The sequence below is a fragment of the Frigoribacterium sp. Leaf263 genome (assembly GCF_001422285.1).
Taxonomy (GTDB): domain Bacteria; phylum Actinomycetota; class Actinomycetes; order Actinomycetales; family Microbacteriaceae; genus Frigoribacterium.
In genome coordinates, this window is the sequence record NZ_LMMO01000004.1 from 670,262 (window position 1) to 725,352 (window position 55,091).

Here is a 55,091-nt window from a genome sequence, read left to right on the forward strand (position 1 = left end):
CGCCTCCTGCCGTCGGGCACGCGGTGCTTCGGCGCACGCGGTGCCTCGGCGCACGCGGTGCTTCGGCGGACGCGGTGCCGAGGAGGCGCGGCGCGGCGAGACGACGAGAGGCCCGGCACCGCAGATGCGGGCCGGGCCTCTCGTGCTGACGGTCTTACGAGGCGGGCGAGGGCTCCGGCGTGGCGCCCTCCTGCGTCGTGCCCTCGTTGGTCTGACGGTCGTTCCCCTCGGGCAGGGTGGTCGACTGCGGCAGCGGGGTCGAGTCGGTGCCCGGCTCGTCGCTGGTGGCGGGGGAGGGGAGCAGGGTCGAGTACTCGGGCAGGTCGCCGTTCAGGACGGGGACCTGCAGCGTCTTGCCGGTCTCGTCGCCGTACTGGACGTAGACGGGCAGGAGCTGGCCGATGGTGACGTCGAGGTCGGACATCAGGAGCTGGTCGTCGCCCTCGGTCGTGCCGCGACGCACCTCGGAGTCGCCCTCGACCGTGACGGTCTCGGTCTGCTGACCGGCCTCGGTCGGGTACTGGAACGAGACGTCGACCGAGTCACCGCCCGTGTTGAGGATGACCATGCTGAGGCTGGCCTCGGTGCCGTCCTCCGTCAGGGCGATGGCGTTCCGCACGGCGATGTCGCCGACGTTGACGCTCGTGCCGTCGCTGGCGTCGTACTGCTTGAGGGTCGCCTGGGGGCTGATGAAGTTGCAGCCGGCGGCGGCGAGGACGACGCCCACGCCGACGGCGGTGGCCGCCACGGTGCGACGGGCGAGCGCCGATCGAAGGTTCAGCACAGATCCGTCTCGCACGGGTGTCCTCCAGGATCCAGTCAGAGCAAAAGGTCTCTACAGCCTATCCATTCGAGGGCGGGCCGGCGGGTAAGGGAGCCCTTACCGAGCGGCCCCCATGCTATCTTGTGAGCCGCAGAACGGAGCCCGATCCATGCATCTCGAGGCCGATGAGACCCCTGTCGACCCGCATCGGAGGGCTGTGGCGGACACCCAGCCCGACGATCTCCTCGCCGACGTCGTCCGGGCCGTCGTGGTCGTCGCCGCGGGCAGCGGCACCCGCCTGGCCCAGGGGGCGCCCAAGGCCTTCGTCGAGGTCGCGGGCCGGAGCATCCTCGAGCGATCGCTCGAGTCCCTCTTCGCGTCGGCCGACCCCGTCCAGGTCGTCGTCGTCGTGCCGTCCGCGCTGGTGGCCGAGTCGCGCGCGCTCGTCGAGTCGGTGGCCGGGGCGGCCTCGGGCTACGTCTCCGTCGTCGTCGGCGGCTCGACCCGTCAGGGCTCCGTCGCCGCCGGCCTCGCCGCGGTGGCGCCGTCGGTGGCGACCGTGCTGGTGCACGACTGCGCCCGGCCGTTCACTCCGACCGCCCAGTTCGACCTCGTCGCCTCGACCGTCGAGAGCACCGGCCACGGGGTCGTGCCGGGTCTGCCCGTGAGCGACACGATCAAGCGCGTGGGAGCGGCGGGCGAGGTCGTCGAGACCGTCGACCGCGCCGAGCTGGTCGCCATGCAGACGCCACAGGGGTTCCCCCGCGCCGCTCTCGACGCCGCCTACGCCGCGGCCCGCGCCGAGCACACCGACGACGCCGCGCTCTTCGCCGCGAGCGGTCATCGCGTCGTCGTCGTCGAGGGCGACCCGGTCGCCTTCAAGATCACCACCCCGTGGGATCTCCGTCGCGCCGAGACGATCGCTCGCGGCGAGGGCGCGTCGTCGTCGTCGCTCGGAGCGGGCGGCGGTCCCGGCGATGCCGCGCACCGGCTGCGGAGCGGTCTCGGCATCGACGTCCACGCCTTCGACGCGCAGCAGCCCCTCCATCTGGGTCTGCTCTCGTTCGAGGGCGAGCCGGGTCTCGCAGGGCACAGCGACGGCGACGCCGTCGCGCACGCCCTGGTCGACGCGCTGCTGTCGGCCGCGGGCCTCGGGGACATCGGCTCGATGTTCGGCACCGACGACCCCCGCTTCGCCGGGGCGAGCGGAGAGGTCTTCCTCACCGCGACCCTCGAGCGGCTCACCGGGGCCGGGTTCGACGTCGTCTCGGCGGCGGTGCAGGTCGTCGGCAACCGACCGCGGCTCGCCCGTCGGCGCCTCGAGATGGAGGCGCGGCTGATCGAGGTCGTCGGAGCACCCGTCAGCGTCTCGGCCACCACCACCGACGGGCTCGGGTTCACCGGGCGCGGCGAGGGCGTCACGGCGATCGCCACCGCTCTGGTGGCCGTCGTCGGAACCACTGAATAGGCTGATCCCGTGACGATCCGCCTCTACGACTCCCGCGCCCAGGCGCTCGTCGACTTCGAACCGCTCGTACCCGGCCGCGTCGGGCTCTACGTCTGCGGCCCCACGGTGCAGTCGTCGCCGCACATCGGCCACCTGCGGTCGGCGCTCGTCTACGACCTATGGCGCCGCTGGTTCACCTACCGCGGTCTCGACGTCACGCTCGTCCGCAACGTCACCGACATCGACGACAAGATCCTGGCGCTGGCCGCGGGCACGGACGAGCAGTGGTGGGCTCGGGCCTACCGCTACGAGCTCGAGTTCACCGCGGGGTACCAGGCGCTCGGCATCCTCGCCCCGACGTACGAGCCCCGGGCGACCGCGAGCATCACCGAGATGCAGCAGCTGGTCGAGACGCTGATCGAGCGCGGGCACGCCTACGCCGCCGCCGACGACTCGGGCGACGTGTACTTCGACACGGCGAGCTGGCCGACCTACGGGGTCCTCACCCGTCAGGACGCCGCCGACATGGCCCCCGCCGCCGACGCCGACCCGCGCGGCAAGCGCGACCCGCGCGACTTCGCCCTCTGGAAGGGCGCCAAGACCGACGAGCCCGCCTCGGCCGCCTGGTCGTCGCCGTGGGGCGAGGGGCGACCCGGCTGGCACATCGAGTGCTCCGCGATGTCGCGGCGCTACCTCGGCACGGACTTCGACATCCACGGCGGCGGTCTCGACCTCAGGTTCCCCCACCACGAGAACGAGCTCGCGCAGTCGACCGCCGCCGGCGACGGCTTCGCCCGGCACTGGCTGCACAACGGCCTCGTCAACGTCGACGGGCAGAAGATGTCGAAGTCGCTCGGCAACTCGATCTTCGCGGCGGAGTTCCTCGAGAAGGCGCGTCCGGTCGTCGTCCGGTACTTCCTCAGCGCGGCCCACTACCGGTCGACGATCGACTACCACGACGGCGCCCTCGTCGAGGCCGACGCGGCCCTGGAGCGCGTCGAGACCTTCCTGTCGCGCGCCGAGCGCCGACTCGTCGGCACGCGGTTCGCCGCGGTCGGGTCCCGCGTGGTGCCCGACGACTTCGCGACCGCGATGGACGACGACCTGAACGTCCCCCAGGCGATCGCCGTGCTGCACGACGCGGTCCGCGCGGGCAACAGCGCACTCGACGACGACGACCTCGACACGGCGGCCCGCGAATGGCAGCACGTGGCCGCCATGGTCGCCGTCCTCGGCATCGATCCGCTCGCCCCCGAGTGGCGCGACGACGACGAGGGCGCGGCGCACCGCGCGCTCGGCGCCGTGATCGACGTACTCTTGGCCGAACGCCAGCACGCCCGGGCCGATCGCGACTTCGCACGGGCCGACCAGATCCGCAGCACCCTCTCGGGTGCCGGGATCACCATCGAAGACACCCCCAGCGGGTCGCATTGGAGCCTCGAACAGTGAAGAACACCAGCGGAGCACGCAAGGGCCGTCCCGGCAACAGTGCCGTGCGACAGGGCAGCAAGGGCAAGCAGGTCGGCAGCGGCGGGCAGGGGCGTCAGGCTCTCGAGGGCAAGAAGCCCACGCCCGCGGCGGAGGATCGCCCGTACCACCCCGCGGGCAAGGCCAAGATCGCGCGCGAGCGCCTCGAGAGCGCCCGCGGCCGCAGCAGCAACGGCCCCCGCGCCGGCTCGCCCATCGCCGGTCGCGGCGGAGCGGCCGACGCGCAGCGCCGCCGGCCGAAGTCGGCGGACGACCACGAGATGGTCACCGGGCGCAACTCGGTGCTCGAGGCCCTCCGCACGCGCATCCCCGCGTCGACGCTCTACATCGCGGCGCGCATCGAGATGGACGACCGCACCAAGGAGATCCTGCAGCTCGCCACGCGCCGCGGGCTCCCGGTGCTCGAGGTCATGCGCCCCGAGCTCGACCGTCTGACCGGCGCCGACTCGGTGCACCAGGGCGTCGCGCTCAAGGTCCCGCCGTACGAGTACGCGCACCCCATGGACCTCCTCGAGCTGTCGGTCAAGCGCCAGCAGAAGCCGCTCTTCGTCGCGCTCGACGGCATCACGGACCCCCGCAACCTCGGCGCGATCATCCGTTCGGTCGCCGCGTTCGGCGGGCAGGGCGTCATCATCCCGCAGCGTCGCTCGGTGGGTCTGACGGCCTCGGCCTGGAAGACCTCCGCCGGTGCCGCGGCGCGCATCCCCGTCGCGATGGCGTCGAACCTGACGCAGACCCTCAAGTCGTTCAAAGAGCAGGGCGTGTTCGTCGTCGGTCTCGACGGCGGCGGCGACGTCATGCTGCCGGGTCTCGAGCTGGCCGATCGCCCGATCGTCGTCGTGGTCGGCAGCGAGGGCAAGGGCCTCTCGCGCATCGTCGCCGAGACCTGCGACGCCATCGTCTCCGTGCCGATCACGGGTGCCGTCGAGTCGTTGAACGCGGGCATCGCCGCGTCCGTCACGCTCTACGAGATCTCGAAGCTGCGCGCCGAGCGCAAGAAGTAACCCCGACGCAGGAGGCGCGGGTCGGCATGCCGCCGACCCGCGCCTCCTGCGTCCCCCCGGTCACGGACCGGACGTCAGACCTTCGTGCGCCAGTCGTCCTCGTCGGCCTCGAGGAGGTCGGCCTCGGGCAGCGAGATCGACCCGGTCGGCGGCTCGATGACCATCTGCTCGTCTCGGCGGTGCCGCAGCACGTCATTGATGTACGAGGTGAGAGCCTCGGCGATGGGCACGTCGCGGTTCTCCTGCTGCGAGCGGTACCAGCGGTGCTCGAGCAGCTGATGGAAGACCTCGGCCGGCTCGAGGCGACCGCGCAGCTCACGGGGGATGGACCGGACGACGGGCTCGAACACCCGGGCCGCCCACTCGTGAGCCACCATCTCCTCATCGTTGTCGTTGCCGCCGCTGCGCAGGCGGTAGGCGTCGAGGTCGTTGAGCAGACGACGCGCCTGGTTCTCTTCGACGTCGAGACCGGTGAGGCGCAGCAGGCGACGCGAGTGGTGGCCGGCGTCGACGACCTTGGGCTGGATCTTCACCTGGGTGCCGCCCTCGGCGGTCTTGATCGCGAGCTCCTCGATGTCGAAGCCGAGGTCGTTGAGGCGCTCGACGCGGTCGTTGATGCGCCAGCGCTCCGAGCTCGAGAAGGTCTCGCTGCCGGTGAGCTCCGTCCAGAGGCTGCGGTACTTGGCGACGATGCCGTTGCTCACGTCGACGGCGTCGAGGTTGTCGTCGAGTCGCCCGCCCGCCTCGAGGTCGAGCAGCTCGCCGGCGATGTTGACCCGGGCGACCTCGAGGTCGTTCTCGCGCTGCCCGTTCGAGAGGCCGCCCGGGTAGAGCTTGCCCGTCTCGGCGTCGACGAGGTACGCGGCGAAGGCGCCCGCGTCGCGCCGGAAGAGCGTGTTCGAGAGCGACACGTCGCCCCAGTAGAAGCCGATGATGTGCAGGCGCACGAGCAGCAGCGCGAGCGCGTCGACGAGCCGCTTGGCGGTGTCGGGGCGGAGGGTCTGCGAGTACAGCGCGCGGTAGGGCAGCGAGAACTTCAGGTGCCGGGTGACGAGCACGGGGTCGAGCGGCGAGCCGTCCTCGTCGTGGCGGTTGGTGATGACCGCCAGGGGGTCGACGCAGGGGATGTCCATCCGCTGCAGCGTGCGGAGCATCTCGTACTCGCCGCGGGCCATCTCGCCCGAGGTCTCCTTGATGGCGATGACGTAGCCGCTGAGGTGGGCGAATCGCACCAGGTGCCGCGAGATGCCCTTCGGCAGCGTCGCGATGGCGTCGTCGGGCCACACGTCGAGGGGGAGGTCCCACGGCAGGTCGAGCAGGGCCGGGTCGACCGTGGCGGAGGTGATGTTGAGGGAGTCGGGCATCGTCTCGTGTCTCTCGGTGCGGTACGGGATCGGCCCGACGGGTCACCGGGGCGGTCCGCCCAGATGACCCGTCGGGCCGATGAGGTGTGCTGCTACGCGCTGATGACGGCCTTGTCGCCGAGGCGCTCGCCGCTCTCGGTGTCGAAGACGTGCACGTGGTGCGCCTGCGGGGTGATGTGGATCGTGTCGCCCAGCTTGGGGTGGTTGCGGCCGTCGACGCGCACGACGATGTCGACGCGCTGACCGTTGACCTCGGTGTGACCGTAGAGGTAGCCGTCGGCGCCGAGCTCCTCGACGACGTCGACCGTGACGGCGAGGCCCTCGCCGGTCGTGTTGACGACGACGTCTTCGGGGCGGACGCCCACGGTGACGCTCTTGCCGGTCGCCTGGCCGACGGTGTCGCGGTCGACCGAGGTGACGGCGGTGCCGAACTGGATGCCGCCGTCGACGACGTCGGCGGGCAGCAGGTTCATGGCGGGCGAGCCGATGAAGCCGGCGACGAAGACGTTCTGCGGCTTCTCGTACAGGTCGCGGGGGGTGCCGACCTGCTGCAGGATGCCGTCCTTCAGGACCGCGATGCGGTCGCCCATGGTCAGGGCCTCGGTCTGATCGTGGGTGACGTAGACCGTGGTGACGCCGAGACGGCGCTGCAGCGAGGCGATCTGGGTGCGGGTCTGGACGCGGAGCTTGGCGTCGAGGTTCGAGAGGGGCTCGTCCATCAGGAACACCTGGGGCTGACGCACGATGGCGCGGCCCATGGCGACGCGCTGACGCTGACCACCCGAGAGGGCCTTGGGCTTGCGGGCCAGGTAGGGCTCGAGGTCGAGCAGCTTGGCGGCCTCGAGGACGCGGGTCGCGCGCTCTTCCTTGCCGACGCCGGCGATCTTGAGCGCGAAGCCCATGTTCTCGGCCACGGTCATGTGCGGGTAGAGCGCGTAGTTCTGGAACACCATCGCGATGTCGCGGTCCTTCGGCGGGACGTCGGTGACGTTGCGGTCGCCGATGAAGATGTCGCCGCTGTTGACCTCTTCGAGACCGGCGAGCATGCGGAGGGTCGTCGACTTGCCGCAACCCGAGGGGCCGACCAGGACGAGGAACTCGCCGTCCGCGACCTCGAGGTCGATGGCGTCGACCGCTGCGCGGGTCGAGCCGGGGTAGAGGCGGGTGGCCTTGCTGAACGTGACTGACGCCATGATGTTTCTCCTTCACCGGCAGGTACGTGCCGGACGATCCTTCGTGAATGGATGGTGATCAGACCAAGAGGTCCGCGATGACCACCACCCGACAGTATGGCACCGAACCGAGACGGTCTCATCCCTCGTCCGGGTCGGGGACGGTATCGTCTTCATCACGGCGGCTCGGACACCCCCCCCGACCGGCCCGTGACCCTCGGGCGCTGCAGCCGCAGCCCCTCCCCACACCCCTTACGACGCGACGGCGACGAGCCGTGGCGCATCGGAGAGACCCGTTCCATGACTGACAACGCCTCGGACGACAAGACCCTCACGAAGAACCAGCGTCGCGCCGCCGCCCGCCAGAAGGCGCAGGCGGCCCGCAAGAAGCAGAAGCGCCGCCAGCGGACCGGTCGCGTCCTGCTGCAGGGGGGCATCGCCCTCGCCCTCGTGGCGGTCGTCGTGATCGTCGTCGTCGTGATCACGAACAGCATCCGTCCGGCCGGCCCCGGCCCCGCGAACATGGCCAGCGACGGCATCCGCATCGGTCAGGACTTCGTGGCCGACACGACGCCGGCTCTGGCGGCCGACGACGAGCCGGTGCCCTCCGCCACCACGGCCGCGAGCGACACCGTCGACATCGTCGTCTACCTCGACTACCTCTGCCCCATCTGCGGCCAGTTCGAGGCCGCCAACAACGAGTACATCGCCGGTCTGGTCGACTCGGGTGCGGCGACGGTCGAGTACCACCCGGTGGCCATCCTCACGAACCAGTCCGTCGGCACCCGGTACTCGAACCGGGCCGCCAACGCCGCGGCCTGCGTCGCGAACTACTCGCCGAACTCGTTCTTCGACTTCAACACAGCCCTGTTCGAGCAGCAGCCCGAAGAGGGCACCCGCGGCCTCGACGACGCGGCCCTGTCGGACATCGCGAGCGGCATCGACGGCGTGGTCGACCCCGCGCGCATCGCGACCTGCATCGACGACGAGGAGTTCGGCTCGTGGGTCACCGCCGCCACGCAGCGGGCGATCGACGGCCCCATCCCGAACAGCACGGTCGAGGCCCTCGCCGGAACGCCCCTCGTGCTCGTGAACGGTCAGCGCTACGACCCGAGCCTGCCCTTCACCAACGAGGAGTTCCGCAACTTCGTCGTGACCGCGGCCGGCAACAGCTACGCCGACAGCAGCACCGCGACGCCGACTCCCGCTCCGGCCGAGTCGGACGCCCCCGCCGAGCCGGCCGAGTCGACCACCCCGGCGCCGACGGAGACCCCCGCGAGCTGAGCGGCCCGGGCCCGGGGGTGGGCAGGCCCGGCCCCGGGGGTCGCCGGGCCCGCACCGCCCTCCGGTCCGCGCCTCAGGTCGACATGCGGGGGTGGGGCAGGATCCCCGCCCCCTTGACCGGCAGCTCGTGCAGCGCGACGTCGCGGATCGCGCCCGCGTCGAGCGTCAGCGTCAGATACGTCGCGTGCGGCTGGCGGCGGCGGTCCGTCGGCGAGCCGGGGTTGAGCAGGCGCAGCCCGGCGGGCGTGGTGGTGTCCCAGGGGATGTGACTGTGGCCGAACAGCAGCAGGTCGGTCTCGGGGAAGAGGCGGTCCATGCGGGTCTCACGCGCCTCCTTGGCTCCGGTCTCGTGCACGACGGCGAGACGGACGCCGTCGACGGCGGTGCGGACGACCTCGGGCAGCCTGTCGTCGAACTCGGGGCCGTCGTTGTTGCCGCGGACCCCGATCAGGAGGCGCGCGCGGGTCTCGAACTCGTCGAGCAGCGGCAGGCCGGTCCAGTCTCCGGCGTGCACGACCACGTCGGCGCGATCGACGGCGGCCCAGACGGCGGACGGCACGGCCTTGGCCTTCTGGGGCACATGGGTGTCGGACACGACGAGCACGGAGGTCGGCATGCCCCCACGCTAGGGGCGCGCGGGAGCGATGCGGACCGTTATGGTCGGAACGGGGTTGGCTTGCTCTGTCGGCTCGTCAGCCTGACCGCATCGCACGACCAGAAACGAGGACGACACCGTGGGACTCTTCCGCAGCCAAGCAACCGAGGTGGCCCGGCAGGACGCCGCCGTGCGTCACTCGCTCTGGGCGGACGCCTTCGGCGCGCTCGCGACGCGCGCCGTGCAGATCATCGCCGTGGTCATCGTGGCCGCCGCCCTCATCTACGTGTTCCTCAGCCTCAGCCTGGTGACCCTGCCGGTGCTGCTCGCCCTCATCTTCGCATCGGCGATGCTGCCGGTGGTGTCGTTCCTGCGGAAGCACCGGGTGCCGTCCGTGCTGGCGACCCTCATCTGCCTCTTCGCCGTCGTCATCATCCTCGGCCTCATCGCGTGGCTGATCGTCTGGGCCGTCGAGAACCAGGCCGCTTCGCTCGCCGAGTCGGCGACACAGGGCATCGAGCAGCTGCAGAACTGGGTCACGACCCTGCCCTTCTCGATCACCGACGATCAGATCCAGGGCGGCATCGACGCCGTGACCGACTTCGTCACCAGCGCCCAGTTCGGCTCGGGCGCCCTCGCCGGGGCCTCGGCCATCGGCAGCTTCCTGACCGGTCTCGTGCTGATGATCGTCGTGCTGTTCTTCTTCCTCAAGGACGGCCCCGCCATCTGGGAGTTCATGCTCCGTCCGTTCCGCGGCGAGCAGTACGCCCGTGCCCGTCGCATCGGCGACAAGACCGTCGCGACGCTCGGCGGGTACGTCCGCGGCACGGCGACGGTAGCGGCCGTCGACGCGATCGGCATCGGCGTCGGCCTGTGGATCATCGGGGTGCCCCTGGCGCTGCCCCTCGCGGTCGTCGTGTTCCTCACCGCGTTCATCCCGCTCGTCGGAGCGACGGCGGCGGGCATCCTCGCCGCGCTCGTCGCGCTGGTGGCCAACGGCGTGCCGGCCGCGATCTGGGTCGTCGTGGTCGTCGTCGTCGTCAACCAGCTCGAGGGCAACTTCCTCCAGCCGGTGCTGATGGGCCGCACGTTGCAGCTGCACGGCCTCGTCATCCTGGTCGCCCTGACCGCCGGCACGATCCTCGGCGGCGTCGTCGGCGCGGTCATCGCGGTGCCGGTGATGGCCGTCGCCTGGGGCATCACCCAGGTCTGGAACGGCGAGCACGAGCCCGCGGAGATGTTCCGGCAGAAGAGACGCGAAGAGGTCCGCTAGGGGCCCTGGATCCGAGGAGGCGCGGTGCGAGTTCGACTCGCACCGCGCCTCCTTCGTGCGCCCCGCCCCACCTCCGAAGAATTGTGCAGATTCTGCAGATAAATGGTTGCGAATCGTCAACCACCGAGTATGGTTGACATTCTGCAACCACAGGACCAGCCATCGGCGTCGGGTCCCCACCATCTCGAATCACCGGAGCGAACCTTGTCGCAGACCACGACCGCCGCGGGCACCAGGCCCGCCGCACCGCACGAACCGGGCGAAGCGCCCGGCATGAGCCACCGCGAAGTCCTCACCGCCCTGTCGGGGCTGCTGATGGGCATGCTCGTGGCGATCCTGTCGTCGACCGTCGTGTCGACCTCGCTGCCGCGCATCGTCAGCGACCTGAACGGCAGCCAGACCTCGTACACGTGGGTCATCACCGCCACGCTGCTCGCGACAACGGTCAGCACGCCGCTCTGGGGCAAGTTCTCCGACCTCACGAACCGCAAGGTGCTGCTGCAGGTGGCCCTCGTGCTGTTCGTGCTGGCCTCGGTCGCGGCCGGGTTCTCGCAGAACACCGCGACGCTCATCACGTTCCGCGTCTTCCAGGGCCTCGGCGCCGGCGGTCTGACCGCCCTCGTCCAGGTCGTCATGAGCGACATCATCAGCCCGCGCGAGCGAGGCCGCTACATGGGCTACCTCGGCGCCGTGATGAGCGTCGGCACCATCGGCGGCCCGCTGCTCGGCGGCGTGCTCACCGACACCATCGGCTGGCGTTGGAACTTCTTCGTCGGCGTGCCCGTCGGCATCGCCGCCCTGATCGTCATCCAGCGCACGCTGCACCTGCCCGCCAAGCCGAAGCGCAAGGTCGTCGTCGACTACTGGGGCGCCGGTCTGATCGCCGGCGGCGTCTCGCTGCTGCTCGTCTGGGTGTCCCTCGGCGGCAAGCAGTTCGAGTGGAACTCGCTCACCAGCTGGCTGATGGGCGTCGGCGCCGCCGTGCTGCTCGTGCTCGCCGTGGTCGTCGAGTTCCGCACCGAGGAGCCGATCATCCCCCTGACGCTCTTCCGCAACCGCACCTTCACCTTCGCGGTCATCGCCTCGCTCAGCGTCGGTGTCGCGATGTTCGGCACCAGCGTGTTCCTCGGTCAGTACATGCAGCTGGCCCGCGGCCAGTCGCCCACCATGGCGGGCATCCTGACCCTGCCGATGGTGCTCGGCCTCCTCATCTCGTCGATGGTCGCCGGTGCGCTCATCTCGAAGTACGGCAAGTGGAAGCCCTACATGATCGTCGGCTCGGTGCTGCTCGCGGCCGGTCTGTTCCTCATGTCGACCATCGAGTACGACACGAACTTCGTCATCGTCTCCGTCTACATGGCGATGATGGGACTCGGCATCGGCATGGTCATGCAGAACCTCGTGCTCGTCGTCCAGAACTCGGTCGACGTGAGCGTCGTCGGGGCGGCCTCGTCGAGCGTCGCGTTCTTCCGCAGCCTCGGCGGCACCATCGGCGTCTCGGTCATGGGCGCCGTGCTCGGCACCAAGGTCTCGGGCTACATCACCGACGGTCTGACCGACGCCGGGGTCGACCCCAGCGCCCTGGGCAGCGGCGAGTCGACCACGAGCATCCCCGACCTCAGCACCGTCCCCGCCCCGATCCGCACGATCATCGAGTCGGCCTACGGCCAGGGCGTCGCCGACGTGTTCCTCATCGCCGCGCCGCTCGCGATCATCACCATCGTGTTCGTCTGCCTGCTCCCGAACGTCGAGCTCGGCACGAAGAGCGGGATCCAGCGTGCCGCCGCAGCCGCGCCGACCACCGACGGCGACGACCGCAGCGCAGGAGGCGCGGCGTCGGTCGACGGGAACGTCGCGTCGCCGGCGACCAAGGGGGCCGCGGCCACCGCCGCCCTGGCCCCCGCGGTCTCGAGCGCCCCGGTGACGACCGACGACGGTCCGAGCGACCGCGGCGGCGACGCCCCGGTGTCGCCGACCGTCGGCTCCGGCTCTGCCTCCGGCTCCGATGCCGACACCGGCGCGCTCCCGGGCGAGCGTCGCCACCACTCCCACACGGCCGCCCGCACCGGGACGATCGATACGATCATCGCGACGGGTGCCGCCGAGGTGGCGGGTCACCCGGTGACGGACGACGAGCTGGCCGAGAGCCCGGTGTTCTCGTCCCTGGTCGAGGAGAAGGATGTCGCAGCGGACCGATGACGCGACGCGGGCGGGCGCGGTGCCAGGCGCACCGCGCCTCCCGGGCCCGGACGACGGGGGTCGCGAGGGCCTGATGGCCGGAGTGGTCGACGAGATCGGCTCGATGATGGTCGAGGCCAAGCGAACCATCGCGGCCGCGGCCTCGCGGTTCGACCCCGACGTGCCGCCGACCGCGTTCTACGTGCTCCGGTACGTGATGAAGCACCAGCCGTGCACCGCGGGCGACATCGTCAAGGCGATGGCGATGGACAAGAGCGCCGTCAGCCGTCAGGTGACGCTGCTGCGCGAGGCCGGGTTCGTCGACGTCGTGGCGGATGCGAGCGACGGGCGCGTGTCGATGCTCCGCAGCACCGAGCGGGCCGACGCGAGGATGCTCGAGGTGCGGCACGAGAACCGCGCCGTGTTCCGCAGCCACGTCGAGGGATGGACGGACGACGAGCTCGCCGAGTTCGCCGGCTGGCTCCGCCGCTTCAACACCCCTCCGGCGGCCGCCGCTCGCTAGCGTCCGGCGCGCGTCTTGCACGGAGAGGGACGTTCTGCGCCGTGGTCCGGCGGCAGAACGTCCCTTTCTCGCGAGGAGGCGGCGCTAGATCGTCGCGGTGTCGATCACGAAGCGGTAGCGGACCTTGCTGGCGACGACACGCTCGTAGGCCTCGTCGACCTCGTCGGCGCCGATCGTCTCGATCTCGGCCCCGATGCGGTGCTCGGCGCAGAAGTCGAGCATCTCCTGGGTCTCGGGGATGCCGCCGATGTTCGAGCCGGCGAGGCTGCGACGGCCGCCGATGAGCGAGCCGGCCCGGAACGACTGCGGGTTCTCGGGCAGGCCGACGAACACCATGGTGCCGTTGAGGCGCAGGGTGCGCGCGTAGGCGTCGATGTCCATGTCGGCCGAGATCGTGTTGATGATCAGGTCGAACGAGTTCTTCAGGTCCGAGAACGTCGACGGGTCGCTCGAGGCGTAGTAGTGGTCGGCGCCGAGCTTCAGGCCGTCCTCCTGCTTCGACAGCGTCTGGCTGATGACGGTGACCTCGGCGCCCATGGCGTGCGCGATCTTGACGGCCATGTGACCGAGGCCGCCCATGCCGACGACGGCGACCTTCTTGCCGGGGCCGGCGCCCCAGTGCTTCAGCGGCGAATAGGTGGTGATCCCGGCGCAGAGCAGCGGGGCCGCCTCGTCGAGCGCGATGCCCTCGGGGATCGAGAGCACGTAGTTCTCGTCGGCGACGATCTGCTTGGCGTAGCCGCCGTAGGTGGGCTCGCCCGAGTACTGGCGGCCGTTGTAGGTCGCGACGTTGCCCTTGACGCAGAACTGCTGCTCGCCGGCGAGGCAGTTCTCGCACTCGCGGCAGCTGTCGACGAAGCAGCCGATGCCGACGCGATCGCCGACCTCGTGCTTGGTGACTTCGCTGCCGACCTCGGTGACGATGCCGGCGATCTCGTGGCCGGGCACCATCGGGAAGATCGCCTTGCCCCACTCTTCACGGGCCTGGTGGATGTCGCTGTGGCAGATGCCGGCGAAGGCGATGTCGATCCGGACGTCGTTCGGACCGACGTCGCGCAGCTCGACGGTGGAGTGCTCGAAGGGGGCGCCGGCGGACGGCGTCAGCAGGACGGGGACGGTGGTTGTCATGGGGTTACCTCCGGGGGTTGCGAGTGACTCGCGCGTCTGTGGGCGCGCTGATCTCCGACGACGCTGTGGGGGACTCCATGAGCCTAGGCGCGCCCGGCTGGGCCTCGCTCGTGACGGGAACCGTTCTCAGATCGAGCACCGAGGAGGTGCGGCTCAGCCGAGCAGATCGGCCTGCCAGACGAGGGCGGCCGCCCCCACGAGCGGGCTCTCGTCGCTGAGGCCCGAGCGGACGACGCGCACCCGGCGGGCGTAGTCGTTGACCGGCGCCTCGTCGACGGCCTGCCGGACCAGATCGAGGTAGTCGTCGCTGACCCGCGAGAAGCCGCCGCCGATCGCGGCGACGTCGAGGTCGAGCAGGGTCGTGACCGACGAGATGGCCTCGCCGACGGCGGTGGCCGAGCGGCGGACCGCGGCGACGGCGATCGGGTCGCCGTCGCGGTAGCCTGCGGCGAGGTCCTCGCCGCGCTCGCCCTGCCAGCCCTGGGCCCTGGCCCACGCGACGACGTTCGGCCCCGAGGCGATGACCTCGAGCGTGGCGGCCCAGGCGCTCTCGCCCGCGGGGCGGTCGGCGATCTGGATCTGGCCGATGTGACCGGCGTTGCCCGTGCCGCCCGACAGCAGGCGCCCGTTGACGATCAGCCCGCCGCCCACGCCGGTCGAGACGGTGATCGCGAGGGCGTCGTCGACGCCCTGGGTGGCGCCGACCCAGTGCTCGGCGAGGGCGAGGCTCACGCCGTCGAGCCGGAGGGTGACGGGCGCCGCGTCGGGCAGCATCGAGGCCGCGAGGGAGGTCACCAGCTCGCGCAGGGGGTACCCGCGCCAGGCCGGGAGGTTGATCGGCGACACGGTGCCCGCGACGAGGTCGACGGGGCCGGCGCTGCCGATGCCCGCGCCCACGAGCGCATCGCCCTCGGGCAGGGCGCCCAGCGCGTGGACGACGACGGCCCGCACCGACTCGGCCAGCTCGTCGGACGTCGCCGTCGCGCCCGTGGGGCGGCGGTCGCGGCTGCCGGTCAGGAGGGTGCCGTCGGCGGCGACGAGCGCGGCCTCGACCTTGGTTCCGCCGACGTCGACGGCCAGTGCGTAGTGGGTCACGTCGTCAGCGTAGCGGCGGGGTGCGACGCCGACCGGGCGCGGTCTAGGGTGACGTGTCGCCTCGCGTGTCCGACCGGGCGGCTCCCGTCGACGAGAGGCGCGCATGACCACCACCGAGGGCAGCATCGACGGCCGGAGCGACGGCGGAGCCGACGGGCGGGTCGTCGTCATCGGCGACGCGCTGATCGACGAGCTGCGCACCGACGAGGGCTCGAGCGATCACGTCGGGGGCGCCGGGCTCAACGTCGCCGTCGGGCTCAGCCGCCTGGGCGTGCCGACCACGCTGCTGGCGAGCGTCGGCGACGACGCCGACGGCCGCTCGATCCGCGACTTCCTCGACGAGCACGGGGTCGAGCTCGTGGCGACCGTCAACCCGCTCGGCACCGGCCGCGCCGTCTCGCTGCGGGTCGACGGCGAGCCCTCGTACGTGTTCACCGACGCGGCCGTCGACCGCGGGCTCGACTTCTCGCCCGAGCAGTTCGACGTGCTCGCGGCCGCGCCGCTCGTCGCCGTCAGCTCGTACCCCTTCGACGACGCCGCCCTGACCGACCGGCTGCTCGCCGTCGTCGGCGACGAGCCGCGACGACTCGTCGTCGACCCCAACCCGCGCCCGGGGTTCCTGCCGGGCGGCGACGCCCAGGTGACCGCGTTCCGAGCCGGGTTCGCCCGCGTGGCCGCCGCGTGCCTCCTGGTCAAGATCGGCGACGACGACGCCGCCCTCGTCACGGGCCGGTCGCTTGAGGAGTGGCAGGACGCGCTGCTCGCCGCCGGGGCCGGGGGAGTGCTGGCCACACGCGGCTCCGACGGTGCCGGTCTGCTGCTGTCCGGTCGCGACGAGCTGCGACGCGGCATCTCGGCCGCTGAGGGCGACGTCGTGGACACCATGGGGGCCGGCGACGCGACCTTCGCCTCGATCGTCTCGTCGCTCCTCGCCGACCGCCGCGACCCCGGCTCGGTCGACTGGGCCGACGCGCTGGGTCGGGCGATGGACGTCGCCGCGGCGACCGTGCGCTCGCCGGGCGCGCTGCTGCGCTCGCCGACGCTCTGAACGGCGCCGCGCCTCCTCGGAGCGGATCCGAGGAGGCGCGGTGCACGACACGCAGGGATCAGGCGGTCGCCTCGTGGGTGCTGCGCGCCTTGCCCGACAGGTACCAGTGCGAGCGCGCACCGGTCTCGACCGGCTGCATGCCGACGACGACCTTGCCGCGCGAGTGGTGCTCGGCCAGGTCGTCGAACGCCTGCGCGATGTAGTCGAACGGGTAGAAGCCCGAGATCAGCACGCGCACCTTGTTCTCGGCGATCAGCTTGGCGACGGCGGCCAGCACCATGGCGGGCTCGGCGTCGTCGCGCTCGGGCCGGATGTAGCGCATCTCGATGTCGAGACGCTGCTCGCTCGAGCTGAACCGCGCCTCCGACACCCCCAGCGCCGTGGCCAGCGCCGGGTTGTCGCCGCCGAAGTTGTCGATGAACGCCGTGACCGGCCGGCCGGCGGCCTTCTCGATGCGCTCCTGCAGGCCGTCGCCGTACGTGATAGGCGTGATGCCGATCGAGCGCAGGTAGTCGTGGTTCGGGGGGCTGCACGTGCCGATGACCTTGGCGCCGGCCGCGAGGGCGAGCTGGCACTCGATGTGACCGACGCCGCCGGCCGCCGCGGTGATGACGACGATGTCGCCCGGCCCGAGGTGCAGCGACCGCACGACGTCGTAGGCGGTCGCCCCGGCGAGATAGAGCCCGCCGGCGACCTCCCACGGCACGTTCGACGGCTTCTTCACGATCGCCGAGGCGGGGACGGTGACGTACGTCGCATGCGCTCCGCCTCCGATCGCGTGCCCGATCACCTCGGCGCCGACCGCGAAGTCGCGCACGGCCGAGCCGCGCTTCTTGATGATGCCGGCGAAGCACGACCCCTGACGTGCGGGGAACTCCAGCGGCAGGCGGTCGGTGAAGTCGCCCTTCCGGATGAAGTTCTCGATGTGGTTCAGGCCCGCGCACACGACCTCGACGACGACCTCGTCGTCATCGGGGACGGGCAGCTCCTGGGTGACGAAGTGCAGCTCGTCGACGTCTCCGTAGCGATCGAACTCGACGGCTCTTCCGGTGCGACTCATGTGCGACCTCCTCGTGGCGTTGCCTGATTCTGCGCCCGCGGCGGCGCGGACGTCCAGAGGCGGGGCCCGACACGCGCAGAGCGGCCGTCAGGTGCTCGCGGTCTACAGCCGGTCGGTCGGCACCGAGAAGGTGTCGCAGGCGGCGGGACCACCGGCGCGCCCGGTGTCGAACCACCGCTGACGCTGCTCGGCCGAGCCGTGGGTCCAGCTGTCGGAGTCGACCCGGCCGCCTGACGCCTCCTGGATCCGGTCGTCGCCGACGGCGGCGGCGGCGTCGAGCGCGTCGGCGATCTGCGCATCGGTCACCGGCTCGAGGAACGTCGTCCCCGCGTCGTCCTCGACCGTCGACGCGGCCCCGACCCAGGCGCCCGCGTAGCAGTCGGCCTGGACCTCGAGCCGGATCGTGTCGGAGCCCGGCCCGGTGGCCGTGCGGTCGGCGCGGTCGAAGGCGCCGGTCAGCTGCTGGATGTGGTGGCCCCACTCGTGGCCGACGACGTACATCTGAGCGAGCGGTCCGGCGCTGGCCCCGTACTGCTCGCGCAGCTGGTCGAAGAAGTCGGTGTCGACGTAGAGCGCCCGGTCGGGCGGGCAGTAGAACGGCCCGGTGGCGCTCGTCGCGCCGCCGCAGCCGGTGTCGACCGACGACGTGAAGAGGAAGAAGTCGGGGGTGGCGTAGTCGCCGAGGCCGAGGGTCGGGGCCTCGGCTGTCCAGTAGGTGTCGAGCGAGTCGGCGGCCCCCGCCATGCGGCAGTCGATGCTCGCGTTCGCGTCGGCGCCGGTGGTGCAGCCCTCGAGCGGGGCGGCGGCGATCTGCTCGGGGCTGCCGCCCGTCGACCCGCCGACCAGTCCGCTGAGGTCGACCCCGGTGAACTGGTTGACCAGGGCGACGACGATGATCGCCACGATGCCCGTCCCGCCGGCCGCGATGCCGGTGGTGCGACCCCGGCCGCGCCGTCGGACCTTGCTGCTGTCGATGCGTGCATCGTCGTTGAATGACATGCGTCAGAAGCTACGCGGGTCGCGGGAGCCGCGGCCCGTCGAGATCAGGCCGGGTCGCCGCCCTCGGCGCGCTCGCGCTCGGCGCGGAGCAGGGCGCGACCGGCGTCGCGGTCCTTCACGCGCTGCTCCTCGTCGCGGACCTCGGCCAGGTTCGCGCGCTCGGTGACCAGCCAGGCGGGCATCTCCTTCAGCAGGTCGTGGATCTCGTCGGTGGTGAGGGCGTCGTCGACGCCGGCCCGGGCGAGGCCCGAGATGGTGACGCCGAGCTTCTGCGCCACGACCGGTCGGGGGTGCGGCCCCGTGCGGCGCAGCTCGGCGAGCCACTCGGGCGGGTTGGCCGTGAGCTCGGCGAACTCCTCGCGGGTGACGGGCGTGTTCTGGAACGACTCGGGCGTCGCCGGCAGGTGCACCCCGAGCTTCTTCGCGGCAGTGAAGGGCTTGAGCGTCTGCGGGGTCTTCTGGGTCATGACCGCAAGGGTACCGGTAGGCCGCCGTGCACCGACGCGACCGGGGCCGACCGGGCGCCCGGCCCCGGTACCCTGGGGCGATGACGACCGAGCCGACCCGCGCCTCCTTCCGCATCGGGTTCGTCCCCGGCGTCACGCTGTCGAAGTGGTCGCGCCTCTGGCAGGAGCGCCGCACCGATCTGCCCCTGACCGTCGTCGAGGCGGACCCCGCCCGCGCCCTGGACTCCCTGACCGGCGACGACGCCGTCGACATGCTGCTCGCCCGTCTGCCGCTCGCGACCGACGACGACCATTCGGTCATCCGCCTCTACGACGAGCGCGCCGTCGTCGTCGTCTCGAAGGACCACCCGCTCGCGGCGCTCGGCATCGAGCACGAGCTGACCGCCGCCGATCTCGAGGGTCAGACGCGTCACGACCTCGACCCGGCCCTGACCGACGCCCAGGCCGTCGACGTCGCGGCCACCGGCTCGGGCGTCGCCGTCGTGCCGCAGTCGATCGCCCGACTCCACTCGCGCAGCGGGCTCACCTACCGCTTCGTGTCCGACCTCGAGCCGACCGTCGTCGCGCTCGTCTGGCTGGTCGACCGCACCGACGACGACACCGACGACTTCGTCGGCGTCGTCCGGGGCCGCACCGCCCGCAGCAGTCGGACCAGGAGGCGCGACGAACCTGAGCAGACCGCCCCGGCGAAGAAGGGGTCGGCCCCCGACCCCCGCGGTGCGAAGCCGAAGCGCACGCCGCCGCAGGGCCGCGGCCCGCAGCGCGGCACCGGCCGCAGCCGCCCCCGCCGCGGACGCTGACCCGGGCGACCTGCTCGACCCGAGGCCTCGGCGCGACCGCGGGGTACGTCGAGGGGTACACCCGAGGCTCCCTCGCCCCTACCCCTCGGGGCTGAGTCGCCCGGCGGCTCGCGGGCGTACCGTCCACGCCACGATCGCATCGACGACCGGCCGATGGCGGTCGGCGCAGACGAAGGAGGCGCGATGACGTTCAGCAAGGGAGACCACGTCACCTGGAACACCCCGCAGGGCGAGACCCACGGCACCGTCAAGGAGAAGCGCGTCTCGGAGTTCGAGCACGACGGCCAGAAGTTCAAGGCCTCGCACGACGAGCCCTACTTCATCGTCGAGAGCGACAAGAGCGGCTCGACGGCGGCCCACAAGGAATCCGCCCTCAGCACGAGCGAGTGACGGCCGTCCGGCCGCGCACGCACCGCCCCACCACACCACGAACCGAGGAGACACCATGGCCGACCTGACCGATGTGCGCTGGAACGACGAGGCGCGCGACAAGATCCTGACCGACTCCGACCGCGTGCTGCAGGAGGCCGTGCGCGATGCGGCCGCCGCCCACTCCGGCGAGTCGTGGGAAGAGGCCTACAAGGCGATCAACGACGCCGTCAAGGACCGCTTCATCGACTACGAGCCCGGCCCGGACGTCCGCAAGTACGCCGAGGCCATCGAGCGCGGCGAGTACAGCTGACCTGCGCCTCCCGGGGGTGCGGGGTCAGCCGACCCGCGCCTCCGGGGCGTCCACGCGGCGCACGCGCGGGCTGAGGGCGACACCGGTCGCGACGACGAGCACGAGCCCGGCCAGGGCGACCAGGGCGACGGGCGTGCCGACGAGCTCGGTGAGCGGGCCGATCAGCACCTCTCCGAGGGGGATCCCCGCGAGCGAGCCCACGGCCAGGACCGAGAACACGCGGCCCCGGTACGCCCCGGGCACGAGCTGCTGCACGGCGACGTCGAGCGGCACCGTGAAGACCTCGAGACCGACGCTGGCGACGAAGAGGCCGACGCTGATCCAGAAGAACCAGTGCAGCGGATCGAACACGACGGGGTCGGTCTCGAGCGCGAACGACAGCAGGAGCAGGGGTGCCGCCAGGGCCCCGGCGCCGAGGCAGGCGACCCACAGCCGCACCCGCCCGCGCAGCGATCCGGCCCAGAAGGCGCCGACGATGAGCCCGAGGGTCTGCACGGCGCCGGCGTAGCCCCAGAGCAGGCGACCGAACGTCTGGTCGGCGATCAGGGGCCCGAGCACGTGGACGCCGCCCGCGAAGGCGAACTGGAAGACGAACGCCAGCGCGGCCGCGGCCGTCAGCCAGGGGGTCCGCACGACGAAGCCGAGACCGCTGCCGAGGTCGGCCAGCAGCGACGTCCCCCCGGAGGCGCGGGCCGCGTCGCCGGGGAGGCCCACGAACACGACGGCCGCCACCGCGAACACCGCTCCGCCGAGAGCCAGGGCGAGACCCGAACCGACCGTGCCGACGACCGCCCCGCCGGCGGCGAGGCCGACGATCAGGCCGACGTTCGCGCCGACCCGCAGGAGCACCGTGGCGTCGCCGATCGAGCGGTCGCTCACCGTGTCGCGGACGAGCGCGTTCGTGGCGGGCCCGAAGAACGCGGCGGCGGCGCCGTTGACCGCGCTGATCACCGCGAGGGTGACGAGCGTCTCGGTCTCGGTCAGCATGAGCACCGCGGCGATGATCAGCGAGCCCGCCGAGACGAACGACGACACGACGGCCACGAGGCGTCGCGGATGGCGGTCGGCGAGCACCCCGCCGAAGATCAGCAGCAGGATGTTCGGCAGCGACCGGGCCACGACGACGAGACCGAGATCGACGGCGTCGGCGCCGAGGTCGATCGCGGCGAACACGATCGCGATCGGGGCGAACCCGCTGCCGATCCACGACACCAGGCGCCCGAGCCACAGGGCCCGGAAGGCGGGGATCCGCAGCAGCGACCAGGGCATCGCTCGACTCTATGCCGCACCGGGCGTCACCACCCGATCGCCGTCATGGGGGGTGACCACGACCTAGGCTGACCCCGATGGATGACTCCGCCCCCGCACCCGCCCCGGCCGTGGACGCCGCCGCCGGGAGCCTGCGCGAGCCGGGCCGCTATCGCAAGGGCATCGCCAAGCGCGAGGCGATCCTCGACGCCGCGCTGCCGGTCTTCGGACAGGTGGGCTTCCACGGGGCGTCGCTCCGCGAGATCGCTCGGCAGTGCGGGGTGTCGCATCAGTCGCTGATGCACTACTTCCCGACGAAGGACGAACTGCTCATGGCCGTTCTGCGCCGCCGCGACGAGCGCCTGCGGCGGCACTTCGACGACGAGGGCGGCATGCGCGTCGACGAGCTCGTCGAACTGGCCGAGTACAACGTCGACGTGCCCGTCGTCATCTCGCTCTTCATCACGGCGTCGGCCGAGGCCGTCTCGAGCGAGCACCCGGCGCACGAGTACTACCGCGACTACTACGACCGGATCGTCCGCTCGACGACGGCGTACCTCTCGGTCGCGGCGGACCGGGGCTGGCTGCGGCCGGGGTACTCCGCCGCCGCCGCGGCGCGCGTCGTGCTCGCCGTCCAGGACGGCCTGCAGCTGCAGTGGCTGTACGAACGCGACGCGGTGAACGTCGCCGAGCTCATGCGGCTCGTGATCGGCAGCGTGCTGACCGTGCCGACGAGCGAGCTCGACGAGGCGGTCCGCGAGGAGGCGCGGCGACGGCCGTAGCCGACCCGCGCCTCCTCGGTCACTTCGCGCTGATCCGCTGGAACTTGCGGATGCAGAGGGGCACGAACACGACGAGCATGACGGTGATGCCGATGAGCACGGTCGCGTAGGGGTGCTGCATGGTCCAGATGTCGGGCACCGGGGTGTTCCCGAGATTGCCGAACGACGTGCGGGCGGCCTGGACGAGCGACGAGACCGGGTTCCATTCGGCGAAGACGCGCAGGGCCGTCGGCAGGGTGTCGCTCGGCACGAACGCGTTCGAGACGAAGGTCAGCGGGAACAGGATCATGAACGAGGCGTTGTTGATCGTCTCGGGGGTCTTGACGCTCATGCCGAGCAGCGCCATGACCCAGCTGAACGAGTAGCTGAACAGGAGCAGCAGGGCGACGCCGCCGAGGAACGACGCCGGCGAGGCGTTCACCCGCCACCCGACGGCGAGACCGGTCAGCATCATGATGACCATCGAGATCGTGTTGAGGACGAGGTCGCTGTTCGTGCGGCCGATCAGCACCGCCGACGGGCTCATCGGCAGGGTGCGGAACCGGTCGATGATGCCCTCTTTCAGGTCTTGCGCCATGGCGGCACCCGAGAACGTCGAGCCGAAGACGACCGTCTGCGCGAAGATCCCCGCCATCAGGAACTGCGTGTAGTCGGTGCCCTCGACCGCGATGGCCCCGCCGTAGACCTGGCTGAAGAGCAGCACGAACATGATGGGCTGCAGGACGGCGAAGATCAGCATGTCGGGCGAGCGGCGCACCTTGATGAGGTTCCGCTTCGTGACGGTCCAGCCGTCGGAGGCCCAGGTCGAGAGACCCGTGTCGGTGGCGGGCTCGAGGGTCTGCGCGAGCGCGGTCGTGGTGGTCATGCGCGGGCCTTCTTCTCGCTCGGGGCGTCGGTGGCGGAGGCGTCGTCGTCCGCGCCGGTGCGGTGGCCGGTCAGCTGGAGGAACACGTCGTCGAGGGTGGGGCGCCGCATGCCGGCGTCGTGCAGCTCGATGCCCGCCGCGCCGAGGTCGGCCAGCGTCCGCTGCAGCGCGGTCGGGCCGTCGGTGACGGCGACCTCGAGCTGCCGGCCGTCGGCGTCGATCGCGGGCTCGTTGTCGCCGTGCCGCCGGAGGACCTCGACGGCCTGGGCCGATCGGGTCTCGTCGACCAGCGCCACGACGAGTCGATGACCGCCCACCTGCGCCTTGAGCTGATCGGCCGTCCCCTCGGCGATGACCGCGCCGCCGTCGATCACGGAGATGTCGTCGGCGAGGCGGTCGGCCTCTTCCAGGTACTGCGTGGTGAGCAGCACCGTCGTGCCGCCGTCGACCAGGCTGGTGATGATGTCCCAGAGGGCCAGCCGGCTGCGCGGGTCGAGACCCGTGGTGGGCTCGTCGAGGAACAGCACGCGCGGGTTCGTGACGAGCGCGCCGGCGAGGTCGATGCGGCGGCGCATGCCGCCCGAGAAGCCTTTGACCGGTCTATCGCCCACGGCGGACAGGTCGAACACGTCGATGAGCTCCCGAGCACGCTCGCGGGAGACCTTCGCGCCGAGGTGGTAGAGCCGCCCGATCATGTCGAGGTTCTCGAAGCCCGTGAGGTTCTCGTCGACGGCGGCGTACTGACCCGAGACGCCGATCGATCGCCGGACGGCCTGGGCGTCGGCGACGACGTCGAGACCGGCGATGGTCGCCGTGCCGGTGTCCGGTCGTTCGAGGGTGGTCAGCATCTTCACGACCGTGGTCTTGCCGGCGCCGTTGGGGCCGAGCAGGGCCTTGACCGTGCCTTCGGGCACCGTCAGGTCGAGCCCGTTCAGAGCGTGCACCGGCCCGGACTTCGACCGGTAGGTCTTGGTGAGGCCCCGTGCTTCGATCATGGCCATGAGTGATCCGTCCTCCGCTGCCGTCGGTTCCGGGGAGCGGTCCCGGACGCGCTCAAGGTAGCGCGGTACCGGCCTGCGCGCCAGTGATATTTCATCAGTTCCGGATGCCGGGTCCGCCGCCGTGTTACGAGCTGATGTCAAACCTTGCCACGTGGCAAGTTCCGCCCTACATTCAACCCATGACCACCTTCGACGAGACGGCGGGGCCGTCCACCGCTGAACAGCTCCTGCCCGTCGGCATCGGCGACGACGCCGTCGCCCTCGCCCGCCGCTGGGCCCACGAGGCCTCGAGCGCCCCGAGCACCGGCTCGGCGCATCTGCTCGCCCAGGTGCTGAAAGACGAGTCGGGTCTCGCCTTCACCATCGGGTTCGTCGACCGCGTCGTCCGCCCCGAAGACCTCGGCGTCGCCGCGCGCAACCTCTCGACCCTCGCGAAGCAGGCACCGGCCTTCCTGCCGTGGCACATGCGCTCCGCGGTGCGTCTCGGCGGCGTCATGGCGCCCGTGCTGCCGGGCGTGGTCGTCCCGATCGCCCGTCGCGTCCTCCGCGGCATGGTGGGCCACCTGATCGCCGACGCCCGCCCGGCCGAGCTCGGCGCCGCGATCGCCTCGATCAGACGAGACCGGACGCGCCTGAATCTGAACCTCCTCGGCGAGGCCGTCCTCGGCGACGCCGAGGCCGAGCACCGGCTCGCCGGCACCCGGGCGCTGCTCGCCCGCGACGACGTCGACTACGTCTCCATCAAGGTCTCCTCGATCGTCAGCCAGCTCTCGATGTGGGCCTTCGACGAGACGGTCGAGCGCGTCGTCGAGAAGCTCACCCCGCTCTACGAGCTGGCCGCCCGCTCGCCCGAGCCGAAGTTCATCAACCTCGACATGGAGGAGTACCGCGACCTCGACCTGACGATCGCGGTCTTCACGCGCCTCCTCGGTCAGCCGCAGCTGCACGGCCTCGAGGCCGGCATCGTGCTGCAGACCTACCTGCCCGACGCGCTCGGCGCCCTGCAGGGGCTCACCGACTGGGCGACGGCCCGGGTCGACGCGGGCGGAGCCCCGATCAAGGTGCGCGTGGTCAAGGGCGCGAACCTCGCGATGGAGACCGTCGACGCGACCGTCCACGAGTGGCCGCTCGCGACCTACGGCACGAAGCAGGACAGCGACACGAACTACAAGAGGGTCCTCACCTGGGCTCTCACCCCCGAGCGCACCCGTGCCGTGCGCATCGGCGTCGCCGGTCACAACCTCTTCGACATCGCGTTCGCCCACCTGCTGGCCGAGGCCCGCGGCGTGAGCGACCGCATCGAGTTCGAGATGCTGCTCGGCATGGCCGAGGGGCAGGCCGAGCTCGTCAAGAACGACGTCGGGGGTCTGCTGCTCTACACGCCGGTCGTGCACCCTCGCGAGTTCGACGTCGCCATCAGCTATCTCATCCGCCGCCTCGAAGAGAACGCGTCGAGCGAGAACTTCATGTCGGCCGTCTTCGAGCTGGCCTCGAACGAGACGATGTTCGAGCGCGAGAAGGGACGGTTCCTGGCATCGCTCGCCGCGGTCGACGGCGACACCCCCGCGCCGCACCGCGTGCAGAGCCGTCTCGACCCCGCCCAGGCCCTGGCGGCGCGCGAGCCCGGCAGCGGGTTCGAGAACGAGCCCGACACCGACCCGGCGCTCGCCGCCAACCGCGCCTGGGGCCGCGACATCGCCGCCCGGTCGGCCCACTCGACGCTCGGGGTCGACCTGATCGAGTCGGCCCGCGTCACCGACGAGGCCACCCTCGACACCCTGCTCGACCGGGCCGTCACCGCGTCCGCCGCGTGGGCGGCCCGAGGAGGCGCGGGTCGAGCGGCCGTCCTCCGCGACGCCGCGGCGATGCTGTCGGCCCGACGCGCCGACCTGATGGAGGTCGCCGCCAGCGAGACGGGCAAGACCGTCGCCGAGGGCGACGTCGAGGTCAGCGAGGCCATCGACTTCGCCAACTGGTACGCCCACCTCGCGGAGGAGCTCGACTCCGTCGACGGCGCCCGCTTCGCGCCCGAGCGGCTGACGCTCGTCACCCCTCCCTGGAACTTCCCGATCGCGATCCCCGCGGGCTCGACCCTGGCGGCGCTCGCCGCGGGCAGCAGCGTCGTCATCAAGCCCGCCGGGCAGGCCCGCCGCTGCGGCGCGGTGATGGTGCAGGCCCTGTGGGACGCCGGTGTGCCGCGCGACGTCCTGACCCTCGTCGACGTCGACGAGGGCGACCTCGGGCGCCACCTGGTCTCGCACCCGTCGGTCGATCGGGTCGTCCTGACCGGCGCCTTCGAGACGGCTCAGCTCTTCACGAGCTGGCGTAACGACCTGCCCCTGCTCGCCGAGACCAGCGGCAAGAACTCGATCATCGTCACCCCGAGCGCCGATCTCGACCTGGCGGCCTCCGACGTGATCAAGTCGGCGTTCGGTCACGCCGGCCAGAAGTGCTCGGCGGCGAGCCTCGTGATCCTGGTCGGGTCGGTCGCGACCTCCGAGCGGTTCCGCCGCCAGCTGGTCGACGCCGCATCGACGATGCGCGTCGGCCTGCCCTCCGACCCGACGACGCAGATGGGCCCGATCGTCGAGCCCGCGCACGGCAAGCTCGAGCGGGCGCTGACGACGCTCGGGGCGGGCGAGTCGTGGCTGGTCGAGCCGAGGCGGCTCGACGAGACGGGTCGGCTCTGGTCGCCCGGCGTCCGCACCGGCGTCGCGGCCGGCAGCGAGTTCCACCTCACCGAGTACTTCGGTCCCGTGCTCGGCATCATGACCGCGGCGACGCTCGACGAGGCCATCGCGCTGCAGAACGCCACCGACTACGGGCTGACGGCCGGTCTGCACACCCTCGACCCGGCGGAGCTCTCGGTCTGGCTCGACGCCGTCGAGGCCGGCAACCTCTACGTCAACCGCGGCATCACCGGCGCGATCGTCCGCCGTCAGCCGTTCGGCGGCTGGAAGAAGTCGTCGGTCGGCGCCGGCGCCAAGGCCGGCGGGCCGAACTACCTCGTGCACCTCGGATCGTGGCAGCCCGCCGCCGTGGTCGGAACCCGGGAGGCGCGCCCCGGCTCGGCCGTCCTCGGCGCCGTCGAGGCCGCGACCCCGCTGCTCGGGGCGTCGGGGGCCACGGCCGCCGACGATCTGCGTGCCGCGGCCGCGACCGACGAGCACTTCTGGTCGACGGAGTTCGGCGTCGCCCGCGACGTCAGCGCCCTCGGGCTCGAGCGCGACCTGCTGCGCTACCGCCCGCTGCCCGTGACGGTGCGCATCGCCGACGGGGCCGACCCCGTCGACGCCGTCCGGGTGCTGCTCGCGGGTCTCCGGTCCGGCGCTCCGCTGACCGTGTCGACCTCGATGGACCTGCCGTCGGCGTTCGTCGCGGCGCTGGGCCGGCCGGTGCCGGTGGTGGCGCATGAGAGCGACGAGGCGTGGCACGACCGCGTGCGCGCGGGTGGGCTGCGGACGGAGCGCGTGCGGCTGGTGACGGGCGCGGGTGACGCGGACCGCGCCTCCTCGGCTCTGTCGTCGGCGCTCGGCGGCGACCCCTCGGTGGCCGTGTTCGACTCGGCCGTGACCCCGACGGGGCGGCTCGAACTGCTGCCGTTCCTCCGCGAGCAGGCGATCGCGATCACGGCGCACCGGTTCGGCAACCCCGACCCGTGGAGCGAGTCCGTCATCTGAGCGGGGTGAGGCGGGTCGGCGTCGTCGAGGGCGGGCGGCGCTGGCCCGCCGCCGATGACGGGAACCCGCCGCACCTCCTGATGCCCGCGCGCGGGTTCACGCGTGCGAGGGCTCGGGCGGGCGAGCGCCCGGGCGAGCGGGGATTCAGACCGGGGGCTGGCCGGCCGCGTACCAGGCGGCGAGTCGGCTGAGGCCCTCGTCGACGCCGACGGCCGGCGTCCACTGGAGGTCGTGCCGGGTGCGGCGCTGGTCGAACCAGTGCGCGGTCGAGAGCTGCTCGGCCAGGAACCGCGTCATGGGCGGCTCGTCGGCGCCCGGGCGCACGGCCCACAGCCTCTCGACGAGCGAGCCCGCCGCCCGGGCGACGCCGGCAGGCACCCGGAGGCGCGGTGCCGGCACCCCGGCCGCCAGACAGATCCCCGCCATGAGGTCGGCGACCGTCCGCGGCTCGCCGTTGGTCAGCACATAGGCCCGACCGCTGACGGCGTCGACGCGTTCGAGCGCGGCCGCGATGCCGGACGCCGCGTTGTCGACGTAGGTCGAGTCGATCAGGGCCGCCCCGTGGTCGAGCAGCGGCAGGCGCCCCGAGCGGGCCCGATCGACGATGCGCGCCACGAGCTGCGTGTCGCCCGGGCCCCAGACGAGGTGCGGTCGCACGGCCACGACGCGCAGCTCGGCGTCGGCGGCTCGCAGGGCGAGGCGCTCGGCGGCGGCCTTCGTCCGGGCGTAGTGCCCCCGCGCATCGGCGGGCGAGGCCGGGTCGGCGTCGTCTCCGACGATCGAGGAGCCCGAGTGGGCGACCGACGGCGACGAGACGAAGACCAACCGGGGGACCGAGGAGGCGCGCATCGCCTCGATCAGCGACCGCGTGCCGCCGACGTTGACGGCCTCGAAGTCGGCGGGCGCCCCGGCCAGCGAGACCTTGGCCGCGAGGTGGACGACCGCGTCGTGCCCGTCGACGGCGGCGGCGACCGCCGCGGGGTCCGTCATGGAGCCGAGGACGTCGCGCACCCCCGCGACACCGGAGGGGCGGCGCTGGAACGTCGTGACGTCGTGCCCGGCGTCGGCGATCGCCCGGGCGACGGCGCCGCCGAGCAGTCCGCTGGCCCCGGTGACCAGCACCCTCACGGGCGGCGCATCCGTCCGCCCGAGAGCACGGAGGCGGCCCAGGCGGCGAGGCCCGAGCGGTCGATCTTGCTGTTGTGCCGCACGTCGGTGGGCAGGCCGGGCACGACGAGCACGGCGGCGACGGGGTGACCCGAGGCGGCCTCGACGGCCTCGCGCACGGCCGCGGCGAGCGGCGTCGGGGCGAGACCGGGTCGGCGAGCGGCCGGCGTCGTCTCGGCCACCACGACCACCTGCTGCGTGCCCGCCGGGCCGATGCCGACGACGGCGGCGCGACCGACGCCCTCGACCCGTTCGACCGCCTGCTCGGACGCGACCGGCGTCAGCACGCCCGCGGCCGTGGTGATCACGTGGGGCAGACGCCCCTCGACCCAGAGCCGACCCTGCTCGTCGAGGTGCCCGACGTCGCCGGTGCGGTGCCAGCGGGTGTCGGGCGTCGAGCCGAGCCGACTGGCGCGGTGCGTCAGCCAGAGACGGTCGTAGTGGTCTTCGACGTGCGACGCCGAGACCACGATCTCGCCCGTCACGCCGGGCGCGGCGGCCGGCTCCCCGGAGGCGCGCCCCGCCTCGTCGAGGGCGGCGATCCGCACCGAGGTGGTCGCCCCGGGCAGCCCGACGCAGACTCCGCCCGCGTCGTGCGCGCCGGCGGAGAGCCGGTCGGCGCGATCGGCCGCGGCGGCGCGGACGCCCTCGAGCGTCACGTCGGTGAGCAGCAGCCCCTCGGTCATGCCGTACGGGGTGTGCGGGGTCGCGTTCGGCATCAGCCGTCCGGCCGCGGCCAGCAGCGACTCGGACACGGGCGCCCCGGCCGACAGGAAGGTCTCGACGCCCGACAGCGCCGCCCGGTCGGCGGCGTCGAGCGCACCGGAGGTGGCCACGACGTTCGTCAGAGCGGCGGGCGAGAGGAACACCACGGTCGCGTCGACCGCGGCGGTGGCCGCGGCGACGGCGCGGGCGGTGAGGGTGCGGGGCTTCGTGACGTCCATGTCGGGGGTGACGCTGGTCGCCCCGAGGGCCGGGCCGAGCAGGGCGAACGGCGCGAAACCGGCGACGAGACCGGTGCCGGGGCCGACGCCGTACTGCGCGGCGAGGGCGTCGCGGAGGGCCGTCAGCTGGCCGTGGCGGTAGACGACGCCCTTCGCGGGGCCGGTGGACCCCGAGGTGAACAGAATCGCCGCCTCGGCGTCGCCGGCCGGCGACTCGGGCAGGTCGGCGAGTGCTTCGTGCGCCCGACGACCGAGCGCGACGATCTCGGGGAGCGACGTCTCGACGCCGAGGGCGCGTCTCGTGACCCCCGGGAGGCGCGTGGTCGAGATGACGCGACCGGGCCAGCCGAGCGCGCGGGCCGCGGTCAGGCCCGGAAGCTGCCCGATCACGTGGTCGGGCCAGGCGCCGCGGACGGCGCGCGTCAGCCCCCGCACGCCGAGGCCGGCGTCGGCGACGACCACGACCGCGCCGAGCCGCAGGCAGGCGTAGAGGACGGCGGTCAGGTCGGCCCCGGGCTGCACGAGCAGCGAGACCCGGTCGCCGGGGCGGACGCCGTGCTTGCGGAGACCCAGGGCGATCTCGCGGACTCGTCGAGACAGGAGGCGCCAGCTGACCGAGCGCGGGCCCTCCGAACCGCTCGGCACCATCTCGATCAGGGCGATGTCGGCGCTGTCGGACAGGGCGTCGAGGTGCGACCAGAGCGGACGGTCCTGTGATGCGGACGAGACGACCCGCGCCTCCTCCGCGAGATGCTCGGCGGAGGCGGCGGCCGCGGCGGCCGTCGCCTCGTCGGCACCGGCCTCGAGGGCCTTCTTCGCCGCGGCGGCCCCGGTCGCGCCGGCGCCGTCGAGACGCCCGGGGCCGGAGGGCGCCGCGACGGAGTCGCCGGACGGCGCCTCGCCGTCGACCACGGGCGCCTCGGGCGTCGCGCCGTCGGGCAGCCGGTCGCCCAGCCAGGTGAGGACGGCCGACGCGTAGTCGACGTCTTCGGCCACGAGGTGGCCGGCGCCCTCGAAGCGGTGCACGTCGGCGTGCGGCAGGCGGTCGACGAGGTCGTCGAGGTACCGGTCGCCGAAGATCGGATCGCGGGGGCCCCAGAGCATCAGGGCGGGCACGTCGAGCTCGCGCACGGCCTCGGCGATCCGGTCGAGCTCGGGTGCGCTCTCGTGATCGTCGTCGACGGGGATGTCGGCGACGAAGCCGCCGATCCCGCCCCGTCGCGCCGCCGTGCGGTAGGGGGCGCGGTAGGCCGCGCGCACGTCGGCGGGCAGCGCGGGGTGCCCGAGCGCGAGGGTGACGTCGACGAACGCGGTCGTGCCGACGGTCGCGCCGCCGAGGACCCCGCGGGCCAGCGCCAGACGGAGGGGAGCGGGGATCGGCGTGCCCTCGGGCTGGTGGATCGCCGTGTTGAGCAGCATGAGGCCGGCGAGCCGCTCGGGGTGGTCGACGGCCCAGCCCATCGAGACGACGCCGCCCCAGTCGTGACCGAGGGTGACCACGGGGCCGTCGAGCTCGAGGGCGTCGGTCAGGTCGCCGAGATCGGCGACGCGGCGGGCCAGCGCGTGCGGCGACCCGGTGCGCTCGGACCAGCCCATGTCGAGCTGGTCGACGGCGACGACGCGCCAGGCGGCCCCGCCCGCGGCCGCGGAGGCGACCGTCGAGGCGACGAGCTCACGCCAGAGGTACGACCAGGTCGGGTTGCCGTGCACGCAGAGGATCGTGCCGACCGGCTCGGCCCCCAGCTCTGCGAGGGCGTCGCCGTTGTCGAGCACGTGCCAGCGTCGGGAGGCGCGGTGCGAGCCGAGCCCGTACGGCACGTCGACGAGGCGCGACCAGGCCGGGTCGAGACCGGGGAGGTCGTCGGGGGGCAGCTGGGCGGGCGCCGTCGAACGGGCGGCGCGGGGGAGGCGACTCACCAGGCGAGCTCCATCATCGCGGTGTTGATGCCCGAGCCCACTCCCATCAGCAGGACCCGGTCGCCCCGCGAGAGGGTCTTCGACTCCTCCACCAGGGTGATGGGGATCGATGCCGGTCCGACGTTGCCGAGGGTCGGGTAGGTGAGGGGCACCCGCTTGCGGTCGATGCCGGCCGCCTTGACGAACGCGTTGGTGTGGACGTCGCTCACCTGGTGCATGACGTAGCGGTCCATGCCCTGCCAGTTCCAGTCGGGCTTGGCCTCGCGCCAGGCCGAGACGACGAGCTCCATGCCGCGTTTGAGCAGCGCCTTGGCATCGGTGAACATGCCGTCGACGCTGCCGACGCAGAGGTCGTAGTTCTCGGTCGCCGCGCGCGTGACCCCGCCGAGGATCCTGTGGCCCTCGGGGTGCAGATCGGCGCGCCCGATGACGGCGGCGGCCGCGCCCGAGCCGAGGGTGAGACTGGCGAACTCGCTCATGAAGTCGTCGCGGTCGAAGCCCTCGGTGAGCAGGCGGTCGATCGTGTTGACCTGCACGTCGTCGGCGTCCTCGCCGTCGATGATGACGGCGTAGTCGATCTGGCCGGCGTCGATCAGCTGGGCGGCGAGGGTCATGCCGTTGACGAAGCCCAGGCAGGCGTTCGCGATGTCGAAGTTGGTCGCCGACGACGGCAGGCCGAGGCCGTGGTGCAGGCGCACGGCCACCGAGGGTTCGAGGTGGGGGCGCGTGACGGACGTGTTGATCAGCAGCCCGACCTGATCGGGGCGGACCCCGGCCTCGGCGAGGGCGCGCTTCCCGGCGTCGATGGCGGCCAGGTCGAAGCTCTGGTCGGGCCCCCAGTTGCGGCGCTCGTGGACGCCCGCCACCCTCTGCAGCAGGCCCGTGGGCATCCTCAGGCGCTTGAGCACGGGACGGAGCTTCTCGTCGATGCTCTCGGAGGTGGTGACCCGTTCGGCCATCGTGCTGGCGACCGACAGCAACGCCGCGTTGCTGTGCCGGGTCGTGGCGTTTCCGTTCACCGGAACTCCCTGTCGAATTGTCTGGGTGGGCTGGCGCCGGCGCGGCTGAGCGAGGGGTGCCGATCAGGGCCGGGAGATCGTGGCATCGAATCGATGCATCCTGACGAGTTTACGGCCACCGCCTCTGAGCGGTTGCCAGGTTGCCGGGGCACAGACATGCCGATCGGGGCATGTTCGCGCCTCACGCGCGGGGGTCTCGAGGCAGCCGGACGACCGACCGTCGGTCGCCCCGCGTCCACCAGACGAGATCGGCCACGGCCCAGACGACCGCGCCCACCGCGGCGAGCACGACGACGACCGTCACGACGGTCACCGAGCCGCCGCCGACGAGCAGGGCCGCGACGATGCTGGCGACGACGACCAGTGCGCAGCCGATGGTGAGCACGGGCAGCACGCGTCCGCCGCGCTTCGTCAGCAGCCAGTTCGGCACGTCGGGGTCGACCCGGACGCTCTTCTCACGCATCCCGCCAGGCTATCCCGGCGAGCCCGGTCCGGCCCCGTCGCCCGGGTACGCTCGTCGCATGAGCACCCCGCGCCGGCCCTTCTGGATCCTGACCAAGACCGGCAGCGTGCTCCCGGCCGTGCTCGAGGCGGCGCTCGGCGTCTTCGGCCTCGTGGTGCAGATCGGCACGATGACCTCGGGTCGTCCGGTCGAGCCGGTCGCGTACGTCGTGCTGGTCGTCGCGCTGCTGCTCATCGCGCAGGGTGTCGCCGACCTCGTCTGGTGGTCGCGCGACGACCGGCGGGCGAAGGCGCGCCAGGGCTGACCCGCGTCCGGAGGCGGTGCGTCGCGAGCAGCAGCACGACGACGACGCCCACGCCGACCAGGGTGTCGACGCCCCGCCACACGACCAGCTCGCCGATGTCGACGGGCCCTGCCAGGGCCGACATGCCGAGCGCCATCGGCGTCACGAACAGCAGCGTCAGGCCGTAGTTGCGCATGACCGCGAGCTCGGCCGCGAATTGGAGCACCCCGAACGCGACGATCAGCCAGGGGGTGCTCGGCTGCAGCGCGAGGAGGCCCGCGGCCACGACGACGCCGGCGAGGGTCCCCAGGAGGCGGTGGCCGGCCCGGACGAGCTGCGTCGCCGTCGCGCTGCCCACGACCGGCACGACGGCCGAGACCATCGCCCAGTAGGGGTTCTCGAAGCCGGCGGCCACGCTGATCAGACCCGCGACGAGCGACGCGAGCAGGCAGATGCCGGCGTGGACGAGGGTGCGGCGACGATCGAGGAGGCGCGGGGCGCGCCTCCTGATCCGTCCCGTCTCCGACGCGAGGGCTCGACGACCGCTCGGCGTGAGGGCCGCGGCGCCGGAGGCGAGCAGCGCGAGCGCGAGGCTCGCCGGCGCGACGACGGCCGCCGCTGCGACGGCGGCGCCGTCGGCGGGCACGAACGCGCAGACGCCGAGGCCGAAGACGAAGAAGAGCGGCCCCGGCGGGCTCCAGCGGCGGAGGTCGGACACGAGGGAGGCGAGCCCGGCGACGATCGCCACGACGACGACGAGACCGGGGTCGGGGATGGACAGCGACGAGAGGGCGGCTCCGAGGATGACGCAGGCCACGAGCCCGGCGCCGGCCTCGAGCTGCATCCTCAGGCGCTGGAGGAGGGGCAGGCCGCGCCCGAACGCCGAGGCGAAGGCCCCGAAGGTGGCGTAGGGGGCCCACTCGAGGTGCCCGAGCAGCGCGAGCACGACGAGGGGCGCCACGACCGAGACGGCCACGCGGGCCGCCGGCAGGTGCGCCGAGTCGTGCGGACCGAGGCGGAACAGGTCGGCCGGGCGGGGGAGGATGCGGCTCGGGGCGGTGTCGGTCATGGGGTCCTCTCGCGAGCGTCCGTCGTGCGCTCGTCGTCGAGGTGCTTCACGGGTGAATCATCGGTCGAGAAGTAGTTTACCCGTGAACGATCGCTATGATCGCGGGATGCGCGACGCCATGGACCACGTCCACGACCAGTGGAGAGGGCTCCGCCCCGATCTCGACGTCGAGGCGATCCTCGTGGTGGGGCGGATCACCCGCATCGCGCGGATCGTCCAGCGGCAGAGCGACGAGCTCCTTCGGGCGCACGGCATCAGCCGGGCCGACTTCGACCTGCTCGCGGCCCTCGTCCGCCGCGACGTCCCGTCCTCCCCGACGCAGCTCGCCGACGAGACCCTGCTCTCGCCGCCGGCGATCACGAAGCGCATCCGGGTGCTGACGACCGCGGGTCTCGTCGGCCGCCTCGACAATCCCGACGATCAGCGCGGCTACTTCGTCATCCCGACGGCGGCCGGGCGGAGCGTGCTCGACGCCGCGCTCGGACCGCAGCTCGCCGCCGAGAGGGCCCTGCTGGCAGACCTCGGGCCCGAGGCCCGCGCCCTGCTGGGCGACGGGCTCCGGGCCCTCCTGGTGGATCTCGAGTCGGGTCAGCGACGCATGGTGACCGGCTTGGACCAGCGCGACGCCGACGTGTAGCCGGGCTTCGAGCCGGTGACCTTGACACCGATGCGGTGACCGGCGTCGGAGGCCTTCGTGCGGTACGTGGTGCCCGTCGCGCCCTTGATCCACGACCCGTCGCGGGTCCACTGGAACGTCCACTTCGTGCCCGTGGTCCAGGTGCCGCGCTGGGCGGTCAGCGTGCTCCCGGCCTTGGTCGAGCCCTTCACGCCCGGGGTGCCGGCGGTGAGGGTCAGCGGCTTGACGGTCGCGGCGTTCGACGCGCGGGCCACCGCGGTGTGCCCGGGCTTCGTGCCCGTGACGACGACGGTGATCGCGCGGTTCGCGTCGGAGGCGGTGGGCGCGTACGTGGCAGCCGTCGCCCGCGAGATGGCCTGGCCGTTGCGCTTCCACTGGTACGTGAAGGTGGTGCCGGCGGTCCAGGTGCCGGTCTTCGCGCCGACCTTGCCGCCGACGGTCGCCTTGCCGGTGACGGTGGGTGCGGCGCTGGCGAGCGGGGCCGGCTTGACGACGACCGCTGCCGACGTCTTCGAGGCGGTGGTGTAGCCGGACTTCGAACCCGTCACGACGAGGCTGATCCTCTTCGAGGCGTCGGCCGCGGTCGTCTTGTAGCTCGACCCGGTCGCCCCGGCGATCGCGGCGCCCTCGCGCAGCCACTTGTAGCTCAGCGCCGTCCCCGAGGTCCAGGTGCCGGTCTGCGCGGTGAGGGTGGAGCCGACGGTCAGGGTGCCGCGGATGGCCGGCGTGGGCGCCGTCAGCGTGAGGGGCTTGGGAGCCACGGGGGGCTTGGCGGGGGTCGGGGCCGGGGCCGGGGCCGACGGCAGGGCCACGGTGGAGGCGCTCCCTGGGGTGTACGCGTACTGGCTGACCCAGTCGACGAGGAGGTGCCCGTCGACGTTCGCGGCGGGCTTCGTGCCGTTCGTCGCCGTCTGGAGCACCCAGTGCATCGGCGTCTTCGGGATGTTCGTCGTGGTCGAGGCCACGACGACCCCGTCGAGCAGGTAGCTGATCTTCGTGGGGGTCCAGTCGATCGTGTAGGTGTGCCACCCGGTGTACGACGTCCTGGTGTCGGCCCACATGTCGTTGTTCCACGGCGTGCCGAGCTGGTGGTTGAAGGCCTGGGTCGTGCCGTCGAGGTTGCCCTCGGGGAAGTTGATCTCGCCGTTCTCCCACACGTTGTCGTCGTCCCAGAGCAGGAAGGCGGTGCCGTAGCCGGGCAGGGCGTCGGCCTTCATGCGCACGCTGTAGCGGCCGTAGGTCTGACCTCCCCACTGGCCGTTCACCAGCGGGATGGGGGCCGCGGCGCGGGGCACGCCGTCGGAGCCGGTGTGCAGGTGCATGTCGAGGACGCCGTCGTGGACCGACAGGATGTCGGCCTCGTAGCGGCCGATCTTCCAGGTGTCGCCGAAGCCGTCGTAGGTCATCCACTGCTTGGCGTAGGGGCCGGGGAACCCGCCCTTGGCCACAGGGGTCGAGAAGTCGTCCTTGAAGGTCTGGGTCCAGCCCGAGAGGTTCCCGTGCAGGAGGGACGTCGAAGCGGCTGCGGGGTCGGTCGCGGTCTTGCCGGCGATGACCGAACCGGTCGCGGCGTCGGCGCTCGTCGCGCTCGTCGCCACCAGTGCCGACGCGAGCAGTGCGCCCGCCACGATCGTGGCGCTGATCGACAGCGATCGTGAGGATGTCCGTGTGACCATGTCGCGGTGTCCCTTCCCAGGAATATCGGAAGGGCAAGCGGGTGCTTCGGGGGGAGAGGTCCTGCAGACCCGACGATCGCTCGTCGGGGTACAGCGCGCCGCGGAGCTTCGGGTTCCTCGGTGCTCCACAAGTCTGCGCTCGGGGGACGAAACCCGTCATCCCCCAGCACGGGTCGCCCTCGTTGGGGGGAGCGCTGGAGCGTCTGTCCTCCTCGCTGTACCCCATCGCGGTCCGGCGACGTGCGAAGGCCCCGATCGGGATCGATCGGGGCCTTCGGAGGGAGCCGCCTGTCGGATTCGAACCGACGACCTTCGCTTTACAAGAGCACTGCGCTACCGGACTGCGCCAAGGCGGCTGACACGACCACCCTACAAGCCCGGCGAGACCCTGTGGTCCTGCCCCGAGGCGCCGACCTCGGGGTACGAGAGGGGCCGCGATTGGCGCGCGGGCGGTGTTCAGTGGTGAAGTAGACGCACACGGCGCCGGCCGTGTCCCGGCCCGGATCACGAGGAGCCCCCATGACCAACATCCTGACCGCCATCGGTTCGATCGCCCTGCTGCTCGTCGGCTGCGCCCTCTTCGCGTACTCGTTCGGCTCGGGCGAGCCCAACGCCATCATTTTCTTCGCCGGCATCGTCGCCATGACGGGGTCGTTCTGGCTGCCGATCACGGTCATCGGCAACAGCCACGAGACCTGGTGACGCGACACCCGTGAACGACGACGACCCCGGCGCTCGAGCGCCGGGGTCGTCGTCGTCTGACGGCCGCGGGGATCAGGCCCGGTCGAGACCGCCCAGATGGCGGGCGACGTCGACGCGCTTGCGCGGCTTCTCGTCGGCACGCGGACGGTCGCGGCCGCCCACGTAGAGCCAGCCCAGCAGCTTCTCGTCGCCGGTCAGCCCGTGAGCGGCGTGGACCTCGGGGGCGCGCGTGTGCGTGCCGGACCGCCAGAAGACGCCCCAGCCCTCGTCGTCGAGCACCAGCGAAAGCAGATGGGCCACGCCCGAGGCGACGCTCTCCTGCTCCCACTCGGGGACCTTGCGACTCGGCTTCGGCGACGAGACCACCGCGATGACCAGGGGCGCCCGGAGCGACTTCTGCTCGAGCTTCTCGGCGTCCTTGCCCTCGGCGCCGTCGGCGGCGGCGAGCGACCGGCCGATGATCCGACGGTCGTCGCCCCGGAGCTCGATCAGACGCCACGGACGCATCGACGAGTGGTCGGCGACCGTGGCCGCGGCCTCGACCGCCGCCACGAGCTGCTCGTGCGAGGGGGCCTCGTCGGTGACCTTCGACCGCGAGCGTCGGCGCCCGGCCGCCGCGGCGACGGTCGTCACGAGGTCACTCGGCGGCCGACGCGGGCTCGTCGCCCTCGCGGAAGCTGAGCGAGACCGAGTTCATGCAGTACCGGTCGCCGGTCGGCGTGCCGAACCCGTCGGGGAAGACGTGCCCGAGGTGCGAGCCGCAGGTGGCGCAGCGCACCTCGGTGCGGACCATGCCGAGGCTGTCGTCGTCGATCAGCTGCACGGCGTCGGGGTTCACGGACTCGTAGAAGCTCGGCCAGCCGCAGTTGCTGTCGAACTTGGTGCCGCTCTTGAACAGCTCGGCCCCGCAGGCGGCGCAGGCGTAGACGCCGGCGCGGCTCTCGTCGAGCAGCTCGCCCGTCCACGGGCGCTCGGTGGCGGCCTCACGCAGCACGGCGTACTGCTCGGGACCGAGCTCGGCTCGCCACTGCTCTTCGGACTTCTCGACCTTGTACGACACGGTTGACTCCTTGATGTTCGGGACTCCCCATTCAACACGGTCCCCCCGACAGTCATTCCTCGGGGGAGCGGACGCGACGCCCAGCCGCCCCGGGGCGTCCGCCTAGAATCCACGGATGCTCCTCGCCGACCGGTTCCGCGCCCATGCCGAGGCGGCCGTGCGCGAGCGGTCGCCCCTCTACGACGAGTGGTCGCGCGGCATCGCCGACGATCCCGACGTGCTCGCTCTGATCGGGAGGGCCCCGGAGGCGCGGCGCCAGCCGGCCCTCGTGCTCGCCGTCGCACGCTGGCTCGGCGCGCCCCTCGAGCCGTGGCCGAGCCTCCGGGAGTGGATGCTCGCCCACCCCGACGCGCTCGTCGCCGAGCTCGGGCGGCGGACGACGCAGGTCAACGACGTGCGCCGACTCGGCCCGGTGTCGCTGGCGCTGTCGCGGGTCGACGGTCCCGTCGCGCTGCTCGAGGTGGGCGCGTCGGCGGGACTGTGCCTGTTCCCCGACCGCTACGCGTTCCACGCCACCGCCCGGGGCCACGGCGTCGACGTCGACCTGCGCTGGGGCGACCCGGTCGGCGACGTCGTCGTCGGACTCGACATCGACCTCGGGTCGGGAGCCGACGCCCCGCCGAGCGCCCTCGCCGGCGCCGTCTCGGCCGGCCGGGTCGAGCTGCCCGAGATCGTCTGGCGCGCCGGTCTCGACCTCGATCCCGTCGACGTCACCGACCCCTCGGCCGTGTCGTGGCTCGAGACCTCCCTTCCGCCGGGCCCGTCGGACCGGGTGGACCTCCTGAGGCGGGCGGTCGCGGTCGCCCGGAGCGCGCCTCCTCGGATCCTCCGCGCAGACGCGGTCGACGGTCTCGCGGCGGCGGCGGCGGACGCCCCGACCGACGCCCGCCTCGTCGTCGTCTCGACGGGGACGCTCGTCTACCTGCCGGGCGCGAGGCGTCAGGCCTTCGTCGACGCCGTCCGCCGACTCGACGCGAGCTGGATCTCGTACGAGCGACGCGACCTCCTCCACGACGTCGTCGTCCCCCCGCACGCGGGGCTCGCACCGGGCGGCGACTTCGCGGCGCTGGCCCTCGACGGGCACGCGCTCGCGGTCGGCGACGCCCACGGCACGCGGGTGCGGCTGCTGCCCTCTTGAGCCGCCCCGCAAGCGCCCGCCCGTAGGATGACGACGATCGAGAGGGCAGGTGGATGGGCGACAGCGGCACGACGGACGACAACGGCACGGTCATCGGGCTCTCCGAACGCGACCGCGCGATCCTCGACCTCGAGCAGTCCGCCACCGGATCGACGCGTCACAAGGAGGCCGTGATCCGCCGCGAGCTGGGACTCTCGACCGCTCGCTACCAGCAGCTGCTCAACGCGCTCATCGAGCGTCCCGCCGCGCTGGCCTACGCTCCGATGCTCGTCGGGCGCCTGATCCGACTCCGCGACGCTCGAACCCTCGCGCGGACGACGCGGTCCTTCGGACCGCCGACCCGCTGACCGCCGCCCGCCGACACGACGCCGACGACACGACGCCCGCCGAACCAGAGAAGACCCGCCCCTCATGCCGAACCTCCCCCGCGACCGCTTCGACGATCTGCCCCACGACCTCGAGAGGGTCGGGGCGCACCGTGCTCGCCCGGTCAAGGGCCGCGGCTGGTTCGTCTTCGCCTGGGCCGCGCTCGCGACCGGTCTGCTGGTCGGCGGCGGCGTGATCGCCCTCGGGGTGCTGAACGACAGCTTCCAGTTCACGAACCCGTCGCCCGCGGCGACCTCCGAGGCGGAGCCGACGGCCGGCGCCACGGACGAGCCGTCGCCCAGCCCGACGGCCCCCGCCGGCACCGCCGCCGCCGACGTCGACCCGTCGGTCACCATCGCCGTGCTCAACGGCACGGCGACCGCGGGTCTCGCGACCGCGGCCAGCGCCGATCTGACGGCCGCCGGCTACACCGTGGCGACGCAGGGCAACGCCGGCGACACGTCGGCCTCGACCTCGACCGTCTACTACGCCGACCCGGCCGACGAGGGCGTGGCCCTCGGTCTCGCCCAGACGCTCGGCATCTCGGCGACGGCCGCGAGCTCGGCCTTCCCGAACGCGTCGGTGACCGTCGTGCTCGGCACCGACTTCACCCCCTGAGGGCCGACGAGCCGAGGAGGCGCGGTGCGCGCTCGTCCCGCACCGCGCCTCCCCGGCTCGCCGCATGTTACGGCCGTGTTTAAAGTCGGGTGATTCCCGCTCGGCGGGGGCTCCCCGGTCTTCTATTCGAGTCCGTCTCAGCATTAGCATGCGAGAACCGGCCGACTCATGCGCCGCACCATCACAGCAACAAAGGGGAACGAGAAATGGCCAACGGAACCGTCAAGTGGTTCAACGCCGAGAAGGGCTTCGGCTTCATCACGGTCGAGGGAGGCGGACAGGACGTCTTCGTGCACTACTCCGCCATCGACATGAGCGGCTACAAGGTGCTCGAGGAGGGCCAGGCGGTCGTCTTCGACGTCGGCACCGGCAGCAAGGGCCCCCAGGCGGAGTCCGTCCGACTCGCCTGAGCCTCCGAGCGGGGTCGCCGACGACCCTCGCCCATCACGACGCCGCCCCGGGAAACCGCGGCGGCGTCGTCGTGTCCCCGGTGCCGCCGTCGGCCCTCCCCGTCACTTGCACTCTCACCTGGCGAGTGCCAGAATCGTTGCTGGCACTCGCGACACGTGAGTGCCAATGCTTCTGCTTCATGACGTCCGGGAGGGACGAAAAACACACATGGCTAAGATCATTGCTTTTGACGAAGAGGCCCGTCGTGGCCTCGAGCGTGGCCTGAACATCCTGGCCGACGCGGTTAAGGTCACCCTCGGCCCGCGTGGTCGCAACGTCGTCCTCGAGAAGAAGTGGGGCGCCCCCACCATCACGAACGACGGCGTGTCCATCGCCAAGGAGATCGAGCTCGACGACCCCTTCGAGAAGATCGGCGCGGAGCTCGTCAAGGAGGTCGCGAAGAAGACCGACGACGTCGCCGGCGACGGAACGACCACCGCCACCGTCCTCGCGCAGGCCCTGGTCCGCGAAGGACTCCGCAACGTCGCCGCCGGCGCCGACCCCATCTCGCTGAAGCGCGGCATCGAGAAGGCCGCTGCGGCCGTCTCGGCCCAGCTGCTCGCCGACGCGAAGGACATCGAGACCAAGGAGCAGATCGCTGCCACGGCCTCGATCTCCGCTGCCGACCCCACCATCGGCGCGCTCATCGCCGAGGCGATCGACAAGGTCGGCAAGGAGGGCGTCGTCACCGTCGAGGAGAGCAACACCTTCGGCACCGAGCTCGAGCTCACCGAGGGCATGCGCTTCGACAAGGGCTACCTGTCGCAGTACTTCGTCACCGACCCCGAGCGCCAGGAGGCCGTCTTCGAAGACGCCTACGTGCTCATCGTCAACTCGAAGATCTCGAACATCAAGGATCTCCTCCCCATCGTCGACAAGGTGATCCAGAGTGGCAAGCAGCTGCTCATCATCGCCGAGGACGTCGACGGCGAAGCCCTCGCGACCCTCGTCGTCAACAAGATCCGCGGCATCTTCAAGTCGGTCGCCGTCAAGGCCCCCGGCTTCGGCGACCGTCGCAAGGCGCAGCTGCAGGACATCGCGATCCTCACCGGCGGTCAGGTCATCGCCGAAGAGGTCGGCCTCAAGCTCGAGAACGCGACGCTCGACCTCCTCGGTCGTGCCCGCAAGGTCGTCATCACCAAGGACGAGACGACCATCGTCGAGGGCGCCGGCGACCCCGAGCAGATCGCGGGCCGCGTCCGTCAGATCCGCAGCGAGATCGAGGCGACCGACAGCGACTACGACCGTGAGAAGCTCCAGGAGCGCCTCGCGAAGCTGGCCGGCGGCGTGGCCGTCATCAAGGCCGGTGCCGCGACCGAGGTCGAGCTGAAGGAGCGCAAGCACCGCATCGAGGACGCCGTCCGCAACGCGAAGGCCGCCGTCGAAGAGGGCATCGTCGCCGGTGGTGGCGTCGCGCTCATCCAGGCCGGCAAGACCGCTCTCGCCGAGCTGCAGCTCGAGGGTGACGAGGCCACGGGTGCGAACATCGTCCGTGTCGCCATCGACGCTCCCCTGAAGCAGATCGCCTTCAACGCGGGCATGGAGCCCGGCGTCGTCGCCGACAAGGTCCGCGGCCTGCCCATCGGACACGGCCTCAACGCCGCGACCGGCGAGTACGTCGACATGATCGCCGCCGGCATCATCGACCCCGCCAAGGTCACGCGTTCGGCTCTGCAGAACGCCGCCTCGATCGCCGGTCTGTTCCTCACGACCGAGGCCGTCGTCGCCGAGAAGCCCGAGAAGAACCCGGCCCCGGCCGGCGACCCCACGGGTGGCATGGACTTCTAGTCCGCACCGCTCCACCGCACCACCACAAGGGCGGCTCTCCTCCGGGGGAGCCGCCCTTCGGCGTCCCCGCCGCGGCACCCCGGAACCCGCGCGGCACCCCGCGACCTGCGTGGCACCCTGAAAGCCGCGCAGCACCCCGCAACCCGCGCAGCACCCCGAGAGATGGGGGTGTTGCGCGGGTTTCGGGGTGTGGGGTGCGAGCGGCGGGCGCCGCGGGCGCCGCGGGCGCCGCGGGCGCCGGGGGCGGCTAGGCGGGCTGCGGGCCGGCCGCGGGGGCGGTGGTGACGGCGGCGTCGGCGGGCATCAGGGGCAGGGCCACCTGGAACGTGGCGCCGCCGCCGGGGGTGTCGCGCACGTCGACGCTGCCGCCGTGGGCTGCCACGATGCCCGAGACGATGGCGAGCCCCAGCCCGCTGCCCCCGGTGTCGCGGGTGCGCGACGAGTCGGCGCGCCAGAACCGCTGGAAGATCTTCTCGCGGATCTGCGGCGGGATGCCCTCGCCGTGGTCGACGATCGCGAACGTGGCGACGCCGCGACCCGGGTCCGACTGCACGACGATCTCGATCGGACTGTCGTGCTCCGTGAAGCGCATCGCGTTGCCCATCAGGTTGGTGATCACCTGACGGATCTTGTTCTCCTCGCCGACGACGATGGCGTGCGCCTCGTCGAGGGGGGTCTGCTCGACGGGCACGGCCGCCGTGCTGCCGTCCGCGTTGCGGACGCCGCGGGCGCGGAGGCTCCGGAGGCGCGCGAGGGTGGCTCCGGCGAACGTAGCCGGTGCGCCGCCCGCCGTCGCCGACCCCGACGCGGCGGGCGTCACCGGGCCGGTGGTCCGGCTCTCGACCGGGAGGCCGGGCGCCGCGTCGATCGCGGGCTCGGCCGCCTCGCCGTCATCCGCCGGGGTGGCCGAGGGGACGACCGGGTCGAGCACGAGCACCTCGATGTCGCGGTCGGGGTTCGAGGCCATCGTGTCGAGGGCGGAGTCGCGGGCGAGCTGCACGAGATCGACCGGGCCGAGCTCGAGCGGCTTCGACTCGTCGAGGCGCGCGAGCTGGAGGAGGTCCTGGACGAGCACGCCCATCCGGATGGCCTCCTTCTCGATGCGCTCCATGGCCTGGGCGACGTCCTCCGGCTTGGTCAGGGCGCCCATCCGGTACAGCTCGGCGTAGCCGCGGAGGCTGACGAGCGGGGTCCGGAGCTCGTGGCTCGCGTCGCCGACGAACCGGCGCATCTGGTCGATGGTCTTCGCCCGGTCGTCGAAGGCGTCGTCGATGCGGTTCAGCATCGTGTTGAGCGACCGGTTGAGCCGACCGACCTCGGTGTTCGGCGTCGTCGAGTCGAGCCGCTGGCTGTAGTCGCCGTCGGCGAAGCGCGCCGCCGTGGCCTCGACGTCGCGGAGGGGGGAGAAGGTCGACGTGACGAGCAGCCGGGTGAGGGCGGCGCCGAGCACGACGACGGAGACGCCGAAGCCGAGGAAGATCCCGCCGAAGCGGTTGATGGTCGCATTGGTCGCCGCGAGGTTGGTGCCCGTGACGATGGTGGCGTCGATGGTCTGCGTCGCACCGCTCGTCGAGGTGAGGGTCAGCGGCTTGACGGTCGCGTAGACGCGCCACTCCTGGTCGTGCGTGCGGTTGTCGACGCTCTGCGCCTCGCCGCCCGCGGACTCGGCGACGGTCACGCCGGCGAGCACCGGGCCGACGCCGTCCTCGAGCAGATCGCTCGTGTCGCAGATCATGCTGCCGTCGGGGTTGAGGATCGCGAGGTAGCTCGACTTGTCGCCGAAGTTGATGGTGCACGACGTGCCGTTGCGCGACGCCCCCGTGAAGCTGTCGGCCGACGTCTTCAGCTGGGTGTCGACCTGGCCGTAGAGGTACGTGCTCAGCACGGTCATCGTGCCGAGCCCGGCGACCAGGAGCCCGAGGGTCACCAGGGTCACCGTGATCCCGGTGATCTTCGTGCGGATGGAGATCTCGTTCCACCACTGCGAGAGGCGTGCGTGCATAAGGGCGAACGATACCGAGGACGCCTGGGAGCCGAGGCCCCCAGGCGTCCGCCTCGATCTCGCGGGCGACTAGCCCTTCGAGGCCTTGAGCATGTAGCCGAAGCCGCGCTTGGTCTGGATGATCGGCTCGGCCGAGAACTGGTCGAGCTTGCGACGCAGGTACGAGATGTAGCTCTCGACGATGCCGGCGTCTCCGTTGAAGTCGTACTCCCAGACGTGGTCGAGGATCTGAGCCTTCGACAGCACGCGGTTGGGGTTCAGCATGAGGTAGCGCAGCAGCTTGAACTCGGTGGGGCTGAGCTCGATGGCGGTCTCGCCGATGGTGACCTCGTGGGTGTCCTGATCCATCGTGAGCTCGCCGGCGCGGATGATGGCGTCTTCGTCCTCGTTCATGGTGCGGCGGAGGATCGCCTTGATGCGGGCGACGATCTCGTCGAGGCTGAAGGGCTTCGTGACGTAGTCGTCGCCTCCGACGGTGAGGCCGGTGATCTTGTCTTCGGTGTCGTCCTTCGCCGTCAGGAACAGGATCGGCGACGTGTAGCCCGACGAGCGGAGGCGCTTGGTGACGCCGAAGCCGTTCATGTCGGGGAGCATCACGTCGAGGATGATCAGATCGGGCTCCTCCTCGAGGACGGCCGAGATGGCCTGCGCCCCGTTGCCCACGGCCCGGACGGCGAAGCCGGCGAAGCGGAGGCTCGTGGTCAGGAGGTCGCGGATGTTCGGTTCGTCGTCGACGATAAGGATCTTGGGGCCGTCACTCATGCTGCAAGTATCTGCGCGCCTCCTCGGCGTTGCCTGTGAGCAGGAGGCACGTCCGCCGTATGCGGACACGGTGTCGGCAGTCAGGAAGCCGAGTCGTCCCATTCGATGTTCGGCACGAGGGCGATGCGGGTCGTCAGCTCGAGCAGCTCGTCGGGCACGGCCAGGGAGAAGTCGACGCCCTCGCGGTGCTCCAGCACGGCCGTGTAGCCGGAGGCGCGGGTGATCTGCCATCCCGGGAACTCCTCGACGGGCGCGGCGACGACCCGCGCCTCCTCGGCGTCGTCGGTGGCGCCGATCGCGGTGAGACCGGCGAAGAGGTGGTCCTTCACGGGCGAGCCGGCGAGGAGGTCGCTGCGATCGAGCACCTCGGGGTCGGGACTCCACGTCACGATGCTGAGCATGGAGCCGGCGTGCAGACCGCCCTGCACCTCGTAGGTCCGCTCGACGGAGACGACGACCGAATCGTCCCAGGGGGCCAGGCGGGCGTTCTGCCCGCGGAACTCGATCGCGTCGTGGTCGAGGGAGGCGACCAGCGGCCCGAACGTCGCGAACGGCGCCTGGTCGGCCGCGAAGACCCGGCGGAGCCCGTCGCGCCAGAGGTCGTCGTCGCCCAGGGGGAGGTCGCCCTGACGGCCGCCCTCGTCGGAGGCGTGCTCGTCGGCACCGGGGTCGCCCGGCTCGAGAGGGCCGCTCATGCGGCGAGGGCGGGGGAGTCGAGGATCGTGTAGCTGTAGCCCTGCTCGGCCAGGAACCGCTGCCGGTTCTGCGCGAAGTCCTGATCGACCGTGTCGCGGCTGACGAGCGTGTAGAACGACGCCGGCAGCCCCGACTTCTTGGGCCGGAGGAGGCGACCGAGACGCTGGGCCTCTTCTTGCCGCGAGCCGAACGAGCCGCTGACCTGGATGGCCACGGTCGCCTCGGGCAGGTCGACCGAGAAGTTCGCGACCTTCGAGACGACGAGCACCTTCACCTCGCCGTCACGGAACGCCTGGTAGAGACGCTCGCGCTCGTCGATGGGGGTCGCGCCCGTGAGGGTCGGTGCATCGAGCGTCTCGGCCAGCTGCTCGAGCTGGTCGAGGTACTGGCCGATCACCAGGATCTGCTCGCCGGAGTGCCGTGCAACGAGGTCGCGCACGACCCCGAGCTTGGCCGGGGCGGTCGCCGCGAGACGGTACCGCTCGTCGTCGGGGGCGGCGGCGTACTCGAGCCGCGCCTCCTGGGGCAGATCGACCCGCACCTCGTAGCAGGAGGCCGGCGAGATGTAGCCCTGCGCCTCGATCTCCTTCCACGGAGCGTCGAACCGCTTGGGCCCGATGAGGCTGAAGACGTCGCTCTCGCGGCCGTCCTCTCGCACGAGGGTCGCCGTCAGGCCGAGTCGGCGGCGGGCCTGCAGCTCGGCCGTCAGCTTGAAGACCGGAGCGGGGAGGAGGTGCACCTCGTCGTAGACCACCAGGCCCCAGTCGAGCGCGTCGAGCAGCGACAGGTGCGTGTACTTGCCCCCGCGCCGAGCGGTCAGGATCTGGTACGTCGCGATGGTGACGGGCTTGACCTCCTTCACCGAGCCGGAGTACTCGCCGATCTCGTCCTCCGTCAGCGTCGTCCGCTTGAGGAGCTCGTCGCGCCACTGCCTCGCCGAGACGGTGTTCGTCACGAGGATGAGGGTGGTCGTCCCGGCCGCCGCCATCGCGCCCGCGCCGACCAGGGTCTTGCCGGCGCCGCAGGGGAGCACGACGACGCCCGAGCCGCCGTCGAAGAAGTTGTCGATGGCCTTCTGCTGGTAGTCGCGGAGGTGCCAGTCGCTCTCGTCGAGTCCGATCTCGTGCGGCGTGCCCGGGGTGTAGCCCGCGTGGTCCTCCGCCGGCCAGCCGAGCTTCACGAGCTGCTGCTTGACCTCGCCGCGCGCCCACGGCAGGAGCTCCCACACCGTGTCGCTGCGACGGACGCCGAGCAGCTCGCCGATCTTCTTCACGCGCGTGACCTCGCGCAGCACGGTGTCGTCGGTGCCGCGCAGCACGAGGGTGTCGCCGTCGCGCTCGATGACGATGCGGCCGTAGCGCGCGACCGTCTCGGCGATGTCGACGGTGACGCTCTGAGGCACGGGGAACTTCGAGTACGTCTCGAGGGTGCCCAGCATGTCGTCGGCGGTGTGACCCGCGGCACGGGCGTTCCACAGGCCGAGCCGGGTGATGCGGTAGGTGTGCACGTGCTCGGGCGCCCGCTCGAGCTCGGCGAAGACCGAGAGATCGTGACGCGCGTCTTCGGCCTGGGGGTGCGCGACCTCGAGCAGGACGGTGCGATCGCTCTGGACGATCAGGGGGCCGGTCATGAGGGTCGAGTCTAGGCGCGCCTCCTGCGGTCGTTGTCAGGTGGGCCGGTGCCGCCCCGCGACGCCCGGGTCGGCGCGAGCCGGACACCGCGGCGCCCGGGTCAGCGCGAGCTGGACACCGCGACGACGTGCGACAGCGGCAGCGTGCGCTCGACGTCGGACTTCTTGTCGCGACCGCGCAGACGCCCGCCGCCGACGCCCGTGGGCTCCATGTCGAGGGTCGAAGTGGAGCCGTCGGGCTGCGCGATCGTCAGGGTGACCGTCAAGCGGCCCTTGACCGCGGCGTCCAGCTGACGGGCGATCCACGCCCGGTCGGTGGACTCGTCGCTGCCCTCGCTGTCGGAGGTCAGACGCTCGACCATCTCGCGGAGTTGATCGCGCGCCGGGACCGGAACGGGACGACGGGGGCGACGCCGCAGCGGCGGCGTCACCGACGAACCCGAGTCGTCGAGGACGACGACGGGGTACCGCTCGTCGCCCAGCGCCCAGAACACGGTGTCGCGCTCGAAGCGGCTGGCGATGCGGAGGCCGTCGATCCGTCGGAGCGCCAGCGGAGCCAGGGCGTGGTCGACCTCGAGCGTGTCGATGCTCGTGTGATCGTCGGCCTCGACGAGGGTGAGGGCGTCGCCGGGGAAGCCCGGGGCGCCCGGTTCGATGCTCGAGACGCGGAACCTCCCGTGGCGCTCGGCGGACTGCTGCACGAGGTAGTCGAGCGGCTGGGGGATGCCGGTCGCCGAGATGCCCGACAGGAACTCGCGGAGGCTGTCCGCCGTCTCGCCGGCGCTCAGCGCCCGCTGCACGCCCCCCTCGGTGATGCGGTACGTCGCCGCGAGCCCGGCGCTCTCGACGTCGGCGATCACCCGGAGGCGCGCATCGAGCGCCGGAGCGAGCGGGCCGGGCGACACCACGGTGAGGTCGTGCTGGAGGTAGACCTGCTCGACGGCGTCGGGCAGCAGATCGGCCACACGGGCCCGCGCCGCGGCCGGGCCCTCGTGGAACAGCGCGAGCGCCGCCGAGGTGGGGACCCCGCCGGAGCTCAGCCCGAGCAGCTCGGCCGACCGCGAGAAGGCGGCGAGGCGCTCGGGCACCCAGGCCGCCCCCGCCGGGTAGGCCCAGAGCGTGTACTCGCGGAGCGGCTCGCCCCACGACGTCTCGACCCGCTGCCGCAGCACGGCGACGATCTCGGGCGGGAGCGAGTCCACCCACGAGCGGGTCAGGGCCTCCCAGCGATCGGGCCACGACGACGCCAGCCAGTCGGACGAATCGTCGGTGACGACCCACCCGTCCGGGCTCGTCCGCGCGAGCCCGGCGCGGGTCGTGATGCCGAGCAGGGTGGCGACGTCGTCGGCCTCGACCCGCGCGGCCTCGGCGAGACGGCGTGCCTCGGGCAGCGCCAGGCCGCCCTTGGCCAGCTCGCGGGCCGGTGACAGCTCGAGCGCCCGGAGGATCTCGGCGACCTCGATCACGACGGCGTAGAGACGCTCGGCGGAGCGGGCGTCGACGGCCTCGCGGTCGATCTCGGCGACCGCCTCGAGCACCACCGGCGGGCGCTCGTCGGCCAGACGGTCGGCCGAGAGCAGGGGATCGTCGTCGAGACGCTCGCCGACGGCGTCGGGGGTGGCGACGACGCGGTCGGAGCCGTCGCCCGACGGGACGAGCAGGAAGAGATCGACCAGGTGGTCGATCGCCGCGTCGACGGGAGACAGGGCGTCGTCGTCGGAGTCGGCGAGTCGATCGGCGAGGGTCGTCGCGTCGGCGGGGACGCGGGCGGACTGGAGGACCCGCAGCTCGGTGCGGTCGAGCCGCGACAGGACGTCTCGGACGGACGCCGGCTCGAGCAGGACGTCGGCCAGGTCGAACGCGTCGTGGACCGACGCGGGGCGGAGCTGCCGCGCCGCGAGGCGACGGAGCAGATCGTCCGCCGGGGCGCCGCGGAGCACGCCCGCGAGATCGAGTGCACTGGTCATTGGGGTCGACCTCCGAAGATTGCGCAGCCGGGTGCTGCGTCTACCGTGTGGTGCCCCGGTTCTCTCGCACCCGTCGAGCGCCACTGGCGACGACGTACGCGATGATCAGCAGCATGGCCAGCGGGAGGCCGATGAGCGGCAGGACGCTGACCGCCGGCCAGATCCCCGTCGTGTAGTCGGAGACCCCGGCGACGGAGCCCATCAACCGCACGACGAAGGCGACGATCGACAGCACGACGATCGCCGCGATCATGAAGATCAGCACGCGTTCAGTACGATGGACGCTCGTCGGCGCGCTCTTGTCGGTCTTCTCAGCCACCTGCACAGGATAGCGGGGGCGCGCCTCGACCTCTCGCTCTAAGCTGAGGTCGCTCTCACCCCACCTCTTCTAGGAGTCAAGTCATGCCCACCGGCAAGGTCAAGTTCTACGACGACGAGAAGGGCTTCGGCTTCATCACCAGCGATGACGGCCACGAGGTCTTCCTCCACGCGTCGGCCCTGCCCGCCGGCACCGTGGGTGTCAAAGCGGGGACCCGTCTCGAGTTCGGCATCGCCGACGGCAAGCGCGGCGCCCAGGCGCTCTCGGTGCGCGTGCTCGAGGCCGCCCCGAGCCTCGCGAAGATGAGCCGCCGGTCCGCCGACGACATGGCCGTCATCGTCGAGGACCTCGTGAAGGTGCTCGACAAGGCCGGCGGAGACCTCCGTCATGGTCGCTACCCGCAGAACGGCGCTCGCATCGCCGTCCTCCTCCGGACCGTCGCCGACTCGTTCGATGCCTGACGCCGTGACCACCCCCTGGTCCGACCTCGCCCGTCGCGCCCTGCTCGAGATCACCCCCGACGAGACCGTCGGCGCCGAGGCTCCCGCGGTCGAGGACGAGCCCGGCGTCACCTCCGTGCGCTTCGCCACCCTGCTGCCCGGATACCCCGGCTGGTTCTGGACGGTCAGCGTCGCGCACCTCGAGGGCGAGGAGCCCTCGGTGCTCGAGGCCGAGCTGCTTCCCGGCGACAGCGCGCTCATCGCACCCGACTGGGTGCCGTGGGCCGATCGCCTCGCCGAGATGCAGGCCCAGGAGGCGCGCGAGGGTGCCGAGGGCGACGACGACTCGGACGATGACGACGACTCCGACGATCACGACGACGAGTCGGACGACGACGACGATGACGAGTCCGACGACGACGAGTCGGACGGCCCGGACGACGAGGCGCCTCACGGCAGCATCGTCCACGGGGGCGACGTCGACGGGGTCGACATCGACGACCTGGACGTCTCGGACGAGGACGAGTCGGACGACGACGAGTCGGGCGACGACGAGTCCGACGACGAGGACGGCTCGGACGACGAGGAGCCCCAGGGCGGCGCATCGCGCGGCGAGGGCTCCGGCAGGCCGCGGAGGCGTCGGCGACGGTAGACGGTCCCGGGGGCGTTCACCGCGCCTCCTCGGCATCCGACCGGTGCCGGACGACGAAGACCCCCGTGCGGAACACGGGGGTCTTCGTCGTCGAGGGGCGTCAGGCGGACAGGGCGCCGACCACGTGGTCGATGGAGCGGATCAGCTGACGCACGTCGTCGGGCTCGATGGCCGCGAAGGTGGCGACCCGCAGCTGGTTGCGACCCAGCTTGCGGTAGGGCTCGGTGTCGACGATGCCGTTCTGGCGCAGGATCTTCGCGACGGCCGCGGCGTCGATCGACTGGGCGAAGTCGATGGTGGCGACGACCTGCGAGCGGTGCGACGGGTCGACGACGAACGGCGTCGCGTACTCCGACGCGGTCGCCCAGTCGTAGAGGGCCGACGACGACTCGCGCGTGCGGGCGTCCATGCCGGCGAGGCCGCCGTTGTCGAGCATCCAGCGGGTCTGGTCTTCGAGGAGCAGCAGGGTGGTGAGGGCCGGGGTGTTCAGCGTCTGGTTCAGGCGCGAGTTGTCGACCGCGTTCTTGAGGCTGAGGAACTCGGGGATGTACCGGCCGCTCGCGGCGATGCGCTCGACGCGCTCGATCGCCGCGGGGGAGAGGAGGGCGAGCCAGAGGCCGCCGTCGCTCGCGAAGTTCTTCTGCGGGGCGAAGTAGTAGACGTCGGCCTGCGCGGCGTCGAAGTCGATGCCGCCCGCGGCGCTCGTGGCGTCGACGACGGTCAGGGCGCCCGGGTCGCCGACGACACGGGTGACGGGGGCCATCACGCCGGTGGAGGTCTCGTTGTGCGGCCAGGCGTAGACGTCGACGCCCTCGAGCACCTCGACCTCGGCCAGGGCGCCGCCCTCGGCGGTGATCACGTGGGGGGACTCGAGCCACGGGGCCGCGTTCGCCTTGGCGAACTTCGAGCCGAACTCGCCGAACGAGAGGTTCTCGGCGCGCTTCTCGACGAGACCGAAGGCCGCGGCGTCCCAGAAGGCGGTCGAGCCGCCGTTGCCGAGCACGACCTCGTAGCCGTCGGGGATGCGGAAGAGCTCGCCGAGATCGGCGCGGACCCGGCCGACCAGGTCTTTGACCGGGGCCTGGCGGTGCGAGGTGCCGAGGAGGGACGCCCCCGACGTGACGAGGTGCTCGAGCTGCGCGCCGCGGATCTTCGACGGCCCGCAGCCGAATCGACCGTCGGTGGGCAGGAGGTCAGTGGGAATCGAGATGTCCGCCATGGGTCGATCCTAGTGAGGCGGCGGAGGCCGCATCGTGCAGCGACTAGGCTGACGGGGTAGTCCACGCGTTCCACCGGGAGGCCCCTGTTGACCGATCTCGTCGACACGACAGAGATGTACCTGCGCACGATCCTCGACCTCGAAGAAGAGAACATCGTGCCGCTGCGTGCGCGCATCTCCGAGCGACTCGGCCACTCCGGTCCGACCGTCTCGCAGACGATCGCCCGCATGGAGCGCGACGGTCTCGTCGTCGTCTCCGGTGACCGCCACCTCGAGCTGACGCACGACGGTCGCAGCAAGGCGACTCACGTGATGCGCAAGCACCGTCTCGCCGAGCGCCTCCTCGCCGACGTCATCGGCCTCGACTGGGCGTACGTCCACGACGAGGCCTGCCGGTGGGAGCACGTGATGAGCGAGCAGGTCGAGCGTCGCCTGCTCGAGATGCTCGACCACCCGACCGAGTCGCCCTACGGCAACCCCATCCCCGGGCTCGACGAGCTCGGCGACTCGCCCGCAGGGCGGTTCCTCGACGGCGTCGTCAACCTCGTGCAGGTCGTCGCCGAGAACGCCGAGGGCGTCACCCGGCCGATCCGCCGCCTGGCGGAGCCCGTGCAGTTCGAGCCCGAGCTGCTCCAGCAGCTGCAGAACGCCGGCGTCACCCCCGGTGGCGTGGCCACCGTCACCTCCGCGGGCTCGTACGTCTTCGTGCAGGTGGAGGGTCATGACGAGGGGCTCGAGCTGCCCAACGAGGTCGCGCAGCACATCTACGTGTCGAGCTGATCCCCAGCCTGCGGTCAGCTGGTTATCAATTCGTTACAAATATCCGTCTCGAGGATGATTCGGGGCCTTGTTTCGCGTAAGGTCGCAGAGTCCCGCGGCCAGGAAGCCGGTGGCGGGATCCCCGGCACGACGTCTCTCCACTCCCGTCTCGTGCCCTGAGTCGTTGATCCTGACGAATGGACGGGGGCAGTGACCCTAGCGCTGCCGAGACGCCGGAGAACCACCCTCTTGACCCAGCCTGTTCCCGCCCGACACGAGAACGAGCAGCCGAAGACCGCTGCCCTCCGCACCCCCGCCGACCTCCCCACGCGCTCCTCCCTCCGCCGGGCCGCCGCGGCACCGGCTCCGCGCCGCCGCACGAGCGCTCGCCGGACCGCCGTCTCGGTGACGGTGATGACGCTCACGGCAGGCCTGTTCGGCACGTTGGCCCTCCCCGCCTTCGCCCAGACGCCCGGAGCGAACGAGGCCGCCGGCGTCTCGTCGGAGTCCGCCGCGACGGCCGCCCTCGCCACCTCGCGGACCGCCGACGCGCAGACCATCTCCGTCGCCGACGACGTCACCGCAGCCGACGCCGGCCGCGACGGCTACACGGCGACCTCGCAGGCGACGCTCGATCAGGCGGCCGCAGCGGCCGCCGAGGCCGTGCAGCGCGAGCAGGAGCGTGCCGAGCTCGCCGAGCAGGCCGCGAGCTACACCGGGCCCACCGCCTCCGAGTACGTCGCGACCGCGACCGAGGCCACGTCGTCGACGTCGGCCGCGGCAGCCGCCGCTCCGGCCGCCGGTGCCGCGACCCCCGGGGCCTTCAGCCTCGACGCCGTCTACCAGACGGCCCTGCAGTACCTCGGCACCCCCTACGTCTACGGCGGCGCCACGCCCGCCGGGTTCGACTGCTCGGGCTTCATCATGTTCGTCTACGCCCAGTACGGCATCTCTCTGCCGCACTCGGTGCCCGCCCAGGGGGCGCTCGGCACGCCGATCTCGGCCGCCGAGGCCCAGCCCGGCGACGTCATCATCTTCAACGACGGCTCGCACGACGGCTTCTACGCGGGGAACGGGATGATCCTCGACGCGCCGAAGCCCGGCGGCGTCGTCAGCGTGCGGCCGCTGTGGACGGACGCCGTGCACTACGTGCGGTTCGGGGTCTGACGACCCGCGCCTCCTCGGCTGAAGTCTTCGCGCGGGCCGTCGTCTGAACAGGCTGTGAAGAGCCGCCGTGGGTCTTGGCACGGCGGCTCTCCGGGGTTAACCTGGCGATCTCGGAGTACCGCTGAGACCAGGAGAGTCACATGCCTCGCACGACCGCCGCTCGCACCATGGGTGCGCGGACGCACGAGCACATACGACACCCCGCCGACCGATAGAGCACTGCCCTGAGGGGCGG

At 72.0% G+C, this 55,091-nt stretch carries 52 protein-coding genes and 1 tRNA gene; 25 read left to right on the forward strand and 28 right to left on the reverse strand.

Going from position 1 to position 55,091, the window contains the following annotated elements; all coding sequences use genetic code 11:
• Positions 1–154: 154 nt before the first annotated feature.
• Positions 155–799, reverse strand: coding sequence for a hypothetical protein (locus ASF17_RS12455; RefSeq protein ID WP_156357421.1), 645 nt, complete (start codon positions 797–799; stop codon positions 155–157).
• Positions 800–980: 181 nt separating this feature from the next.
• Between ASF17_RS12455 and ispD the strand changes: the two genes are divergently transcribed.
• The 3 genes from ispD to rlmB are packed head-to-tail and all read left to right on the forward strand — an operon-like array spanning position 981 to position 4,702.
• On the forward strand, positions 981–2,231 hold the full coding sequence (ispD, locus tag ASF17_RS12460) for a 2-C-methyl-D-erythritol 4-phosphate cytidylyltransferase (RefSeq protein WP_055800267.1): 1,251 nt from the start codon (positions 981–983) through the stop codon (positions 2,229–2,231).
• 9 nt (positions 2,232–2,240) lie between these two features.
• The gene (gene cysS, locus ASF17_RS12465) at positions 2,241–3,659 is read left to right on the forward strand and encodes a cysteine--tRNA ligase (protein ID WP_055800270.1); all 1,419 of its coding nucleotides are present in this window, start codon (positions 2,241–2,243) and stop codon (positions 3,657–3,659) included.
• Positions 3,656–4,702 (forward strand): 23S rRNA (guanosine(2251)-2'-O)-methyltransferase RlmB, encoded by a 1,047-nt coding sequence (gene rlmB / locus ASF17_RS12470; RefSeq protein WP_055800273.1) that lies wholly within the window; start codon positions 3,656–3,658, stop codon positions 4,700–4,702. Before cysS ends, rlmB begins: the two co-directional genes overlap by 4 nt.
• A gap of 74 nt (positions 4,703–4,776) precedes the next feature.
• Here the strand turns inward: rlmB and ASF17_RS12475 are convergent, their stop codons facing one another.
• Together ASF17_RS12475 and ASF17_RS12480 are read right to left on the reverse strand one after the other, a co-directional pair.
• Positions 4,777–6,066, reverse strand: a complete 1,290-nt coding sequence (locus tag ASF17_RS12475; protein ID WP_055800277.1) for a DUF4032 domain-containing protein — start codon at positions 6,064–6,066, stop codon at positions 4,777–4,779.
• Between the two features lie 92 nt (positions 6,067–6,158).
• The gene (locus ASF17_RS12480) at positions 6,159–7,259 is read right to left on the reverse strand and encodes an ABC transporter ATP-binding protein (protein WP_055800280.1); all 1,101 of its coding nucleotides are present in this window, start codon (positions 7,257–7,259) and stop codon (positions 6,159–6,161) included.
• Between the two features lie 279 nt (positions 7,260–7,538).
• On the opposite strand from ASF17_RS12480, the gene ASF17_RS12485 reads away from it, so the two are divergent.
• Complete coding sequence (locus ASF17_RS12485) at positions 7,539–8,522, forward strand: DsbA family protein (RefSeq protein ID WP_082475334.1); 984 nt, start codon at positions 7,539–7,541, stop codon at positions 8,520–8,522.
• A 73-nt stretch (positions 8,523–8,595) separates the two neighbouring features.
• Here the strand turns inward: ASF17_RS12485 and ASF17_RS12490 are convergent, their stop codons facing one another.
• Entirely contained in the window at positions 8,596–9,138 is a 543-nt protein-coding gene (locus tag ASF17_RS12490; protein ID WP_055800283.1) for a metallophosphoesterase family protein, read from the reverse strand.
• A 118-nt stretch (positions 9,139–9,256) separates the two neighbouring features.
• Between ASF17_RS12490 and ASF17_RS12495 the strand changes: the two genes are divergently transcribed.
• The 3 genes from ASF17_RS12495 to ASF17_RS12505 all read left to right on the forward strand — a co-directional run bounded on the left by ASF17_RS12495 (position 9,257) and on the right by ASF17_RS12505 (position 13,091).
• Positions 9,257–10,390 (forward strand): AI-2E family transporter, encoded by a 1,134-nt coding sequence (locus ASF17_RS12495; protein WP_055800288.1) that lies wholly within the window; start codon positions 9,257–9,259, stop codon positions 10,388–10,390.
• A 273-nt stretch (positions 10,391–10,663) separates the two neighbouring features.
• A complete protein-coding gene (locus ASF17_RS12500; RefSeq protein ID WP_055800292.1) occupies positions 10,664–12,589 on the forward strand; it encodes an MDR family MFS transporter in 1,926 nt (641 codons plus the stop codon).
• Positions 12,570–13,091: a MarR family winged helix-turn-helix transcriptional regulator gene (locus ASF17_RS12505; protein WP_055800295.1), complete on the forward strand. Its 522-nt coding sequence runs from the start codon at positions 12,570–12,572 to the stop codon at positions 13,089–13,091. The genes ASF17_RS12500 and ASF17_RS12505 overlap by 20 nt, the downstream gene beginning before the upstream one ends.
• Before the next feature lie 84 nt (positions 13,092–13,175).
• Here ASF17_RS12505 and ASF17_RS12510 read toward each other — a convergent pair whose 3' ends face one another.
• Together ASF17_RS12510 and ASF17_RS12515 are read right to left on the reverse strand one after the other, a co-directional pair.
• Positions 13,176–14,219 carry an NAD(P)-dependent alcohol dehydrogenase gene (locus ASF17_RS12510; RefSeq protein WP_055800297.1) on the reverse strand — a complete coding sequence of 348 codons (1,044 nt, stop codon included), beginning with the start codon at positions 14,217–14,219 and terminating at the stop codon, positions 13,176–13,178.
• Between the two features lie 153 nt (positions 14,220–14,372).
• Entirely contained in the window at positions 14,373–15,314 is a 942-nt protein-coding gene (locus ASF17_RS12515; RefSeq protein ID WP_055800300.1) for an ROK family protein, read from the reverse strand.
• A 103-nt stretch (positions 15,315–15,417) separates the two neighbouring features.
• Here ASF17_RS12515 and ASF17_RS12520 point away from each other — a divergent pair, with 103 nt between their 5' ends.
• Positions 15,418–16,362: a carbohydrate kinase family protein gene (locus ASF17_RS12520; protein WP_055800303.1), complete on the forward strand. Its 945-nt coding sequence runs from the start codon at positions 15,418–15,420 to the stop codon at positions 16,360–16,362.
• 58 nt (positions 16,363–16,420) lie between these two features.
• Here ASF17_RS12520 and ASF17_RS12525 read toward each other — a convergent pair whose 3' ends face one another.
• From ASF17_RS12525 to ASF17_RS12535, 3 genes are all read right to left on the reverse strand, one after another.
• The gene (locus ASF17_RS12525; protein ID WP_055800306.1) at positions 16,421–17,422 is read right to left on the reverse strand and encodes an NADP-dependent oxidoreductase; all 1,002 of its coding nucleotides are present in this window, start codon (positions 17,420–17,422) and stop codon (positions 16,421–16,423) included.
• 102 nt (positions 17,423–17,524) lie between these two features.
• Positions 17,525–18,421: a KPN_02809 family neutral zinc metallopeptidase gene (gene ypfJ / locus ASF17_RS12530; RefSeq protein WP_055800309.1), complete on the reverse strand. Its 897-nt coding sequence runs from the start codon at positions 18,419–18,421 to the stop codon at positions 17,525–17,527.
• 44 nt (positions 18,422–18,465) lie between these two features.
• Positions 18,466–18,888 (reverse strand): DUF5997 family protein, encoded by a 423-nt coding sequence (locus ASF17_RS12535; RefSeq protein ID WP_055800313.1) that lies wholly within the window; start codon positions 18,886–18,888, stop codon positions 18,466–18,468.
• 80 nt (positions 18,889–18,968) lie between these two features.
• Here ASF17_RS12535 and ASF17_RS12540 point away from each other — a divergent pair, with 80 nt between their 5' ends.
• The 3 genes from ASF17_RS12540 (at position 18,969) to ASF17_RS12550 (ending at position 20,370) form a co-directional block, all read left to right on the forward strand.
• The gene (locus ASF17_RS12540) at positions 18,969–19,688 is read left to right on the forward strand and encodes a LysR family transcriptional regulator substrate-binding protein (RefSeq protein ID WP_055800316.1); all 720 of its coding nucleotides are present in this window, start codon (positions 18,969–18,971) and stop codon (positions 19,686–19,688) included.
• Positions 19,689–19,871: 183 nt separating this feature from the next.
• Positions 19,872–20,078, forward strand: a complete 207-nt coding sequence (locus tag ASF17_RS12545; RefSeq protein ID WP_055800835.1) for a DUF2945 domain-containing protein — start codon at positions 19,872–19,874, stop codon at positions 20,076–20,078.
• Between the two features lie 55 nt (positions 20,079–20,133).
• Positions 20,134–20,370, forward strand: coding sequence for a hypothetical protein (locus ASF17_RS12550; protein WP_055800319.1), 237 nt, complete (start codon positions 20,134–20,136; stop codon positions 20,368–20,370).
• Between the two features lie 24 nt (positions 20,371–20,394).
• Here ASF17_RS12550 and ASF17_RS12555 read toward each other — a convergent pair whose 3' ends face one another.
• Entirely contained in the window at positions 20,395–21,639 is a 1,245-nt protein-coding gene (locus tag ASF17_RS12555; protein WP_055800322.1) for an MFS transporter, read from the reverse strand.
• 77 nt (positions 21,640–21,716) lie between these two features.
• On the opposite strand from ASF17_RS12555, the gene ASF17_RS12560 reads away from it, so the two are divergent.
• Positions 21,717–22,400 (forward strand): TetR/AcrR family transcriptional regulator, encoded by a 684-nt coding sequence (locus ASF17_RS12560; RefSeq protein ID WP_055800325.1) that lies wholly within the window; start codon positions 21,717–21,719, stop codon positions 22,398–22,400.
• A gap of 19 nt (positions 22,401–22,419) precedes the next feature.
• Here the strand turns inward: ASF17_RS12560 and ASF17_RS12565 are convergent, their stop codons facing one another.
• Positions 22,420–23,265 carry an ABC transporter permease gene (locus ASF17_RS12565; RefSeq protein ID WP_055800328.1) on the reverse strand — a complete coding sequence of 282 codons (846 nt, stop codon included), beginning with the start codon at positions 23,263–23,265 and terminating at the stop codon, positions 22,420–22,422.
• Complete coding sequence (locus ASF17_RS12570; protein WP_055800330.1) at positions 23,262–24,266, reverse strand: ATP-binding cassette domain-containing protein; 1,005 nt, start codon at positions 24,264–24,266, stop codon at positions 23,262–23,264. The genes ASF17_RS12565 and ASF17_RS12570 overlap by 4 nt, the downstream gene beginning before the upstream one ends.
• A 179-nt stretch (positions 24,267–24,445) precedes the next feature.
• On the opposite strand from ASF17_RS12570, the gene ASF17_RS12575 reads away from it, so the two are divergent.
• The gene (locus tag ASF17_RS12575) at positions 24,446–27,946 is read left to right on the forward strand and encodes a bifunctional proline dehydrogenase/L-glutamate gamma-semialdehyde dehydrogenase (protein WP_055800333.1); all 3,501 of its coding nucleotides are present in this window, start codon (positions 24,446–24,448) and stop codon (positions 27,944–27,946) included.
• A 144-nt stretch (positions 27,947–28,090) separates the two neighbouring features.
• On the opposite strand, the gene ASF17_RS12580 is transcribed toward ASF17_RS12575, so the two are convergent.
• The 4 genes from ASF17_RS12580 to ASF17_RS12595 form a co-directional block, all read right to left on the reverse strand.
• Positions 28,091–29,074, reverse strand: coding sequence for an NAD-dependent epimerase/dehydratase family protein (locus ASF17_RS12580; protein ID WP_055800337.1), 984 nt, complete (start codon positions 29,072–29,074; stop codon positions 28,091–28,093).
• A complete protein-coding gene (locus ASF17_RS12585) occupies positions 29,071–31,974 on the reverse strand; it encodes an alpha/beta fold hydrolase (protein WP_235476599.1) in 2,904 nt (967 codons plus the stop codon). The genes ASF17_RS12580 and ASF17_RS12585 overlap by 4 nt, the downstream gene beginning before the upstream one ends.
• Positions 31,971–32,993: a 3-oxoacyl-ACP synthase III gene (locus ASF17_RS12590; RefSeq protein WP_055800341.1), complete on the reverse strand. Its 1,023-nt coding sequence runs from the start codon at positions 32,991–32,993 to the stop codon at positions 31,971–31,973. Before ASF17_RS12590 ends, ASF17_RS12585 begins: the two co-directional genes overlap by 4 nt.
• A 181-nt stretch (positions 32,994–33,174) precedes the next feature.
• Entirely contained in the window at positions 33,175–33,456 is a 282-nt protein-coding gene (locus ASF17_RS12595) for a hypothetical protein (RefSeq protein ID WP_055800344.1), read from the reverse strand.
• 58 nt (positions 33,457–33,514) lie between these two features.
• On the opposite strand from ASF17_RS12595, the gene ASF17_RS12600 reads away from it, so the two are divergent.
• Entirely contained in the window at positions 33,515–33,760 is a 246-nt protein-coding gene (locus ASF17_RS12600) for a hypothetical protein (RefSeq protein ID WP_055800347.1), read from the forward strand.
• Here ASF17_RS12600 and ASF17_RS12605 read toward each other — a convergent pair.
• Positions 33,687–34,808 carry an FUSC family protein gene (locus ASF17_RS12605; RefSeq protein ID WP_055800352.1) on the reverse strand — a complete coding sequence of 374 codons (1,122 nt, stop codon included), beginning with the start codon at positions 34,806–34,808 and terminating at the stop codon, positions 33,687–33,689. The two genes, ASF17_RS12600 and ASF17_RS12605, sit on opposite strands and share 74 nt — an antisense overlap.
• Positions 34,809–34,914: 106 nt before the next feature.
• Between ASF17_RS12605 and ASF17_RS12610 the strand changes: the two genes are divergently transcribed.
• On the forward strand, positions 34,915–35,445 hold the full coding sequence (locus ASF17_RS12610; protein WP_055800355.1) for a MarR family winged helix-turn-helix transcriptional regulator: 531 nt from the start codon (positions 34,915–34,917) through the stop codon (positions 35,443–35,445).
• Here ASF17_RS12610 and ASF17_RS12615 read toward each other — a convergent pair.
• Entirely contained in the window at positions 35,397–37,121 is a 1,725-nt protein-coding gene (locus tag ASF17_RS12615) for a family 16 glycosylhydrolase (protein ID WP_055800358.1), read from the reverse strand. The genes ASF17_RS12610 and ASF17_RS12615 overlap by 49 nt on opposite strands.
• Positions 37,122–37,403: 282 nt before the next feature.
• Positions 37,404–37,477: transfer RNA gene (locus ASF17_RS12620), tRNA-Thr, on the reverse strand.
• A 163-nt stretch (positions 37,478–37,640) separates the two neighbouring features.
• Here ASF17_RS12620 and ASF17_RS12625 point away from each other — a divergent pair.
• Positions 37,641–37,823, forward strand: coding sequence for a hypothetical protein (locus ASF17_RS12625; protein WP_055800361.1), 183 nt, complete (start codon positions 37,641–37,643; stop codon positions 37,821–37,823).
• Between the two features lie 72 nt (positions 37,824–37,895).
• Here ASF17_RS12625 and ASF17_RS12630 read toward each other — a convergent pair whose 3' ends face one another.
• The gene (locus ASF17_RS12630) at positions 37,896–38,456 is read right to left on the reverse strand and encodes a nitroreductase family protein (RefSeq protein WP_055800364.1); all 561 of its coding nucleotides are present in this window, start codon (positions 38,454–38,456) and stop codon (positions 37,896–37,898) included.
• Between the two features lie 4 nt (positions 38,457–38,460).
• The gene (gene msrB / locus ASF17_RS12635) at positions 38,461–38,883 is read right to left on the reverse strand and encodes a peptide-methionine (R)-S-oxide reductase MsrB (RefSeq protein ID WP_055800367.1); all 423 of its coding nucleotides are present in this window, start codon (positions 38,881–38,883) and stop codon (positions 38,461–38,463) included.
• Between the two features lie 115 nt (positions 38,884–38,998).
• Between msrB and ASF17_RS12640 the strand changes: the two genes are divergently transcribed.
• The 5 genes from ASF17_RS12640 to groL all read left to right on the forward strand — a co-directional run bounded on the left by ASF17_RS12640 (position 38,999) and on the right by groL (position 43,243).
• The gene (locus tag ASF17_RS12640; RefSeq protein WP_055800370.1) at positions 38,999–40,021 is read left to right on the forward strand and encodes a DUF2332 family protein; all 1,023 of its coding nucleotides are present in this window, start codon (positions 38,999–39,001) and stop codon (positions 40,019–40,021) included.
• A gap of 53 nt (positions 40,022–40,074) precedes the next feature.
• A complete protein-coding gene (locus tag ASF17_RS12645; protein ID WP_055800373.1) occupies positions 40,075–40,368 on the forward strand; it encodes a DUF3263 domain-containing protein in 294 nt (97 codons plus the stop codon).
• 64 nt (positions 40,369–40,432) lie between these two features.
• Positions 40,433–41,005, forward strand: coding sequence for a LytR C-terminal domain-containing protein (locus tag ASF17_RS12650; RefSeq protein ID WP_055800376.1), 573 nt, complete (start codon positions 40,433–40,435; stop codon positions 41,003–41,005).
• Between the two features lie 206 nt (positions 41,006–41,211).
• Positions 41,212–41,415: a cold-shock protein gene (locus ASF17_RS12655; protein ID WP_055800379.1), complete on the forward strand. Its 204-nt coding sequence runs from the start codon at positions 41,212–41,214 to the stop codon at positions 41,413–41,415.
• A gap of 208 nt (positions 41,416–41,623) precedes the next feature.
• Positions 41,624–43,243, forward strand: a complete 1,620-nt coding sequence (gene groL, locus ASF17_RS12660; protein ID WP_055800382.1) for a chaperonin GroEL — start codon at positions 41,624–41,626, stop codon at positions 43,241–43,243.
• Between the two features lie 247 nt (positions 43,244–43,490).
• Here groL and ASF17_RS12665 read toward each other — a convergent pair whose 3' ends face one another.
• From ASF17_RS12665 to ASF17_RS12690, 6 genes are all read right to left on the reverse strand, one after another.
• Positions 43,491–45,245: a sensor histidine kinase gene (locus tag ASF17_RS12665; RefSeq protein ID WP_055800385.1), complete on the reverse strand. Its 1,755-nt coding sequence runs from the start codon at positions 45,243–45,245 to the stop codon at positions 43,491–43,493.
• A 69-nt stretch (positions 45,246–45,314) separates the two neighbouring features.
• Positions 45,315–46,007 carry a response regulator transcription factor gene (locus tag ASF17_RS12670; protein WP_055800388.1) on the reverse strand — a complete coding sequence of 231 codons (693 nt, stop codon included), beginning with the start codon at positions 46,005–46,007 and terminating at the stop codon, positions 45,315–45,317.
• Between the two features lie 80 nt (positions 46,008–46,087).
• Positions 46,088–46,702, reverse strand: a complete 615-nt coding sequence (locus ASF17_RS12675) for a hypothetical protein (protein WP_055800391.1) — start codon at positions 46,700–46,702, stop codon at positions 46,088–46,090.
• The gene (locus ASF17_RS12680) at positions 46,699–48,333 is read right to left on the reverse strand and encodes a DNA repair helicase XPB (protein WP_055800394.1); all 1,635 of its coding nucleotides are present in this window, start codon (positions 48,331–48,333) and stop codon (positions 46,699–46,701) included. The genes ASF17_RS12675 and ASF17_RS12680 overlap by 4 nt, the downstream gene beginning before the upstream one ends.
• 101 nt (positions 48,334–48,434) lie before the next feature.
• On the reverse strand, positions 48,435–50,300 hold the full coding sequence (locus tag ASF17_RS12685) for a helicase-associated domain-containing protein (RefSeq protein WP_055800396.1): 1,866 nt from the start codon (positions 50,298–50,300) through the stop codon (positions 48,435–48,437).
• A gap of 40 nt (positions 50,301–50,340) precedes the next feature.
• The gene (locus tag ASF17_RS12690) at positions 50,341–50,619 is read right to left on the reverse strand and encodes a multidrug ABC transporter ATPase (protein ID WP_156357422.1); all 279 of its coding nucleotides are present in this window, start codon (positions 50,617–50,619) and stop codon (positions 50,341–50,343) included.
• Between the two features lie 83 nt (positions 50,620–50,702).
• Here ASF17_RS12690 and ASF17_RS12695 point away from each other — a divergent pair, with 83 nt between their 5' ends.
• Together ASF17_RS12695 and ASF17_RS12700 are read left to right on the forward strand one after the other, a co-directional pair.
• Positions 50,703–51,080, forward strand: coding sequence for a cold-shock protein (locus ASF17_RS12695; RefSeq protein ID WP_055800403.1), 378 nt, complete (start codon positions 50,703–50,705; stop codon positions 51,078–51,080).
• Positions 51,073–51,711 (forward strand): DUF3027 domain-containing protein, encoded by a 639-nt coding sequence (locus ASF17_RS12700; RefSeq protein ID WP_055800406.1) that lies wholly within the window; start codon positions 51,073–51,075, stop codon positions 51,709–51,711. The genes ASF17_RS12695 and ASF17_RS12700 overlap by 8 nt, the downstream gene beginning before the upstream one ends.
• A 100-nt stretch (positions 51,712–51,811) precedes the next feature.
• Here the strand turns inward: ASF17_RS12700 and serC are convergent, their stop codons facing one another.
• Positions 51,812–52,930 carry a phosphoserine transaminase gene (gene serC / locus ASF17_RS12705; protein WP_055800408.1) on the reverse strand — a complete coding sequence of 373 codons (1,119 nt, stop codon included), beginning with the start codon at positions 52,928–52,930 and terminating at the stop codon, positions 51,812–51,814.
• Positions 52,931–53,017: 87 nt separating this feature from the next.
• Between serC and ASF17_RS12710 the strand changes: the two genes are divergently transcribed.
• Together ASF17_RS12710 and ASF17_RS12715 are read left to right on the forward strand one after the other, a co-directional pair.
• Positions 53,018–53,710: a metal-dependent transcriptional regulator gene (locus tag ASF17_RS12710; RefSeq protein ID WP_055800411.1), complete on the forward strand. Its 693-nt coding sequence runs from the start codon at positions 53,018–53,020 to the stop codon at positions 53,708–53,710.
• A 228-nt stretch (positions 53,711–53,938) separates the two neighbouring features.
• Positions 53,939–54,856: a C40 family peptidase gene (locus tag ASF17_RS12715; RefSeq protein WP_156357423.1), complete on the forward strand. Its 918-nt coding sequence runs from the start codon at positions 53,939–53,941 to the stop codon at positions 54,854–54,856.
• The last annotated feature ends 235 nt before the right edge of the window (positions 54,857–55,091 follow it).

What these genes read in the sequence shown, in the direction of transcription:
- ASF17_RS12610 (WP_055800355.1), top strand. Translation starts at nt 34,915, where the DNA reads ATGCGCGACGCCATGGACCACGTCCACGACCAGTGGAGAGGGCTCCGC.
- ASF17_RS12640 (WP_055800370.1), top strand. Translation starts at nt 38,999, where the DNA reads ATGCTCCTCGCCGACCGGTTCCGCGCCCATGCCGAGGCGGCCGTGCGC.
- ASF17_RS12595 (WP_055800344.1), bottom strand. Translation starts at nt 33,456, where the DNA reads ATGCGTGAGAAGAGCGTCCGGGTCGACCCCGACGTGCCGAACTGGCTG.
- ASF17_RS12545 (WP_055800835.1), top strand. Translation starts at nt 19,872, where the DNA reads ATGACGTTCAGCAAGGGAGACCACGTCACCTGGAACACCCCGCAGGGC.
- ASF17_RS12560 (WP_055800325.1), top strand. Translation starts at nt 21,717, where the DNA reads ATGGATGACTCCGCCCCCGCACCCGCCCCGGCCGTGGACGCCGCCGCC.
- ASF17_RS12605 (WP_055800352.1), bottom strand. Translation starts at nt 34,808, where the DNA reads ATGACCGACACCGCCCCGAGCCGCATCCTCCCCCGCCCGGCCGACCTG.
- ASF17_RS12615 (WP_055800358.1), bottom strand. Translation starts at nt 37,121, where the DNA reads ATGGTCACACGGACATCCTCACGATCGCTGTCGATCAGCGCCACGATC.
- ASF17_RS12505 (WP_055800295.1), top strand. Translation starts at nt 12,570, where the DNA reads ATGTCGCAGCGGACCGATGACGCGACGCGGGCGGGCGCGGTGCCAGGC.
- ASF17_RS12645 (WP_055800373.1), top strand. Translation starts at nt 40,075, where the DNA reads ATGGGCGACAGCGGCACGACGGACGACAACGGCACGGTCATCGGGCTC.
- ASF17_RS12475 (WP_055800277.1), bottom strand. Translation starts at nt 6,066, where the DNA reads ATGCCCGACTCCCTCAACATCACCTCCGCCACGGTCGACCCGGCCCTG.
- ASF17_RS12565 (WP_055800328.1), bottom strand. Translation starts at nt 23,265, where the DNA reads ATGACCACCACGACCGCGCTCGCGCAGACCCTCGAGCCCGCCACCGAC.
- ASF17_RS12510 (WP_055800297.1), bottom strand. Translation starts at nt 14,219, where the DNA reads ATGACAACCACCGTCCCCGTCCTGCTGACGCCGTCCGCCGGCGCCCCC.
- ypfJ (WP_055800309.1), bottom strand. Translation starts at nt 18,421, where the DNA reads ATGTCATTCAACGACGATGCACGCATCGACAGCAGCAAGGTCCGACGG.
- ASF17_RS12655 (WP_055800379.1), top strand. Translation starts at nt 41,212, where the DNA reads ATGGCCAACGGAACCGTCAAGTGGTTCAACGCCGAGAAGGGCTTCGGC.
- ASF17_RS12555 (WP_055800322.1), bottom strand. Translation starts at nt 21,639, where the DNA reads ATGCCCTGGTCGCTGCTGCGGATCCCCGCCTTCCGGGCCCTGTGGCTC.
- ASF17_RS12540 (WP_055800316.1), top strand. Translation starts at nt 18,969, where the DNA reads ATGACGACCGAGCCGACCCGCGCCTCCTTCCGCATCGGGTTCGTCCCC.
- ASF17_RS12550 (WP_055800319.1), top strand. Translation starts at nt 20,134, where the DNA reads ATGGCCGACCTGACCGATGTGCGCTGGAACGACGAGGCGCGCGACAAG.
- ASF17_RS12525 (WP_055800306.1), bottom strand. Translation starts at nt 17,422, where the DNA reads ATGAGTCGCACCGGAAGAGCCGTCGAGTTCGATCGCTACGGAGACGTC.
- ASF17_RS12535 (WP_055800313.1), bottom strand. Translation starts at nt 18,888, where the DNA reads ATGACCCAGAAGACCCCGCAGACGCTCAAGCCCTTCACTGCCGCGAAG.
- ASF17_RS12695 (WP_055800403.1), top strand. Translation starts at nt 50,703, where the DNA reads ATGCCCACCGGCAAGGTCAAGTTCTACGACGACGAGAAGGGCTTCGGC.
- ASF17_RS12650 (WP_055800376.1), top strand. Translation starts at nt 40,433, where the DNA reads ATGCCGAACCTCCCCCGCGACCGCTTCGACGATCTGCCCCACGACCTC.
- ASF17_RS12600 (WP_055800347.1), top strand. Translation starts at nt 33,515, where the DNA reads ATGAGCACCCCGCGCCGGCCCTTCTGGATCCTGACCAAGACCGGCAGC.
- ASF17_RS12570 (WP_055800330.1), bottom strand. Translation starts at nt 24,266, where the DNA reads ATGGCCATGATCGAAGCACGGGGCCTCACCAAGACCTACCGGTCGAAG.
- ASF17_RS12500 (WP_055800292.1), top strand. Translation starts at nt 10,664, where the DNA reads ATGAGCCACCGCGAAGTCCTCACCGCCCTGTCGGGGCTGCTGATGGGC.
- ASF17_RS12680 (WP_055800394.1), bottom strand. Translation starts at nt 48,333, where the DNA reads ATGACCGGCCCCCTGATCGTCCAGAGCGATCGCACCGTCCTGCTCGAG.
- ASF17_RS12480 (WP_055800280.1), bottom strand. Translation starts at nt 7,259, where the DNA reads ATGGCGTCAGTCACGTTCAGCAAGGCCACCCGCCTCTACCCCGGCTCG.
- ASF17_RS12700 (WP_055800406.1), top strand. Translation starts at nt 51,073, where the DNA reads ATGCCTGACGCCGTGACCACCCCCTGGTCCGACCTCGCCCGTCGCGCC.
- ASF17_RS12685 (WP_055800396.1), bottom strand. Translation starts at nt 50,300, where the DNA reads ATGACCAGTGCACTCGATCTCGCGGGCGTGCTCCGCGGCGCCCCGGCG.
- ASF17_RS12675 (WP_055800391.1), bottom strand. Translation starts at nt 46,702, where the DNA reads ATGAGCGGCCCTCTCGAGCCGGGCGACCCCGGTGCCGACGAGCACGCC.
- ASF17_RS12625 (WP_055800361.1), top strand. Translation starts at nt 37,641, where the DNA reads ATGACCAACATCCTGACCGCCATCGGTTCGATCGCCCTGCTGCTCGTC.
- ASF17_RS12670 (WP_055800388.1), bottom strand. Translation starts at nt 46,007, where the DNA reads ATGAGTGACGGCCCCAAGATCCTTATCGTCGACGACGAACCGAACATC.
- ASF17_RS12575 (WP_055800333.1), top strand. Translation starts at nt 24,446, where the DNA reads ATGACCACCTTCGACGAGACGGCGGGGCCGTCCACCGCTGAACAGCTC.
- serC (WP_055800408.1), bottom strand. Translation starts at nt 52,930, where the DNA reads ATGGCGGACATCTCGATTCCCACTGACCTCCTGCCCACCGACGGTCGA.
- groL (WP_055800382.1), top strand. Translation starts at nt 41,624, where the DNA reads ATGGCTAAGATCATTGCTTTTGACGAAGAGGCCCGTCGTGGCCTCGAG.
- ASF17_RS12520 (WP_055800303.1), top strand. Translation starts at nt 15,418, where the DNA reads ATGACCACCACCGAGGGCAGCATCGACGGCCGGAGCGACGGCGGAGCC.
- ASF17_RS12485 (WP_082475334.1), top strand. Translation starts at nt 7,539, where the DNA reads ATGACTGACAACGCCTCGGACGACAAGACCCTCACGAAGAACCAGCGT.
- ASF17_RS12665 (WP_055800385.1), bottom strand. Translation starts at nt 45,245, where the DNA reads ATGCACGCACGCCTCTCGCAGTGGTGGAACGAGATCTCCATCCGCACG.
- ASF17_RS12490 (WP_055800283.1), bottom strand. Translation starts at nt 9,138, where the DNA reads ATGCCGACCTCCGTGCTCGTCGTGTCCGACACCCATGTGCCCCAGAAG.